The following is a 53,942-nucleotide window of genomic DNA, read 5'->3' as shown; positions in this document are numbered from 1 at the left end:
CGATTTTCCCGGCGATGACCGACGAATCGGTGGTGACGACGTCAGTACCGGCGGCACCTGTCGTGGCGCCGAAGGCATCCGCGGCGAAGAAACTAACCAAGCCTGCACCGGCAAAAGCGACGCCGGCTGCAAAAGCTTCGGCAAATGGTGCAAAGGTTGCCGCGAAGGCAGCGTCTGCGTCCAAGACGCCGGCGAAGGCCGTGACGACGGCACAGCCTGAAACGCTCAGGGCCAAGACGCCCGCTGCGGCCAAGGCTATCGCGGCCAAGACTGTAGCGACCAAGACGGGGGCGAAAGCCGAACCGAAGCTTGCAGCGGTGAAGAAGCCGGTGGCCAAGAAGACGGCTGGAGCCGCCAAGTGAGCGTTTCGGACACCGAAAAGGACGAGATCGAGAAATCGTCGGCGCCGCTGATGGAGCATCTGATCGAGTTGCGCCGGCGGCTGATCTGGTCGCTGGGCGGCTTCTTCGTTGCCTTCCTGGTCTGTTTCTTCTTCGCCAAGAAACTGTTCAACCTCCTGGTCGTGCCGTTCAAATGGGCGACGCAATGGGCAGGGCTCGATCCGCACAAGGTCGAGCTGATCTACACGGCGCCGCAGGAATTCTTCTTCACTCAGGTCAAGCTCGCCATGTTCGGCGGCATGGTGATCGCCTTTCCGCTGATTGCCACGCAGATCTACAAGTTCATCGCGCCCGGCCTGTACAAGAACGAGCGGAATGCCTTCCTGCCGTTCCTGATCGCGTCGCCGATCCTGTTCCTGATGGGTGCGTCGCTGGTCTATTTCTTCTTCACGCCGATGGTGATGTGGTTCTTCCTCGCCATGCAGCAGGCCGGCACCGACGATCAGGTGCAGATTTCGCTGCTGCCGAAAGTGTCGGAATATCTCAGCCTGATCATGACGCTGATCTTTTCCTTCGGCCTGGTGTTCCAGCTGCCGGTGGTGACCAGCCTGATGACACGGGTCGGCATGCTGTCGTCCAAGGGACTGGCCGAGAAGCGCAAATGGGCGATCGTCATTGCCTTCGTCGTCGCGGCGATACTGACGCCGCCCGATCCGATGAGTCAGATCGGCCTGGCCATCCCGACCATCCTTCTCTACGAGGTGTCCATCTGGGCTGCCCGGCTGATCGAGCGCGATCGGGAAAAGCAGCGCGTGGCACGCGAGAAGCAGGATGCGGCGGACGAGGTGGCGGACAAAGCACCGGACGAGCCCCCGGCACCTGCCTCCTCATAGGCAACAGAGCGGCTGCAGCGGCGGAAAAACATAGTCGTCGCCCCGCCCATCTTGCATCGATCTCGGATGCGGTTTACGCCCTCTGGCTGAAACGCATCGCGCTCAAAGCGATGCGTTTCAGTTTTGTTTTGCGCATATCGTTGTCCCAAAATCGCTGTGCACTTTTGGGCGACATGCTACCCAGGAGCGTTCAAACCATGCTTGACATCAAATGGATTCGCGACAACCCGAAGGCCCTTGTCGAGGCGCTGGTGAAGCGCTCGTGGTCGGCCGGTGAGGCGCAGTCCATGGTCGACGGACTGATCGCCTCGGACGAGGCGCGGCGCGAGCACGTTACCGAACTGCAGACCAAGCAGGAGCGCCGCAATGCCGCGTCGAAGGAGATCGGTAACGCCATGCGTTCGGGCGATGCCGCCTTGGCCGAAAAGCTGAAAGCCGAAGTCGGCGAGATCAAGGTCTTCATCCAGAACGGCGAGGCGCGCGAACGCGAGCTCGACAAGGCGCTGACCGATGCGCTGGCAGTGCTTCCCAACGTGCCGTTCGACGACGTGCCTGTCGGCAAGGACGAGCACGACAATGTCGTCAAGCACCTCGTCGGCAAGGTGCCGACGCGGCCGAACTGGGTGAAGGAGCACTTTGAGATCGGCGAAGCGCTCGGCATGATGGATTTCGAGCGCGCGGCAAAGCTGTCGGGCTCGCGCTTTACGGTGCTGAAAAGCGGACTGGCCCGGATGGAACGTGCGCTCGGCCAGTTCATGCTGGACCTGCATACGACCGAACACGGCTACGAAGAAGTCATCCCGCCGTTGATGGTCAAGGACGATGTTCTGTTCGGCACCAACCAATTGCCTAAGTTCGAGGAAGATCTGTTCTTCACGCCGCACGGGGAGGGCAGGCTTGGCCTGATCCCGACCGCCGAGGTCCCACTCACCAACCTTGTGCGTGAAGAAATCACCGCGCATGAAAAACTGCCGCTGCGCTACACCGCGCTGACGCCGTGCTTCCGTTCGGAAGCGGGTTCGGCCGGGCGCGACACGCGCGGCATGCTGCGCCAGCATCAGTTCTACAAGGTCGAGCTGGTGTCGATCACCGATCAGGAATCGTCGCTTGCCGAGCTCGAGCGGATGACGCAATGCGCCGAGGAAGTGCTGAAGCGGCTCGGCCTGCCGTTCCGCACCATGACGCTGTGCACCGGTGACATGGGGTTTGGTGCGCGTAAGACCTACGACATCGAGGTCTGGCTGCCCGGCCAGAACGCCTATCGCGAGATCTCGTCCTGCTCGGTGTGCGGCGATTTCCAGGCGCGCCGCATGGACGCGCGCTACAAGGACAGGGACGGCAAGGGCAACCGCTTCGTGCACACGCTCAACGGCTCGGGCACAGCCGTTGGCCGCGCGCTCATCGCTGTCATCGAAAACTACCAGAATGAAGATGGCAGCGTAACCATTCCTGAAGTGCTGCGGCCTTACATGGGCGGTCTGGAAAAGATCGAAGCGAAATAATGCGCATTCTCCTGACCAATGACGACGGCATTCATGCCGAGGGACTGGCGTCGCTCGAACGCGTCGCACGTACGCTGTCCGACGATGTCTGGGTGGTGGCGCCCGAGCAGGACCAGTCCGGCTATGCGCATTCGCTGTCGATCTCGGAGCCGCTGCGGCTGCGCAAGATTGGCGAGAAGCATTTTGCCGTGCGCGGCACGCCGACGGATTGCGTCATCATGGGCGTCAAGAAGATCCTGCCTGGCGCACCCGACCTGATCCTGTCCGGCATCAATTCGGGCGCCAACATCGCCGACGATGTCACCTATTCCGGCACCGTCGCCGGCGCCATGGAGGGTGCGCTGCTCGGCATCCGCTCGATCGCGCTCAGCCAGGGCTACAGCTATGTCGGCGAAGATCGCGTCGTGCCCTACGAGACGACAGAAGTGCTGGCGCCGGCGCTGCTGAAGAAACTTGTCGCGACGCCGTTGCCGGACGGCGTGCTGCTCAACGTCAATTTTCCCAACTGCACGCCCGAAGAGGTCGCGGGCACGGTGGTCACCACGCAAGGCAAGCTCGTGCACTCCCTGTGGGTCGACGAGCGCCGCGACGGGCGCGGCCTGCCTTACTACTGGCTGCGCTTCGGCGGCGAGCCGGTCGAGGGCAAGCAAGGCACCGATCTCTACGCGTTGCGCAACAGGCTGGTGTCGGTGACGCCGCTGCAGCTCGACCTGACCGCGCATGAAATCCGTGACCAATTGAGCAAGGCGCTTGCATGAACCAAGGCCTCCCGATCGATGACCGCGAAGGTTTTGCTGCCTTTCTGCTGCGCCTGCGCGGCCGGGGGACTGTGCCGAAGGCGCTGATCGCGGCCTTCGAGGCGACGCCGCGGCGCGGCTTCCTGGCGGCCCAGTTCCATCAGATCGCCTGGTCGGACCGTATGCTGCCGATCGAATGCGGCGAGGCGATCGAAGGTGCCGACATGCAGGCGGCGGTGATCGCGGCGCTCGCTATCGAGCAGGGCAACCGCGTGCTCGAGATCGGCACCGGCTCGGGCTACACTTCGGCGGTGATGTCGCGGCTGGCGGCGCGGGTCATCACCACCGATCGCTACAAGACGCTCGCCGAGCAGGCGCGGCAGCGCTTCGAGGCGCTCGGCATCGGCAATGTGATCGTGCGCCACGCCGATGGTTCCGGCGGGCTGCCGAATGAAGGGCCATTTGACCGTATCGTCGCCTGGGCTGCCTTCGACAGCCTGCCGCGCTTCCTGCTCGACCAGTTGTCGAGCGGCGGTATCGTCATCGCTCCGATCGGCCCCGAAGAGGGCGAACAGGTGCTGGCCAAGCTGACCAAGGTCGGCAGCCGCTTCGAGCGTGAAGACATCGGCCTCGTTCGCCTGCAGCCGATCCTGCGCGGTGTCGCCGCTGTCATCTAGCGCGTATGTCGATGTTCAGGCCGCGCCGCGTCGGGTGCGCGCGCCGTCTTCGACCCCGGCCGGCATGACCTGAAAATCTCCCCTGGGCTCGCTCTCTAATATTTTAAGAAAAATTGCGTCGGATTCCATGGGGTTAACCGTCGAGTAACATTAACGCGCTTTAATCATGCCTAGTTTGTACCGGGTATGTGCGGGTTAGTGCGATGCAACTCAGTGTTTTGAAGACAAACGGTCGCAATCTGGCGCGAGGCTGCGCCATACTGATGGTCGCGGGTGCCGCTGCGGGGTGCAGTTCCCAAGTTTCGCGGTTCAATGGCGTCGACGATGTCTTTACATCCTCGACCAACAATCAGCGCGCCATCATCAACAAGCAGGATGCCGTACAGCAGCCCTATCCGGGCGATGTCGCCGCCGCTCCGATCGATGGCAGCCATACACAGTCGGTCAGCCGCTCCAGCCTCGATCCGGTCTCGACGCGGCCGCTGCCGCCGCCGGTTGCCCAGGCTTCCGAAGTGGCGCCGGTGTCGAAGCCGGTACGCACCGCATTGGCCCCGGCACCGCATGTCGACAGGACCACGACCGGCACCGTCGCCCCAGTGGCGTCGCCTTTCAAGGTTTCGCAACCTGACGAACCCCGCGTGGCTGCTTCCGGCACTCCGCATGCAACCGAGATCGTCGTCAGGGACGGCGAAACGATCGGCGGCCTGGCGCAGCGCTACAAGGTGCCGTCCGACGTGATCATGAAGGTCAACGGGTTGAGCGCGACCAAGGGGCTGAAGACCGGCCAGAAGCTGGTCATCCCGGCCTACGCCTATTCGAGCAAGAGCGAGCCGAAGCTCGCGGATGCCAAGCCGGCGAAAGACACCAAGCACAACCTGCCGGCCACCGCGCCCGACAAGGTGGCCGTCCTGCCGCAGCAGCCGAAGCCTAGGGAGGGCAAGTCCGCCGCTCCGGTCGACACGTCGGCCGCCGCGAGCCAGCCCAAGGAGCCCAAGCCGCAGGTAGCTGCGGCCAAGGCGACCAATGCAGCTGGCACCTATACGGTTCAGTCGGGCGACACGCTTTCCTCGATTGCCAGGAAGACCGGTGTCGGTGTCGTTGCCATCAAGCAGGCCAACGGCATGCAGGATGGCTTGCTCAAGATCGGCCAGACCCTGAAGGTGCCTGCCGGTGGAACCGCGATCGTCGCCGCCGCCAAGCCGGCCAAGGTCGATCCGGTGACGACGGCCACGACGCAGCCCGCGGCAAAGACCACGCCGTCGGAAACGCTGGCGTCCTACACGCCGCCGAAGAAGGATTCGAAGGTCATCCAGCAGGCCGAGGCCGACGACGCCGTCGCGCCAGACGCCACCGGCATCGGCAAGATGCGCTGGCCGGTGCGCGGCCGCGTGATTTCCGGTTTCGGCTCCGGCAAAGACGGCGTTGACATCGCCGTACCCTCTGGCACACCGGTCAAGGCAGCCGAAAACGGTGTCGTCATCTATGCCGGCGACGGCCTCAAGGAATTCGGTAACACGGTGCTGGTGCGCCACGAGAATGGCCTGGTCACCGTCTACGGCCACGCCAGCTCGATCGAGGTCCAGCGCGGCCAGAAGGTCAAGCGCGGCCAGGAAATCGCGCTGTCGGGCATGAGCGGCACGACGGACTCGCCGAAGCTGCACTTCGAAGTGCGCAAGAACTCCGCCCCGGTCGATCCGTCCGGCTATCTCGAATAGTCGAGGCTATCTCGAATAGAAGAAAAAAAGCAATTTTGCGGGCCGTCTGACCTCCAGTCCGGCCCGCCGGCTCAGCCCGTTCCGAAAGGAGCGGGCTTTTTCAGCTTCAACGCGACGCGCCAGTCTTCAAGCTTCAAAGATGATCACGCAGGGTGTCGGCGATCATGACGCCAAGGCTGCTGGCCTTGATGCCGAGAAGCGTCTCCGCGTCGGAGGAATCGACCAGCAAGGGATTGTCGAAGAGGTAGCTCATTTCGATGAGCTCATGCATGCCCGATGCCTCCATTTCGGGGATGGAATAGGAACGTGTCTCTGGAATTTCACGGTGAAGCATTGCCGCCGTCGTTAGGATGAGTTCCCGGGGTGAGGCGTGTTGCGATGGAACATGGAATGCTCGTCCCCATTCGCCCGTGTAGCGGGAAGCGGCGACCAGTGTCCTGGCCACGTCCTTCGTGAAGGACCAGGCATGAGTCGCGTCGAGGTTTCCAATGAAAGCAGTCGGCCTCCCCTCGATTATGGAGGGCAGCGCGACCAGTGAGAAAGAGCTGATCGCGCCATGTCCAAGATAATCGCTGGACCGCACTTCGACTGCCGGCACGTCCGCACGGACCGCGCGCTGCCACATGATCGTCCGGGCGGTTCCTTTCTTCGAAGTCGGATCCAGAGACAGGTCGGAGTGAAGCGGACTATCGGCATGTTCGCCATAGCCATAGAGGTTTCCGAGTATCACAAGCTTCGCGCCGACCGCTTCCGCGGCCCGCACGGTGCCGTCGATGATTGGGAAAAAGTCGGTCGGCCACCGGTGATAGGCGGCCATGGCACACATGAAAACGGCGTCGGCGTTTCGGCAGATACGCGCCAGTTCAACGCCATCGGTGGCATCGGCCTGCACCGCCCGGACGTTCCGCAACCCGTTTGAGCCGACACTCCGGCTCGTGAGAACGACATCATGTCCTTCTTCTCCCAGAAGGCGCGCGGTCTCGTGCCCGACCGGGCCTGCTCCGACAACTACATAAAAACCCATGGCAACCTCTCGTCCAAACTCTATGGAGAGGCGTAGGTACATGTCCCCGGCATTGAAAATCGCGCGGAAATTGCCAATTCTTGGACAGGTTTTGCCATGAAGTGAGAAAGCATGCATTCGCAGTCTGTTCCGGCTCGATTTCCGCCCGACGTCACAATGGCCTTCTGGCATATCGAAGCGGGCGTCCATCGTCTCTCCAAAGCGGCCCATCATCGCATCATGGTGCATGCAAGCGCGGCGACGCGTTCCTACTGCAATGAGGTTGGTCGATATTTCGTGAGGCGCGCCGGCGATATTGACCTGGTGCCCGCTGGCCAAGAGGGCGGTTTCGAGACTGAAACCCCGTTCGACACGATCGAGATCGCGTTACAACCAGCCCTGATGGAAAGGGTGGCGGCTGAGCTTGGCGGCAAGGCGCGCGCATTGCCGCTCGACACACGTCACCTGCTTCGTGATCAGCGCATCCAACATCTCGCCCGAGCACTCGAGAGCGATGTCAACGCAAACTCACCGAGTGGACCTTTGTTTGCCGACAGCATTGGCGCAGCTCTTGCGGTGAGGCTGCTCGGTCTTGACAATCTCGATGTCGACCGAAGAAACCGGTTGTCAGATGCCCAGCTCAAGCGTGTGTTGGAGCATATTGAGGCTGGCCTGCACGAGCCCCTTTCGATCCTCCGACTGAGCCGAGTTGCCGGGGCGAGCAGCTCGCACTTGCGGGCTTGGTTCAAGGCGGCGACAGGCTTCACCCTGCACCGGTACGTGTTGCGACGCCGGGTCGAACGCGCACGGGTCCTGCTCCGGCGCGGGGATCTCAGCACAAGCGAGGTTGCGGAATTGACGGGCTTTGCGCACCAGTCACACCTGGCGCATTGGATGCGTCGTGAGATCGGCCAAACGCCGCGTGACTTGCGGCGGTCGCAGCCCAAATGATCTTGTCATTGGATGGCGTTGGCGACGCCACCCAACGTATCAGTCCCTCAGTGGCTTGCCGAGCCGGCCAGCCAGGTCCTGGGTGAACTGCCAGGCGACGCGACCTGAGCGGCTGCCGCGGGTGGTCGCCCATTCCAGTGCTTCGGCGCGCAGTTGCTGGGGATCCACGACAAGGCCATGGTGCCTGACATAGCCGTCGATCATGTCGAGATACTCGTCCTGCGAACATTTGTGGAAGCCGAGCCACAGCCCGAACCGGTCGGACAGCGACACTTTTTCCTCGACCGCCTCGGACGGGTTGATGGCGGTCGAGCGCTCGTTGTCGATCATGTCGCGGGGCAAAAGATGCCGGCGGTTCGAGGTGGCATAGAAGATGACATTGGCGGGGCGGCCCTCGACGCCGCCTTCGAGCGCTGCCTTGAGCGATTTGTAGGAGGTGTCGTCATGGTCGAAGGAGAGGTCGTCGCAAAACAGGATGAAGCGGAAGGGCGCCGCCTTGAGCAATCCCATCAGCTTCGGCAGCGTGTCGATGTCCTCGCGGTGGATTTCGATCAGCTTCAACGGCAGGTCGGACTTGGTCCTGGCGTTGATCTGGGCATGCACGGCCTTGACCAGCGACGATTTGCCCATGCCGCGCGCGCCCCACAACAATACGTTGTTGGCCGGATAGCCGCCAGCGAAGCGTTCGGTGTTGTCGACAAGGATGTCGCGGACGCGGTCGACGCCACGGATCAGGCCGATGTCGACGCGGTTAACCCTGTGCACCGGTTCCAGATAGCCCGGATCGGCCTGCCAGACGAAGCAATCGGCCGCGCCGATGTCGGTTTGGGGTACCGGCGGCGGGGCAAGACGGCTCACCGCTTCGATCAGCCGGTCGAGTTTCTGGTTCAGGGCTTCAATGCTGCTGTCGGTCATGGCTGTCTTTTGTTTCGCGTTTTGACGTGTGGGGGCGTGAAGCTGGCCGATTCCGTCTGATACAAAACCGGCTGCAACCTTTTGTTCGAGCGTGATCTTTTCCAAAAACTGGCTCGCGCTTTTCGCGATCCTGCTCTAACACGGCTCAACAGGCCGGAAAAGCAGCCGATTTGGGCGGCCGCGCAGTTGCATTGACAACTTTACCGACTATATTCCGGCCAAATTTCAAGGGGCCGCCAGATTGGCGGCTGTTTTCAAAATTCAGGAGTACCTCGATGTTCGTGACACCGGCATACGCCCAAGGCGTCGGCGCTTCTCCAGACATGTTTATCAGCATTTTGCCGTTTGTCCTGATTTTCGTGATCATGTATTTTCTGATCATCAGGCCGCAGCGCACGCAGCTGAAGAAGCGCGGCGAGATGCTGGCCGCGGTCCGTCGCGGCGACACGGTCGTCACCGGCGGCGGCTTCGTCGGCAAGGTGACCAAGGTGATCGACGACAACGAGCTCGAGATCGACCTCGGCGGTGGCATGAAGGTGACGGCGCTGCGTTCCACGATCGCCGATGTGCGCGTCAAGGGCGAGCCGGTCGCCAACCAGAACGCCAAGAAATAACCGAATTGTCGGCGGAGGGATCCGCCAGCTTGCCTGACGGAGGACGCCATTTGCCGCCTTCTTCGCGCTTCAGGATAGTTCTGATCTGTGTGGCTGCGGTCATTACAGCAGTGCTTGATGTGTCCATCCTTTTCGCGGCAAGTCCGCTCGCGAAGCAGCCTTATTGGGCACCAAAAATCCAGACGGCGATTGGCCTCGATCAAAAGGGCATTTCGCGCTTCGTATTCGGCCTGGATCTGGACGAATTGATCAAAGGCAGGCTGGAGACGACCCAAGACGAAATCCGCTCACTGCTGCGTTCCGCTCACATCGGCTATACCGGTCTGGCTGTATCGGGTCGCGCGGTTCAGGTACACATTTCGGATGCCGCTCAGCTTGTTTTGGCCAAAGTAACGCTAAAGACACTGACCGATCCGTCTGCCGATGATGACGCAGTCCAGGAGCTGGTGCTGGATGAGTCCGGACCAGTCTTGCTCAAATTCGTCATCACGGGCGCCGGCATCAAATACCTAACGTCCGCGGCTTTGAAGCAGTCAGTGGAGGTCATCAAGCATCGCATCCATGACTTCAGGAGGGTTGAATCGGGCATTTCGGAGCCGATCGTGCGGCAGCAAGGCGATGATCGGATTATGGTCCAAGTGTCGGGCCTCAAGGATTCGCATAGGCTAAGTAATATCCTTGTTCGTGCCGCCAAGCTGACTGTCCAGATGATTGATGGATCGATGCCGGTGAAAGACGCGCTTAATGGGCCGCTGCCCAATTCGTCCAGCATGCTTTATTCACACGACGATCCGCCGGTCCCCTACCTGATCGAGAACCGTGTCATCGTTTCGGATGACAACCTGATCAATGCGAAGCCGGCCTACAGCCCGCAAAGTAACAAGCCGATTGTCCTGTTTCGGGTCGATTCAAAAGGAACCGCACGGCTAAGCCGGGAGACCTCGCAGAATGTCGGCAGTTCGTTTGCAGTCGTGCTGGACGGTCGGGTGGTTTCAGTACCGGTAATCCGCGAGCCCATCCTTGACGGCATCGGCCAGATATCGGGCAATTTCACTGTCGAGGACGCTAACGATCTCGCCGTGCTATTACGCAATGGCCGCTTACCCGCACGATTGACAATAGTTGAAGAAAGTCCGATGGCAGCACCAAAGTGACCGCCTTGTGCTCGACAACCACAGATGCGCGGATGAATGGTGAGCCGGTGGCGAACCAGAATGCCAAGAAATAACCGAATTTTAGGCGGAGCGATCCGCGGACACGCTCTGACGGACGACGCCATATGCTGTATTTTTCGCGCTTCAAGATGATCCTGATCTGGGTGGCCGTGGCCATCACGGTGATCCTCGCCGCGCCCAATCTCATCCCCGCAAGCACTTTGGCCAAGCTTCCCGACTGGGTGCCGAAGCGGCAGATGACGCTCGGCCTCGATCTGCAGGGCGGCTCGCACATCCTGCTGGAGATGAATCAGAACGATCTGATCAAGGACCGGTTGGAGACGACGCGCGACGAAATCCGCACGCTGCTGCGTGACGCCAAGATCGGCTACACCGGCCTCGCCGGCACCGGACGTGTCTTGCAGGTCCGTATCACCGATCCCGCCCAGATCGATGCCGCCAAGACGGCGCTGAAGACGCTGACCGATCCGGTCGCTGCCGGCCTGTTCACCGGCGGCTCCATCCAGGAAATGACGCTCGATGATTCCGAGCCCGGCCTGCTCAAGTTCAACGTCACCGACGCCGGCATCAAATATCGCACATCGACGGCGCTGACGCAGTCGATCGAGGTGGTCGAGCGCCGCGTCAACGAACTCGGCACGACCGAACCTATCGTGCAGCGACAGGGCGACGACCGTATCCTTGTCCAGGTGCCGGGTCTTCAGGACCCGCAAAGGCTGAAGGAAATCCTCGGCCAGACCGCCAAGCTGACCTTCCAGATGGTCGACCAGTCGATGCCGGTGCAGGATGCCCTCAACGGCCGTCCGCCAGCCGGCTCGTCGGTGCTGTACTCGCAGGACGATCCGCCGGTTCCGTATCTGATCGAAAATCGCGTCATCGTCTCGGGCGAAAACCTCGTTGACGCACAGGCGACATACAATTCGCAGAACAACGAGCCGGTGGTGTCGTTCCGCTTTGATTCGAAAGGGGCGGCGCGCTTCGGCCAGGCCACTGCGCAGAATGTCGGCAAGCTGTTCGCCATCATCCTCGACAACCAGGTGATTTCGGCGCCGCAGATCCGCGAGCCGATCCTCGGCGGCACCGGCCAGATATCCGGCAACTTCACCGCCCAGAGCGCCAACGACCTTGCGGTGCTGCTGCGCGCCGGTGCGTTGCCCGCAACGCTTACGGTCATCGAAGAACGCACGGTGGGTCCGGGCCTTGGCCAGGATTCGATCCATGCCGGCAAGGTCGCCGGCATCATCGGTTCTATCCTCGTCGTCGCCTTCATGTTCGTCGCCTACGGCTTCCTCGGCTTCCTGGCCAACATCGCGCTGGCGGTGCACGTGGCGATGATCGTCGGCGTGCTCTCGTTGCTTGGCGCGACGCTGACCTTGCCTGGTATCGCCGGTATCGTGCTGACCATCGGCATGGCGGTCGATTCCAACGTGCTGATCTACGAACGAATCCGCGAGGAGCGACGCGCCGGCCGCTCCGTGATCCAGGCGATCGATACCGGTTTCACCAAGGCGCTGGCGACCATCGTCGATTCCAACATCACTTCGCTGATCGCCACCGTGGTGCTGTTCTATCTCGGTACCGGGCCGGTGAAGGGCTTTGCCATCACTTATGCCATCGGCATCCTGACGACCGTGTTCACCGCTTTCACCTTCACCCGGCTGCTGGTCTCGATCTGGCTGCGCCGGGCTCGCCCGAAGGAACTGCCGCGCGCGCCGGTGACCTTCGTTCCGCCCGGCACGAAAATTCCGTTCATGGGCATCCGTCGCTGGACGTTCACGCTGTCAAGCGCACTGTCGATCCTCTCGGTGGTGATGTTCATGACCGTCGGCATCAATTACGGCATCGATTTCAAGGGCGGTTCGCTGATCGAGGTACAGGCCAAGAGCGGCAATGCCGACCTCGCCGACCTCCGCTCGCGCCTGACCGAGCTCAACATCGGCGAAGTCCAGGTCCAGCAGTTCGGTACGCCCAACGACGTGTTGATCCGCGTCGGCACGCAGGATGGCGGCGAGAATGCCGAGCAGACCGTCATCGACAAGGTGCGCGGCGAACTGCAGGACAATTATGACTTCCGCCGCGTGGAAGTGGTGGGACCGACAGTCTCCGGAGAACTCGCCAAGCAAGGCACCATCGCCATGCTGATCGCGCTGCTCGGCATCCTGGTCTATGTCTGGTTCCGCTTCGAATGGCAGTTCGCGGTCGGCGCCATCGTGGCGACGGTGCACGATGTGGTCATGACACTTGGCTTCTTCGTCATCACCGGGCTGGAGTTCAACCAGTCGTCACTGGCGGCGATCCTGACCATCATCGGCTATTCGCTGAATGACACGATCGTGGTCTATGACCGTGTTCGCGAGGATCTGCGAAAATACAAGCGGATGCCGCTGCCGCAACTGTTGAACAACGCCATCAACGAGACTCTGTCGAGGACGACACTGACATCGGTGACGACGATCCTGGCGCTGCTGGCGCTGGTGCTGTTCGGCGGCGAGGTGATCCGCTCGTTCACCATGGCCATGCTGTTCGGCGTCGTCTTCGGCACCTATTCCTCGATCTTTATCGCCGCACCGCTGCTGATCCTGTTCAAGTTGCGGCCGCAGGCAACTGCCGACGAGGAGAAGCCGGTCAATGGCGGCAAGGCGGTCGCGACCTGACGCGCCGCCCCGAAGGGATGACAGAACGATGACCAGCAAAGGCATCGTCATCCGCGAGGCGCATTTTCCGGGCCGCGCGCCGATCGAAGCCTACGGCAATGGCGGGTTCCGCTTTGCCGACATGTCGCACCGTGGTTCGCTCATGTGCCTGCCATCCGGCATCCATGGTTGGGAACCGGCTGATCCCCTGGCGCTGACGGTGGCGGATTTCGACAGGCTGCTGGCTGAGGCCGACAAGGTCGAAATCCTGCTGGTCGGCATGGGCAGGGATCTCAGGCCATTGCCCGCCGCATTGCTGGCCGCGCTGAAGGCCGCCGGCATTGCATCCGACCCGATGTCGACGGGGGCCGCGGTGCGGACCTACAATGTCCTTCTGGCGGAAGAGCGCGCGGTGGCCGCAGCGCTCATTGCCGTCGATTGACATGTCTCGAAGCGCTGAAATCGTCATGGACGCGGTGCGCGCCACCGACCATGACCGCTATCTGACCGCGCTCTATGCAACGGCGGACAAGCGCGACGCGCTGTTTTCGCTCTATGCCTTCAATGCCGAGATCGCAGGCATTCGCGATCGCATCCATGAAGCGCTGCCGGGCGAAGTGCGGCTGCAGTGGTGGCGCGATGTCATTGCCGCCGGCGGCGAGGCCGGCGCCGGCCATCCCGTTGCCGAAGCCTTGAACGCCACGATAGCGACGTTCGGCCTTCCGGAGCCGGCCTTCGAGAACATGCTCGATGCGCGCATCTTCGACCTCTACGACGACCCGATGCCGTCGCGCACCGATCTGGAAGGCTATTGCGGCGAGACGGCCGCAGCACTCATCCAGCTTGCGGCGATGGTGCTCGATCCCGTCGAGGCGCCGCGCTTTGCCGATCTGGCGGGCAGGGCAGGCTGTGCGCAGGCGATGACCGGCCTGCTGCTGCTGTTGCCGCTGCATCGCCGGCGCGGACAGTGTTTTGTCCCGGCCGATATCCTTGCAGCGGCCGGCTCTTCGCCGCAGGAGTTCGTTGCCGGTGATGGCGGACCCGGCGCCAAACGCGCGGTGGCGGCGATGATGGCGCTGGCACGGGAACATCTTTCCGCCTTCGAGCGAGGCGCTCCGGCTCTGCCTGTATCGCTGCGTCCGGCATTCCTGCCGCTCGCCCTGTCACGTGCCTATCTCGGCAAGATGGAGAATGGTTCGCCGCTCGAAGGCGTGGCGCGGCTGTCGGCCTTGCGCCGGCATTGGCTGCTGCTGCGTCGCGCGAGCAAGGGCTGGCCTGCGCTTTGACGTAAACGTCAATCATGTTAAGACGTCCCCGCGCCAAACTGTTGCTGAAGACAACAGGCCGGCCCGGAGGAGATGAATGAGCTTACCCATATTGGTAGCGATCGTTACCTTCGGCATCGCGCTGTCGGTTGCGGCGGTGCATTTCACCGGCGGCAGCAAGACGGCGACGCTCAGCAGTGTCGATCGCGCAGTGAGCCGATTCACTGAGGATTTTCCCGACGAGATCGCGACGGTGGTCCGCCTGACAGCGGATGCCAAGACGGCGTTTCTGGATATCGGGCGAGGGCGCATCGGCATCGTTCACAGCATCGGCGATCGCTTTTTGACCCGCATCGTCTCGCCTCAGAATGTCGCGGTTTTGAACGCCGGAGATGCGAACACGGTTTCGCTGCGGCTCGCCGATTTCACCTGGAAGGGCGGCCGCTTCCGCTTTGCCAGCTCAACGGATGCACAGGGCGTGCTGAAAGCGCTTGAGCCGCAAGGTTCAAATTCCACTGGGCAGGCCGCGTGATGGACAGCTACAATTTCCCGCAAGTCACCCAACTGGCCATCCCGTTCTTCGTGGTCGCGATCCTGATCGAGCTTTGGTTGGTGCGCACCGGCCGCGCCAGGGATTCGTTCGAGACGCGCGACACCTTGACCAGCCTGATGATGGGCACCGGCAATGTCGTTGCCGGGCTGCTGCTTGGCGTCGTGTCCTACTGGGCACTGCTGTGGCTGTGGCAATTCCGCGTCTTCAATCTCGGCCTGTCGGTCTGGGTGTTCCTGGCCGCCTTCCTGCTCGATGATCTGCGCTACTACGTCTATCATCGCATCGCGCACCGGGTGCGCTGGGTGTGGGCCGAACACGTAAACCACCATTCCAGCCAGCACTACAATCTGTCGACGGCGCTCAGGCAAAGCTGGACCGGTCTGTTCACCTTCATGTTCATTTTGCAGGCGCCGCTGGTGCTGCTCGGCTTCCACCCGGCGGTGATTGCCTTCACCTTCGGCTTCAACCTTGTCTGGCAGTTCTGGATCAACACCGAGACGATCGGCAAGATGTGGAGCTGGTTCGAGTTCGTCTTCAACACGCCGTCACACCACCGCGTCCATCACGCCACCAATCCGCGCTACCTCGACGCCAACTATGCCGGCACGCTGATCATCTGGGATCGCGTGTTCGGCACCTTCGTCGGAGAACTGGAAGAAGACCGGCCGCGCTACGGCATCGTCAGGAATCTCGGCACCTTCAATCCGCTGAAAGTGGCGTTCCATGAATGGATCGGCATGTTCAGGGATGCCTTTGCGCCCGGTCTGACGTTGAGCGACCGCCTGAACTATCTGATCAAGCCGCCGGGCTGGAGCCATGACGGCTCGCGCGAAACTTCCGAGACATTGAAAGCTGCCTATGTCAGGCGAAATCCTGATGAGGCGGGCAAGCCAGGGTTGCCGGCGGCTGGTGTCGAGCCAGCCGAATAACCATCGCCTCAGGATGGTTCGCTCGACCCGCCCTCGCGCATCAGCGTTTCATAGTCGCGACCGCCATGGAAGATGTTGACGATGCGGACGAAGTTATCGTCGATGATGTAAGCGATGACTGCAGAGTGCTCGAACGGAACTGTTCGCAATCCTGGCAGGATGTCGTCGCGGGAACGACCGCCGCGAGGCGCGTTGCCGATGCTCTGGCACCGGTCTTCGATGCGCAGAACGAACTTCAGCGCGACGTCAGGACTTCCATTGGCTTCGACTATATGTCTGAAAATGTTGGCCAGATCATTTCTGGCATCTTCACGATACTCGACCTCAAGCCGCCGAATCATCGGCACGGCTCGAATACTGGGCGAAGAGTCCCCGGAGGTGAGTGCGAACCTCTTCTCCCGAATGGCCCGGCCTTGTATCCTCGATCGACGCCTTCACCCGGGCTCTGATCGACGCCATGCGCTCGGCATGCTCTTCCTCTTCGCGCTGGAAGGCGCGAAGGGCTGCACGGATGACTTCGCTGGCCGATCCGAAGGAGCCGTCTTCGACCTTTTCGCGGATCATGCGCGCCATTGCGGGCGTGACGGTGACCGATAGTTTCTCGGCGGATTCCATGGCTGTCTCTCTTAGGCAAGAAGTGAGATAGTATCCTACTTGACGCCTATGGTCCAATCAGAGAGGAAGCTGGCTACTCTGCAGCTTCGGCCGTTTCCGTTTGCGCCGCCAATCCCAGCCATTGCCGGCAATCGGCGCGTGCGCGCGAGGTGATGGCGTGGCGCTTGGCGACGGTCTTGTCCTTGCCGCGCATGCGCTTGCCCTCGGTCTTCGGCGCTTCCACAGGCGGGAACAGGCCGAAATTGACATTCATCGGCTGGAAGGAGCGCTTTCCCGGCTCGTCATCCGAAACGATGTGGCCGCCTGTGATGTGGTTGAGCAGCGCGCCGAAGGCCGTGGTCAGCGGCGGCAGCGACGGCGCATGGCCGAGCCTTTCCGCGGCGGCGAAACGGCCGGCGAGCAGGCCGGTCGCGGCACTCTCGACATAGCCCTCGCAGCCGGTGATCTGGCCGGCAAAACGCAGGCCGGGGCGCGACTTCAGCTGCAGCGAAGCGTCGAGCAAGGTCGGCGAGTTGATGTAGGTGTTGCGGTGCAGGCCGCCGAGGCGGGCGAAATCGGCGTTTTCGAGACCCGGTATGGTGCGGAACACGCGCACCTGCTCGGCGTGCTTCAGCTTGGTCTGGAAGCCGACCATGTTATAGAGCGTGCCCAGCGCATTGTCCTGCCGCAGCTGGACGACGGCATAGGCCTTCACCGTCGGATTGTGTGCATTGGTCAGCCCCATCGGCTTCATCGGGCCGTAACGGAGCGTCTCGACGCCGCGTTCGGCCATGATCTCAATCGGCAGGCAGCCGTCGAAATAGGGCGTGCCTTCCCATTGCTTGAATTCGGTTTTCTGGCCGTCGACCAGCGCCTGAACGAAGGCAAGGTACTGGTCCTTGTCCATCGGGCAGTTGATGTAGTCCTTACCGGTGCCGCCGGGCCCGACCTTGTCGTAGCGCGACTGGAACCAGCAAATGTCCATGTCGATCGTGTCGAAGTGGACGATCGGCGCGATGGCGTCGAAGAAGGCTAGCGCATCGGCGCCGGTCGCTTCCGCGATCGACTGGGCAAGTGAGGGCGCGGTCAATGGACCCGTGGCGATGATCGCCTGGTCCCAATCCGCCGGCGGCAGGCCCGGCACTTCCTCGCGCTGGATTGATATCAGCGGGTGCGCTTCAAGCCTTTTCGTCACCGCGTCGGCAAATCCGTCGCGGTCGACGGCGAGCGCGCCGCCAGCAGGCACCTGGTTGGCGTCGCCGGCGCTCATGATCAGCGAGCCGGCCAGCCGCATTTCGGCATGCAACAGGCCGACGGCATTGTTGTCGGCGTCGTCGGAGCGGAAGGAGTTCGAACAGACCAGCTCGGCCAGGCTGTCGGTCTTGTGCGCATCGGTGCCGCGAACGGGCCGCATTTCATGCAGGATGACGGGCACGCCGGCCTCGGCTGCCTGCCATGCGGCTTCGGAACCGGCGAGGCCGCCGCCGATGATGTGGATTGGGTTTTTGCTCATGAACGCCGGAATAATCGCTTGGTGCGGCGATTGCAATTGCCGTGCGCGGTGCGGAGCAAACAGCTGCTGATCGGAGCGCCCCTGAAAACAACAACACCCGCCGGGGGAGGAGGTCCGGCGGGTGTCGTTTTTGGGGTCGACCCTCGGGAGGAGGTGAAGGCCGACCATATTCGTCATCGCCGGGGAGGAGGTCGGCTTTGACGAAAACTCTTTCGCTAATTTTGAAAGGGGCGAAACCCTTCTGGGGCCGGGAAACAGCGCCCGCCGCGGGAGGAGGTGCGGCGGGCGCCGTTTTGGTGGCCAACCTTCGGGAGGAGGTGAAGGTCGGACCTATTCGTCATTGCCGGGGAGGAGGTCGGCTTTGACGAAATCTCTTTCGCTAATTTTGAAAGGGGCGAAACCCTTCTGGGCAAATTTGATTTGCCCCGGGGAAACAGCGCCCGCCGCGGGAGGAGGTGCGGCGGGCGCCGTTTTTGTGGTCAACCCTTGGGAGGAGGTAAGGGGTGACCGTATTCGTCAAGGTCGGGGAGGAGGTCGACCCTGCCGAAATTCTGTCTAGATCGCCTGGCGGGCGATGATCTTGATTTCGTCGCGGACGATACCGAGATCATGCAGCTGGCGGTTGGAAAGGCGACCCAGCTCGGTAACCGTCTCGCGATAAACGCGCCAGTTACGATAGTTGCGGATCAGGTTCATTGTCGTTCTCTTTTTCAAAACTGGTTCGGACCATTCGCGGTCCGAAGAATTAGACCGCCTTGCGAGCGACGTAAGGAATGTCGCTGCGGCTGATGCCGAGGTCGGTCAGTTCACGGTTGCTCAGGCGGCTCAGCTCGGACACGGTGTCCCTGTAGCGGCGCCAGTTGCGGTAGTTGCGGATCAGGTTCATGGTAGTTCTCGTTTCGTCTTTCTTGCGGATCATTCCGTTTGTGTACGAACTATAAATAGGCGGAACCATATCGATTTAAAAGCGCTATGGCTGCATGGCAGCAATGCAAATTGTGCAATGCAGCATTAACGGCGTTCACGGACCTGACACAAAGAAACCCGAATCGGAAAATGCCGCCGCGTCAACGATTTGACCGGATCGGCTGAAAAAAGACCAAACGTGGGGGAGACACAGCATGGCGAGCTATTCGTCGCGGGTCAGGGCGGATATCGCGCGCTGGCTGCAGGCCGGGCTGATCGACGCCGCCACAGCCGATTCGCTTTCGTGCAATGTCGAGGCCAACGCGCGCGAGTCGCTTAGCTTCGGCTCTATCCTGGCAATGATGGCCGCCTTGCTGTTCGGCGCCGCCATCCTGATTTTCGTCGCCGCCAACTGGGACGCGATCCCGCGCCTGGCACGCGTGGCGGCACTGTTTGCCGTCATCCTCGGCGGCTATGTCGGCGGCGCGGTGCTGAAGACCCGCGACCATCCGGCGCTCGGCGAAGCGCTCTGGATCGTGGCGGCCGCGGCTTTCGGCGGCTCGATCGCGCTGATCGGCCAGATGTATCATCTCTCGGGCGACGAGGCGTCTGCTCTGGTCACCTGGGGCGCCGGCACGGCGCTGGCGGCGGTTGCGCTGCGTTCGAATCCGCTGACGGTCGCTTCGGTCGGCATCGCCGATGCCTGGCTGTTCCTCAAAGGCTTCGACTACTACAGCCGCAGCGAATTTCCGCATGCCTTCGTGATCATGGCGATCGTGCTGTTTGCCGTATCGTTCTGGACCCGCAGCCAGGCGGCGCGCCACCTGATCATCCTGTCGGTTCTGTTCTATCTTGTGCTGCTCGTCACCAACCACGACACGCTGCAGGTGGCTATCCCGCTGGTCGTCGTCTCGGCGCTGCTGTTCGCGGCCTCGGTCTTCGCGCCGGATCCGGTCGACCGGGTCGTGCAGCTCGGCGGCCGCTTGCCCTTGCACGCACTGCTCGGCTTCCTCACCGGCCTCGCAATGATCCAGTTCGAACTCGCCGACGAGAGCACCTACAACAGCGGTTTTGCCCTCGCTTCGGTGATCGCGCTTGCCGGCATTGTCGGGGCAATCGTGCTGGCGGGACGGGAGAGCCGTGGGCTGCGCTGGTTTGCCTATCTTGGCTTCGCCTTCGAACTCGCCATCATCTATGTGGTGACCTTGCAATCGATGCTCGATACAGCCGGCTTCTTCCTGGCCGCCGCAGTGCTGCTCGGCATCCTTGCGATCGTCATCATCCGCGTGGAAAAGCGTATGAAAGGTCCAGATGCCAAAGGAGCCACGGCATGATCACCGGGAAAAGGCTTGTCATCTCGGCACTGCTGCTGGCGCTCGTCCAGATCGGCTTCCTGAGCTGGATCATCGCCGGCCGCGCGGCGATCCTGCGCAACGGCAAAGAGGTGCTTCTGAAGATCGAGCCCGTCGATCCGCGCGACCTCCTGCGCGGCGATTATATTATCCTGGGCTACGATATTTCGCGCATACCGGTGAAAATGATCGCCAACATTCCGCCCGACAAGTTTTCCAGCGACGACACCTCGATTGTCGTGCGCCTGAAGAAGGGCTCCGACGGCTATTGGCAGCCGACGACAGCCTGGTTCGGCAAGGCGCCGAAGCCGGCCGCTGCGGACGAGGCCGATATTTTAGGCCACATCGCCGAGGGCTGGGATCTTCGCGGCGAAGGGATGACCATCGCGCCGGACTATGGCATCGAACGCTTCTATCTGCCGGAAGGCGAGGGGATGGCGATCCAGAACGACATGCGGGTGCGGCCATTCGGCATCCGTCTTGCGCTCGCCGGCGACGGCACCGCGCAGATCAAGGCGCTGGTGGACGGCGACAAGACGCTGTTCGAGGAACCACTCTACTAAGTCCCTTATTTGCAGTGGTGTGAAACATGCCAGTTAGCCTGTCGACGCGTGAGGACATCAACCTCGACACTGTTTTCCGCGTCGCCTGGAAGAAGGACACGGTGGACATCGACGAGAAGGCCTTGCAGCGCATCGCCGAATGCCGCGCCTCGTTTCTCAGGCTGATTGAATCCGATCCGCCACCGGTCATCTATGGCGTCACCACCGCCATGGGAGAGCTGGCGAGCCGCAAGCTCGAACTCGACGAGCGGGATCGCCATGCGCGCATCAAGGCGTTTGCCGCCGCCACCTCGTTCGGCGATCCCTTGCCGGATCGCGTGGTCAGGGCGATCGTGCTTGCCCGCCTGACGAACTTCATCGAGGGCAACGCCGCCACCTCGCCACGCATCGCGCTTGCCGTGGCCGCAATGCTCAATGGTGGGCCGATGCCAACAGTGCCGGCCTCGGGCCAGGGCGGCGCCGGCGAAATCCTGGCGCTCTATCCGCTGTTTGCCGAGCTTTCGACGCGCTTCGATCTCGAGGTCAAGGAACGCGGCTCGCTGATCAACGGCTCGCCCTGCGCTGCAGCCCTCGTAGCGGACGCGGCGCTCGCGGCGCGCCGCCGGATCCGCATGGCGCAAAAAGTGTTCGCGCTGTCGATCGAGGCGTTTCGCGCCCCACTCGAACACTATGACGCCGCCCTCGATACGCTCTGGGGTGATGAGCATGAGGCCGCGGCCCTGCAGGGTTTGCGGGAATTTCTGGTTGGCGCCGGCGATGGGCGACGCAATTATCAGGCGCCGGTCAGCTACCGCATCGTGCCGCGCGTCCTCGGCCAGGCGCATCGTGCGCTGTCGTCGGCCGAGCGGGCAGCCAATGTGTCGCTGGCCTCTATATCGGACAATCCGGTCTATATCCCGCCCGAAGATGCACATCCGCTCGGCCGCTGCATCTCGACCGGCGGCTATCACAACGCCATGGCGACGCCGGCGCTGGATGATCTGGCGGCGATATGGGCCGACATCTGCCTGCTTTGTGATCGCCACGCCTCCAAGCTGCTCAACGGCAAGGTGTCGCTGCTGCCCGATCTTCTGATGACCGGACGACACTCGGCCGACAGCGATGGCCACGGCAATGTCGGCTACGTGCCGATGGCGATCACCGGCTATCTCGAGCAGGCCAAGCTGGCGGCGCAACGTACCTTCATTCCGGGCACGGAATCGGCCGGTGCGGGGCAGGACGACGTCGCCACGACGGCATTCTTCGCATGGACCAAGGAAGCGACCGCCGGCCGCTGCGTCGATGCCGCCATGGCGATGCTGGCGATGATCGCCTCGCAGGCGCTGCACGTCACCGAACGGACGCCGCCGCCGGCACTGCGCTCCTTCGTCGATCAAATCAGAGCTATCGTGCCGCCTGTCGGTGCCGATCGTGTGCTGGGGCCTGAGCTTGCCAGGCTGGCGGAATGGTTCACACAGAAAGTGTTCGAGGCGTAGAGATGCCAACAAGCCCTGGCTGGTGAAATTGGTGCGCCTGAACGGATGAAATTCGAACCGGTCCTCCTTGGCCAAGGCTTCGGAGGACGCTCCTTTGTCTAAGCGGTGTCGCGCCTTCAGGCGACCCGCTTCAGGTCTTTGTCTTTGTGCATGTCGCTCTCCCAAAACCGAGGTCACTTTGGGCGACATGCACTAACGAGCTTCAGGTGGCCCGCCACCCCAAGCTCGAAGAGCGAAGGCTGGTGCGGACGACGGGAATCGAACCCGTACGATCAGAGATCGAGGGATTTTAAGTCCCTTGCGTCTACCAATTCCGCCACGTCCGCAGGCCAGCCCTTTTCAGACGCCTGACACAGGCCGTCAAGTCGTGTTGTTGAGCGTTCGCCGAACGTGCAAACAGACGGGGCGGCTTGATGATACTGGCGCGATCACGGAATTATCGGCGCGGCGGGTAGTGGTAGGATGCCTGTGTGGTGGATTTGATCTGCCAAGGCCGGCGCCTCTCAGGCCCAACCCATTCCCCCCGCCCACTGGGAGCGTCGGCCACCCTTCCATGAAAGAGCCCTTTGAGTGGTTGCCTGGTCCGGCAGCGTCGCGATTGTGGCCCTGCTCAGAACTTGTAGCTCAAATTGATGCCTACCGTGTTGAGCTTCACGTTCTGATCGCGATCGTTGAAGGGTTCCGCCACGTCGTAGTGCTCGGAGCCGAAATCATAGTAGCGATACTGTGCGCCGACGACGAACTTGTCGGTCAACGCGTAGTCGACGCCGGCACCCACGGTCCAGCCGACATTCGTGCGCGTGCTGGCGAACGCCGGACCCGCGACTTGCGATGTTTCGATGCCGGCAAAGGCGACGCCGCCAATGCCGTAGACCAGCAGGCGATCCATGGCGTAGCCGGCCTTGGCGTTGACCGACCCGAACCACTTGATGTCGGTGCCGAATGTGCTTCCCAGCGCCGATACCGTCGTGCCGCCGACCGAGGAATAGTTGAGGTCCGCCTCGGCGCCGAGCACCGCCTGGTTGAACTGCCACAGGCCTGCGACATGGCCGCCGACAAAACCGCCGTCAATGTCGGGCGCGATGGAAAACGGCGCGCCTTCTGTCACCGATATATCGGATTGGCCCCAGCCATAGCCGGCCTGCAGACCAGCGTAGTAGCCCGTCCAGTCGAAGCCGGGCGCGGTCATAGGCACGTCGACCGCTGGGTCGGCTGCAAAAGCCGGCACGGCCAGAACGGCAAGAAAACCGGCACTTGCGACTATCAGTCGACGCATCGAACTCCCCAAATGACGATTCAGAAAGGTCCTCGCCAGAAGGATAACCGCATTCGCCGCAATCGCAATCCCCCTGTCGCCGCACAGAATCCTCTATTTGGCGTCGATGAAGTCCAGCACAGCCTGGTTATATTCGTCCGGCGCTTGCAGCATGGCGAAATGACTGGCGTTGGGCAGGATAATCAGCTTCGCGCCCGGGATGACGGAGGCGATATATTCGGTGTGTTCGCGCTTGATCGCTTCGTCATGGTCGCCGGCAACGATCGCCGTCGGCGTGGTTATCTCAGCGAGCTGCTCCTTGGTCCACGCCGGCTCGGTCTCCCACATATGGCTCATCTGCGCCACGAAGGCGTCATACTGGTCCGGTGTTTTCGACATCTTCTTGTATTCGCGGCCGGAGCGGTCGATGTAGGCGGCAAAGGTCTTGTTGGTCATCACGCCCGGATCGACGCCGTCGGTGGTTACGTTGGCGGCTTGCGCAAAGAGCCTTGTCAGCCGCTCCGGATGATGCAGTGCGATGTCGATACCGATAATTCCGCCATCGCTCCAGCCGACGAGCGCGGTCTTGTCGATCTTCAGGTGATCGAGCAGCGCCAGATAGTCCGACGCCATCAAGTCATAGCCATAGGGCTGCTCGGTGCGGGTGGAGCGGCCGTGACCACGGCTGTCGGCGACGATCACCTTGTGCGTCTTGGAAAACGTGGCCACCTGGCTGGCCCAGATGTCGGCGTGGCCGAGGCCACCATGGATGAGCAGCACGGGGTCACCCGCTCCGAAAACGGCGTAGTACATATGGATGCCGTTCACCGGCGCATATCCGCTCTGATCGGGTTTGGGCATGGCTGCAGGCTCCGGCAAGGTCTGCCAACGTTCCTCGGCGGCGGCAAAAGCGCTCGAGGCGGCGAACAAGATGACGATGGCGAACACTTTGCAAAAACGGGTCATGTTTTCCCCTTACGGCTCGGTCCGTAGCCAGAATCGCGCTTTGGCCAGCTTAGTCAACAAGCTCAGTCTGCCGCGGTGTGTTGGCCCGACGGCTCTGGCGGCGCCCGCCGACATTTGCGAGACTGGCGACAACCGAAGGAATCGCCAATGACGAAAGCAACGCCCGCAAAACCCAGACCGTGGACCGAGATGGCGACACATCTGGTCGATGTCGCCATGGGGCGCAAACCCGCTGACCTGGTCGTCCGCAACGGCCGTTGGGTGAACGTCCATTCGGGCGAGATCATCGCCGGCACCGACATCGCCATCGCCGGCGGTCGTTTCGCTTATTGCGGGCCGAACGCCAGCCATGCCATCGGCCAGGGCACCAAGGTGGTCGACGCCGGCGGGCGCTATCTGGTGCCCGGCCTCTGCGACGCGCATATGCATGTCGAGAGCGGCATGGTGACGGTGACCGAGTTCTGCCGGGCCGTTATTCCGCGCGGCACTACCTCTATGTTCATCGACCCGCACGAGATCGCCAATGTTCTGGGTCTGCCCGGCGTGCGGCTGATGCATGACGAAGCGGTCGCCATGCCCATCAACGTGCATGTGCAGATGCCGTCCTGCGTGCCTTCGGCGCCGGGGCTGGAACATGCCGGCGCCGAGCTGACGGTCGCCGATGTCGAGGAGGCGATGACCTGGGAAAACATTATCGGCCTGGGCGAAGTGATGAATTTTCCCGGTGTCGCCGCCAATGATCCTGTCATGTCGGGCGAGATCGCGGCGACGGTTCATGCAGGCAAGACGGTCGGCGGCCACTATGCCTCGCGCGATCTCGGCCTGCCGTTCCATGGCTATGTCGCCGGCGGCCCCGAGGACGACCATGAGGGCACACGCGCCGAGGACGCCATTGCCCGGGTGCGCCAAGGCATGAAGGCGATGCTGCGGCTGGGCTCGGCCTGGTACGACGTCGCCTCGCAGATCAAGGCGGTGACGGAGAGCGGCATCGACCCGCGCAACTTCATCCTGTGCACCGACGACAGCCATTCCGGCACGCTGGTCCAGGAAGGCCATATGGACCGCGTGGTGCGCCACGCCATCAGCCAAGGCTTGAAGCCGGTGACGGCGATTCAGATGGCGACGCTCAACACCGCCCAGCATTTCAAACTGGAGCGCGAGATCGGCTCGATCGCGCCGGGCCGGCTGGCCGACCTGCTGATCGTATCGGATCTCGCCGCAATGACCATCGACGAGGTCTATGCACGCGGCGTCAGGCTGGCCAAGGGCGGCAAGCTCGAAATCGACATTCCGGCCTATGATTACCCGAAGACGGCGAAGAACACCGTCAAGCTCGGCAAGAAGCTGAAGGGCGGCGACTTCGATATCGTTGCTCCCAAAGGCGCCAACGAGGTGCGGGTGCGCGTCATCGGCGTCATCGAGAACCAGGCGCCGACGCGCGCGCTGGAGGCCGATCTGCCGGTCGAGGACGGGCTGGTCGCCATGGACCGCCGCAACGACATCTGCCAGATCGCGCTGGTCGAGCGCCACCGGGGCACGGGCGGCGTCACCAACGCCTTCGTTTCCGGCTTCGGCTATATGGGCGACTGCGCCATGGCGTCCAGCGTCGCGCATGACGCCCATCACATCATCTGCGTCGGCACCAACAAGCAGGACATGGCGCTGGCCGTCAATCGCCTGGGTGCGATCGGCGGCGGCGTCGTGCTGTTCTCCAAGGGCAAGGAACTGGCGCTGGTCGAAATGCCGATCGCCGGGCTGATGTCGGACGAGCGGGCGGAAATCGTCGCGGCCAAGGCCGAGAAGCTCACCGAGGCGATGCGCAAGATGGGCTGTTCGCTGAACAACGCCTACATGCAGCACTCGCTGCTGGCGCTGGTCGTCATTCCCGAACTCAGGATTTCCGATGTCGGCCTGATCGACGTGACGACGTTCCAGAAGGTTGATCTTTTCGTTTGAGATCAGCCGTCTGCGCTCGGCCGGTTCACCCGCCGGTGGCGATGGTCAGCACCTTGAACGGCGTGGTGATGACGATCTCGGCGACCGAGCCGACGGCCTTTCCGAGGCCCTGGCCGAGATTGTTGAGCTGAGTCGGGACGGGCTCGTCCGAGGCAAGGCCGGCAGGCGCCCGCAGCCGGTCGCCCAGCAGTTGCACCAGCATCGGGTTGTCGGCGAATTTGGCGTGGTTGAGGCGGTCACCGCCCTTGGCCTGGGAAAGATCGACCACCGACACGCCATAGCTGGCGAGGTCCGCCGCATCGCCATAATCGCCGACGCGCGGCTTGTCGCCCGAGATCAGGGAGGACAGCTTGAGAGCCCGGTCATCCGCCGAGAGCAGGATGGCGAATGGCTTGTCGGGTTTGCCGTAGCGGATCATCTGCTTCTTGAAGACGTCGACATCGATGTCGGGCGAGGCCAGGATGACGTAGCCGAGTTTGTCGTCGAGATCGCGATCGCCGGTGATGGCAAGCTGGCGCAGAGCCTCCATGGTCACCCAGGTCCCCATCGAGTGGGCGATGATGTCGATGCTCTTGACCTTGGTCTTGGCCAGCATCCTGAGCGTCGCCTCGAGGTCGTCGCGCGCTGCGTTGGCGCTTTCCTTGTCGTAGATGTAACCCGTGGTCTTGCCGCTCGAAGCCCACGAGAACAGCACCGGCGTGCCGGGATATTTCGTGTCGTGGGCGATCTGCGTCAGCCGGTAGATGCCGTCGTCGAAACCGTTGTTGAAGCCGTGCACGAAAACCAGCGCACGGTCGCCGCGCATGGAAATGTCGGCGCCGACCGCCTTGGCGAATTGCGGCGCGCCTTCATAGAAGGTGACGTCCTTGGCGGTGAAATCCTTGGCCGGATTGCTGTTCGCGGATCCCTTGGCCCGCTCGATGGCGCCGACCTGATGGTTTTTCGGGACGGTGACGTCGACACGGGCAAAGCTGGTGGTCAGCGAGCGATCGCCGTCGAACACCTGTCGCGGGTCTTTTGTTGCCCTCTGGCGTGTCGTGGCGACGAAGATCTCATGCGTGGCCGCGATGTCGGAAGCGGGCACCGTGACCGTCGTCCTGTTGAGCAGGTCGTGCGTTTTCCCGCCGGCGCAGCCGGTGACAGCGAGCGTCAATGCAACGACGAGATAACTCTTCGAACGCATGGTCATACGCCGGCTCCCGCAAAGGGGGACGTCAAACGCATGACGTCGCTGGCTATTCCGATAAGGCCGGAGACCGGCGCGGTCCAGTTCAAAGTGAATCGATACATCCGCAGTGGTGAACAGGCACGGCGAAAACCGCGGGACCGCATCTATTGTCCAAGCAGGCCGATACGATCGGTCACGTCACGGTCGCTGGCAAAGCCGTCATCCTCGCGCAGCCGCTGTCCGATCATCTTCACCAGCGTCGGATTGTCGGCGAACTTCGTATGGTTGAAGCTGTCCGATCCCTTGACCTTGGACAGGTCGACGACCGTCACGCCATAGGAGGCAAGATCGGCGGCATCCTTGTAGTCGCCGACGCGCGGCCGTGAACCGGCGATCAGGCCGGAGAGCCGCAGCGCGCGGTCGTCGTCCGACAACAGCAGGATGAATGGCTTGTCGGGCTTGCCATAGCGCCGCATCTGGCTCTTGAACACGTCGACATCGATGTCGGGCGAGGCCAGCACCACGTCGCCGAGCTTGCCGCCGAGGTCGCGGTCGCCGGTGATGGCCATCTGGCGCAGCGTTTCCATGGTGACCCAGGTTCCGAGCGAATGCGCGACGATGTCGATGCGCCGCGCGCCGGACTGCTCCAGCATCCTGAGCGTCACCTCCAACTGGTCGCGGGCAGCGCTGGCGCTTTCCTTGTCATAGACGTAGTCGGTGGTCCTGGCGCCCGATGCCCAGGAAAACAGCACTGGTGTGCCGGGATAGCCGGAATCATGGACGATCTGGGTCAGGCGATAGACGGCGGCATCGAAGCCGGTGTTGTAGCCATGCACGAAGACCATGACGCGGCCGCCACGCGCCGCGATGTCGGCGTTGAGCGCGCTGGAGAATTTCGGCTGCGTGTCGTAGCCGACGACCTCGGAAGCCATGAAATATTTGGCCGGGTCGTCCGACTTGCCGCGCGAGCGGCGCTCGATCTGGCCGGTCTTGTGAAGCCCCGGAACGGTGACGTTGACGCGGGCATAGTTCAGCGTCGCCGAGCGTTCGCCGTCGAAAACCTTGTTGGGATCGTCGGATTTCTTGCGCGTCGTGGCGATGAAGATCGAGTGGTTGCCGGCAATCTCCGTCACCGGCGCGGACACCATGGCGCTGCCCAGCAATTCCTGTGTTTGCTGGCCGGCGCAGCCGGCGACGAACAAGGCCAGGACAACGGTAAAAATCTTCTTCAAAGGCACGCCTGAATTTCCAACTCCGGCCGAAAGGCCTGTCTATCCTCACGATACCTCCCGGACAGGCAGAGTGCGGCAGAACTAAGTCATGTCCAGTCGAAATGTGATCGGCGCCCCGCTGCGGGCATCGCAGTGTTGCGCGAAAGCCAAAATGGCGGAAAACGCCTGCGTGATCCGCGCAATAAGCGCCGTCGCCGCCGGCCTTCCAATTCCCGCAGAGATAGCGATTTCAAGCCGCCCGGTGCGAGGGGGCATTAGAATGCACCCGCAAGTAGCTGAAAGTATTCCGCAAAATTTCCGCCCGGAAGGACGCACATGATGGACGATGGCGCCGCGTAGCCGGATATGCAATACGCGGGCTCGCGCCGCACCTTGTCCGGGCGCTCAACAACCGACGTGCGCGACCCGATCAATGATAGAGGTCCGCGGACAGCGTGCAACGCAAGGCGGCTTTCCCAAGGGTGGTTTCCGATGAACAGTTTCTCTTCCCGTGTTGCTGCCGCTGCCGCCGCGATCCGCCAGATCTTCCCTGAAACGCCGCTGCAGGAAAACGATTATCTGTCGAAAAAGACCGGTGCGCGGGTGCTGTTGAAGCGCGAGGATCTGTCGCCGGTCCGCTCCTACAAGATCCGCGGCGCCTTCAATTTCTTCCGCAAGACACTGGCGGCCGGCAACGAGGCTGAACTGTTCGTCTGCGCGTCGGCCGGCAACCACGCGCAGGGTTTTGCTTTCGTCTGCCGCCATTTCGGCAGGCGAGGCGTTGTGTTCATGCCGGTGACGACGCCGCAGCAGAAGATCGACAAGACCAGGCTGTTCGGCGGCGATTTCATCGAGATCAGACTGGTCGGCGATTTCTTCGACGACTGCTATCGCGCTGCCTTGGAATTCACCGGCAGTTCCGGCGCCCATATGGTGCCACCCTTCGATCACAAGGACATCATCGAGGGCCAGGCAACCGTCGCCTACGAGATCGCAGACCAGATGCCGGGCGCCCGCATGCCCGATATCGTCATGCTGCCGGTCGGCGGTGGCGGACTTGCCGCGGGCGTCACCCATTATTTCGCCGATCAGGGCAGGCAAGCACGGTTCGTCTTCTGCGAACCGGCCGGCGCGCCGAGCCTGCGCGAGAGCCTCGCGGCGGGAAAACGGCTCAAACTCGCCAAGGTCGACAATTTCGTCGATGGCGCCGCGGTGGCCGAGATCGGCCGCGAGCCGTTGCGTCATCTCAAGGATTTTCCAGCTGACACGGTGCGACTGATCCCGGAAAACCGGCTCTGCGCCACCATGATCGAAATGCTCAACGTCGAAGGCGTCGTGCTGGAGCCGGCCGGCGCGCTGGCGATCGATGGGCTCAAGGATTTCTCCAAGAAGGAGATCAGGGGCAAGACCATCGTCGCCGTGGTTTCGGGCGGCAATTTCGATTTCGAGCGGCTGCCGGACGTCAAGGAACGGGCGTTGCGCTTCGAGGGGCTGAAGAAATACTTCATCATCCGCTTTCCGCAGCGGCCCGGCGCGCTGCGAGACTTCCTCGAACTGCTCGGGCCCGACGACGACATCGCCCGTTTCGAATATCTGAAGAAATCGGCGCGCAATTTCGGTTCGGTGCTGATCGGCATCGAAACCAGGGACCGCCGCAATTTCGATCTGCTCAAGGCGAAGTTCGAGGCCGAGGGCGTCCAGTATCAGGACATCACCGACAACGAGACACTGGCCGGGTTCATCATATGAGCGATCGGGATCAAATGATTGATCCGGGAAAAATCTTCGTCGCGCTGTTTTCCGGCATCAATGTCGGCGGCAATCGCATCGTCAAGATGGCGGAGCTGCGGTCGTTCTTCGAGGGGCTCGGCTTCTCCGATGTCGCCACCTATGTGCAGAGCGGCAATGCCGTGTTCCGGGCGAAAGAGGGCGAAGCGGTCACGTTGACGAAACAGATCGAAGCAGCCTTCGAGAAGAAATGGGGTTTTTATTCGCGCATCATGGTGCGTGATCTCTCGTGGTTCGAGCGGCTGGTGAACGAAAACCCTTACCCGGAAGTTGCCGGGGACCATACCAAGCTGCACGCCTATGTGCTGGAGCGCGAGCCGACAGCGGACGAGGTGGCGCGGCTGACCGAAAAGTGCACCGGCCCCGAACGCTTCGAGATCAAGGGCGATGTGCTCTACTTGCACGCACCGGACGGGCTGGGCAAGTCGGTGTTTGCCGGGCTGATCCCGCGCACGCTGAAAGTGCCGGGTACCGCACGCAACTGGCGCTCGGTGCAGGCGCTGCTGGAGATGGCTGCTCAGGCCGGTGGGAAGTAAGTCGCCGCCTAAGCTGCCGGAGCGGGTTTCCAGTCGAAGGTCAGCTCTTCGCGGAAAGCAAAGCGCTTGATGTGATCGGCGACAACGCTTTCCAGGCGCTCGATCGATCCTGCTTCGTCGGTCGACACCGTGATATGCAGTGTCGCCGCATCGGCATCCATGACGGTACGGCCCATTGAGAGATCGATGGTGCCGTGGGTGGGATCGAACTCGACCGGGAATTTATGCGCCCAGTGCTTGCACAGCTGCTGCAGGTAGCGGCTGGCATGTTCGGTGGCGACGTCGGCATGGCTGGTCGGCATGGATTCTCCTGGGCAAGCGCCTGTTGTGTGGCCGGGGCACCGGCCCAAGCCTGGCGCCTCAGCCGGACAGATAGGCGCCGCCCCTGAAAAACCAAACGGTACCGGGCTCATCAGCCTGGTATTGTCCGCTCAAGACAGCGTGATCGGCTACCAGCTTCCGGTGTTCGCCATCGAAGCCCAGGGCTCCGCCTTGGCCTTGGCCGGGCCTTTCTGCAGAAGCTCGATCGAGATGCCGTCCGGCGACTTGACGAAGGCCATGTTGCCGTCGCGCGGCGGCCGGTTGATGATGACGCCATTGTCCATCAGGTGCTGGCAGGTGGCGTAGATATCGTCGACCTCATAGGCGAGGTGGCCGAAATTGCGCCCGCCCTTGTAGTCTTCGGGATCCCAATTGTAGGTCAGTTCGACCAGCGGTGCCTTGTCGGCGATGCCGCTTTGCTCGTCTTCCGAGGCTGCGAGGAAGATCAGCGTGAAGCGGCCCTGCTCGTTTTCGTAGCGGCGCACTTCCTTGAGGCCGAGCTTGTTGCAGTAGAAGTCGAGCGAGGCATCGACGTCGGTGACGCGGATCATGGTGTGCAGATAGCGCATGTGATTTCCTCGATAAATTGCGTTGCGGCGCAACATAGGGTCGGCCCTGTCAAAGGGCAATCGTGCGGCGGTGCGCAATGCCGGCAAAGAACAAATCCGGTATTGCCCAAATGAACCGTGAAAAAAGGCACGGCAGGTCTTGCACAGACCGGAAGCCGCAGTGTTAATCTGTTGGCAAGAATCAGTTGCGGTGTTCTTGAAAAGAGGGGGCATTCTTATGGGGGAAAAGGCCTCTTTCATGGGGCGGGACGGACCCCTTGGCGACGCCCCGCAGCGTGACGAAGGCGGCGACGCCGCCGACCTGCGAGAAATTGCCGGCGCCATCAAGTGGTTCGATGTGGCCAAGGGCTATGGTTTCATCCTCCCGGATGACGGCATTTCGGGCGACATCCTCCTCCATGTGACATGTCTTCGAAGGGACGGCTTTCAGACGGCCCTGGAGGGCGCGCGCGTGGTCTGCCTTGTCAAACATGGCGACCGCGGATTGCAGGCCTTCCGGGTGCTCTCCATGGACCTCACCACCGCGGTCCATCCGGCCGAGATGCAGGAGCAGCGCACCCATGTCGCGGTGACGCCGGAGAGCGGTCTCGAACGCGCCTTGGTGAAATGGTTCAACCGCACCAAAGGGTTTGGTTTTCTCACCCGCGGCGAGGGTACCGAGGACATCTTCGTCCATATGGAGACCTTGCGCCGTTACGGTATCACCGAGCTTCGGCCGGGGCAGGTCGTGCTGGTTCGTTTCGGGCGCGGCGACAAAGGCCTTATGGCCGCCGAAATTCACCCCGATATGGGGACCTTGCCGGTCTCGCATTAAGGCGTTTCCGGCCGAGGATCTCGAATGGCTTACAGGAACTGGCTGACCGCGGGCGCGATGTGCGCGATTGCCTTCATCGCCGCCGCCGGTGGTTACTTCTATTCCGAAAAGCCGACCTCTGCGGACAGCCGGGCGATGATCCTTCCGGCCGATCCGGCGCCATTGGTCGTGGTGACGAAAGGCGGTGATCGCTCTTTTTCCATCGAAGTCGCCGACACCGCCGCGGAGCGCGAAGCCGGTTTGATGTATCGCCAGGACATGGCGGACAACCACGGCATGCTGTTCGTCTTCGAGGTTCAGCAGCAGGTTGGCTTCTGGATGCACAACACGCCAATGTCGCTTGATCTGATTTTCGTCGGCCAGGATGGCAAGATCCGGGCGGTCAAGCACGGCGAGCCGCAATCGGACGCCGTCATTTCGCCCGGCGTACCGGTGCGCTTCGTGCTCGAGCTCAAGGCCGGCACTGCCGCCAGGAACGGCATCGAGTATGGCGACCTTTTGCGCCATCCGGCCGTGGGCACGGTATCCGGCCCCGGCATGCCACCAGCCGACAATGGCGATGCGCCAAATGGCGGTGGCGGTTGAGCACACAGGCGGGATCGCAGATGCAGTCTTTCACCCATGACGGCTTCGAGCTTGCCTTCCTCGACCGCCAGCCGGCATCGGGCGAGGGCGATCCGGTGCTGATGATCCATGGCTTCGCCTCGAGCCATTATGTCAACTGGGTATCGCCCGGCTGGTTCAAGACGCTGAACGATGCCGGTTACCGCGCCATCGCCTTCGACAATCGCGGCCACGGCTCGTCGTCGAAGAGCTATGAGGAGGCCGACTACACGCCGGTCAAGATGGCTTCCGATGCCGCTGCCTTGCTCGGCCATCTCGGCATCGAGCGCGCCCATGTCATGGGTTATTCGATGGGCGCCCGCATCGCGGCGTTCATGGCGCTGTCCGATCCGGACAAGGTGGCGACGCTGGTCTTCGGCGGTCTCGGCATCGGCATGGTCGACGGTGTCGGCGATTGGGATCCGATCGCCGCCGCCCTGCTTGCCGAAGATCCAGCCGCGACTACCCATCCGCGCGGCCGGTCGTTTCGCGCCTTCGCCGACCAGACCCGCAGCGATCGCCGGGCCTTGGCCGCTTGCATCGCCAAATCGCGCGAATTGCTGAGCGAGCAGGATATCGCCCGCATGGCCCAGCCGACGCTGGTCGCCGTCGGAACCACCGACGACATTGGCGGCTCGCCCGATGAGCTTGCAGCGTTGATGCCGAACGCCAGCGCCTTTCACATCGAGGGCCGGGATCATATGCTGGCCGTCGGGGACAAGACCTTCAAGCAGCGCGTGCTGGAGTTCTATGCCGAGAATCCGCTCTGAGCGGACGGCGAGGGACGCGGGACGTGACTGCCCTCAGCCTGTGGTGAGAGCCGCCAGCGACCGCGCCATGTTTTCCCGGGCCTGCCGTTCAAAGCGTTGCCGGAATTCCTCGGTGTGGAAAATGTGTGGGCGGGCGAGGAAATTCTTCAAGACCGCACTGCGTCCGGCTCGCCACATCGGCTCCTCCACCCAGTGATACTCGCGCCGCACGGCGCGCTCATAGGCGTCGAAGGCGTCCGGCGTGGCTCCCAGGATCGACAGGTCCATATCCAGAAAAAGACTTGCGTCCCGTATGGCCGCCGCGTCGTCGAACGGCGGCACCTGATGCGTGGCGGTGGCGACGATCATTGCCGAGATGCGGTCGAGACGTGAAGAATCCGCGCGGCCCGCCAGCTCTTTCTCGGCAAGGGCCGCACTTTGCGCCTCATTGTCCTTGGCCTTACTGTCGTAGATGGCATCGTGGAACCAGATCGCCGCTTCGATCGCCTCGGGGTCGCCGAGCAACCTTCGATAGTCGCCAGCGACCGCCAGCATTGCCTTGATATGGGAAAGGTTGTGATAGTGGCGGCCTGGCGCCCGGTAGAGAGCCGAAAGCTCGCTTTTCAGCGCGTCGTCGATCAAGGGCTCGTTTTCCATGGCTGCTTGAATTCCCGCGAACCAAATCCATTTGACAAAGCACTAAGGAAAATTGAGTTCAATCGTGCTATGATCTGGCTTATATGTGCGGCCAGGCAACAGGCAAGCACAACAGGCAAGCCAGGCAGGACGCAGGACCAGACGGCGATGAACAGCATCAGCATTTCCCGACACAGCGCATTGAAGCCGGTCGATCCGATCTGGCGTTCGATCCGCGACGAGGCCATGGAGGCTGTCAACCGCGATCCGCTGCTCGCTGCATTCCTTTATTCGACCATCCTCAACCAGGACAGCCTGGAGGAGGCGGTCATTCATCGGCTGGCCGAGCGGCTGGCGCACCAGGACATCGGCTCCGATCTCATCCGCCAGACCTTCAAGTCCATGCTGGCCGACGACAAGGAGTGGCCGACGACGGTGCGTGTCGACATCCAGGCCTATTACGATCGCGATCCGGCTTGCGACCGCTTCATCATGCCTGTGCTCTATTTCAAGGGTTTCCACGCCATCCAGACCCATCGGCTGGCGCATTGGCTGTGGAACCAGGGGCGCAAGGATTTCGCGCTCTACCTGCAGAGCCGCTCGTCCTCTGTCTTCCAGACCGACATCAACCCGGCCGCCCGCATCGGCAAGGGCATCTTCATCGACCACGCCACCGGCCTCGTGGTCGGCGAGACGGCGGTCATCGAGGACGACGTGTCGATCCTGCATGGTGTGACATTGGGCGGTACCGGCAAAGCCGGCGGCGACCGTCACCCCAAGATCCGCTATGGCGTGCTGATTGGCGCCGGCGCCAAGATTCTCGGCAACATCGAAATCGGCCATTGCTCGAAGATCGCGGCCGGCTCGGTGGTGCTGTCGCCGGTGCCGCACAACAAGACGGTTGCCGGCGTGCCGGCCCGCGTCGTCGGCGAGACCGGCTGCGATCAGCCGTCGCGCCAGATGGACCAGCTTCTACCGTCGCAGACAATGGATCAGGTCGTCAGCTTCGACATCTGATTGTCATATGTCCGTTGCCTGCGGCCGTGGGCAGACATGGGCGATTGTTTCTCGCCCAAGGTCTGTTGAGATTCAGGTCAGGCCGAGCCGAAAATGGTGGGTTCCGAGAACCGGAGCGGAGCGTACGTTTGGGTACGTGAGCACCGGAAGCGCAGGAAACCGCCATTTGCAGGCCGGCCTCACGTGAATATCAACAGACCTTAATCAGGCCGCTTGCCTTTACATGGCCATTGTCGACGTGCCAGAAGCGCGTTCGAACGAGCAAGCCCGATGATCGGAGAAGACTGTTGAAGCCGGACGAAATCAGAAAGCTGGACGCCTATTTCAAGCGCGTCTTCCAAAACCCCAAGCTCGAGGTCAAGGCGCGGCCGCGCAAGGACGATTCGGCCGAGGTCTATGTCGGCGACGAATTCCTCGGCATCGTCTTCAAGGACGAGGACGACGGCGACTACAATTTTTCGATGGCAATTCTCGACATCGATCTGGCCTGAGCCAGCAAATCTTGCGGTCGGTCGGCTCATGCGGCCGGCCAGCCGGTTCCCTTGAAGCGTTTTTAGCCTCCCGCCTTCAGAACGCGCCCGGCTTCAGTGGCGATTGCCGCGTCGAGCGCCTGCCAGTCGCCCAAAAACTCCCTTGGGAAGCGATAGGTGAGGCTGAGTTCGTCGCCGACCTGAATGTCGCGCTCGCAAGGCGCCAGCGATTGCTCGGCACTCGGCCCGCTCAGGCAACGGGCCACGAACGGCTCCCTTCCGGGGCGATTGCCGACAACCAGAACCTCGTTCAGATAGCCTGATTTCTCGTTGAAACCATAGATCATCGTGCCGCTAGGCCCGGCAATGCCGGGTCGGGTGATCAACGCGCTGTAGATCGGCGCGAAGCGGCCACTCATGTCACGCGACATCATCTGCTGTTCGAAGGACAGGAAGACGATGTTCTTGACTGTGCCCGTGTGGTTGAAATCGTTGCGCGCCGGCTCGCTGTAGCCGTCCATCTGGGGATAGCGCAGATAGAGGTCGAGCCGCGAGGCGATGCCGTCGCGCCGGGCCTGGGCGAAACGGATGGCGTTGGCCGGGACAGCGATGACATTGTTGCCGATCACCACCTGGTGGACCGTTGCGTCGTCGGTGTATCCGGCCATGGCGATCGAGTGGCCGAACCATTTGCCGCCAAGGCTGATCGCCACCGACAACAGGGCGAGCACCGCGAACCCGTAGAGCACCCGCTTCATCAGCGTGGAATCGACCACGGTAAGTTCGTTGGCGAGCGCTGCCTGCTTCATCTCAGTCCTCGAATCTCGGGCCGCCCGTCCGCCTCCAGTGTCCCTGGGCGGCACACATCGCACGGCACGGCTCTTGCAGCCTGCATGGAACGACTGTGCAATTTCATGGTAAATGGAAAGTTAAGATGGGACCGCTGGAACTCACACTCTTTGCTTTTGCCGTCGGGTTGACGGCCTGCGGGCTGGCCGGATCGGCCATGGAACTGGTGTCGGGCCGCAAGGTCGCCTTCACCGAACCCTATGTGTCGCCGTCACATGTCTTGCGCTCGTTGCTCGCCACGGCCTGTGCCGGACCCTTCATGCTGGTGAACGATGCCATCGATGCTCGGCGTCAGCGCCGCATTTCAACGTTGGCGCTGATGTCCTGCGGCTGCACGGCAATTGCGTGGACCTTGGCGCTGGGCGTCGTCGTGCTTGCCATTGCCTCATGGACGGTCCGTCTCCTAGGGTCCGAGCTGCCAGGCTGAGACGATTCGGAGACCAGAAATGCCGCTTTATGCGATCGATGGAGCAGAGCCCAGCTTCGCCGATGCTGACTCGAACTGGATCGCGCCCGATGCGACGCTGATCGGCGACGTCAGGGTCGGACGCAATGCCGGCTTCTGGTTCGGCGCCGTCATCCGCGGCGACAACGAGCCTATCGTCATCGGTGCCGACACCAATGTGCAGGAACATACGGTGATGCACACCGATCCCGGCTTCCCGCTGACGATCGGGGAGGGCTGCACGATCGGCCACCGCGCCTTGCTGCATGGCTGCACGATCGGCGACAACAGCCTGATCGGCATGGGCGCCATCGTGCTGAACGGCGCGAAAATCGGCAGGAATTCGCTGGTCGGCGCCGGCGCGCTGGTCACAGAAGGCAAGGAATTCCCGGACAATTCGCTGATCGTCGGCTCGCCTGCCAAGGCGATCAGGGTGCTGGACGACGCGGCCGTGGCAAGGTTGCGCGGCTCGGCGGCGCACTATGTCGCCAACGGCAAGCGCTTCAAGGTTGGGTTGAAGAAGGTCTGAGGCCGGTTTGGCCACCTGTCGGCGAGGGTTCGTCGCGCCCCAACTCACTGTTCGTTGGAGCTGCGCCCGGCCATCGCATCGCGCAGCAATGAAGCACCGGCTTCAAAGCCGGCAATCTCGGCCTCTTCCACGGCCGTCCTGTAGTTATCGATGCGGGTTTCGAGTGCCGGGTCGGCGCCCGCCACCAAAAGCAGGCGGATCGCATCGGCACTGCGGATTGCCACCGAATAGTGAAGCGGCGTCCAATCGTTCACACCCCGCATGTTCGGGTCGGCGCCGCCGTCGATCAATACCCGCACGATGTCCAGCCTGTCGGCCCGGTCGGTGGACAGCGCCGCAATGACGGACGGAAACCCGCCGTGATCCTGATAGTTCGGATCCGAGCCAACATCCAGCAAGGTCGAGATGAAACCGACGGGGCTCCAATAGATCGCATATTCCAGCGGATGCCCGAGGCCGAGTTCAAACGGCATGCGCTCATCGAACCAGCGGGGCGAGCCGCCCAGGGCTACGCCGAGGCCTTCGAAATCGCCGGCCTTGAAGGCATCGTCGATCGCCTTGAACAGACGATGACGTTCGCACCGATCTTCCGGGATTTCCAACATCGCCGTGATCCAGAAGGCGAAACTGACGGCCTATAGTGCCTCGATCTGCTGCCGGCGGAAAGGTGGTCGCGACGTTCTGATGCGCTCGTTGGGATATGTGGTCCCCTGGCCACCGCTACGCGGCTTTGTTTTTTGCTTTCTTCCCTGCCGTAGGCTTGGTCCGTATTCGCATGCCTCCACCCTTAGGGGTTTCGATTTCAAATGCATCCGTACTCCTCACCAGATCGCTCAGTTTGCTGAAGCCGTAGGTGCGAGGGTCAAAATCTGAAAACAGGTTTGACAGCTGCTTTCCAAATGTGCCGAGCAATACCCAACCATCCTCACTGTCCATCTGACCAATGACTTTCTTGAGTATGGGCATCGCAGCGCTGGACGATTGAAGCGGCTTGGCTGCAGGCGCGGTATCTTGAATGTTGGCCACGCCACGTAGAAGATTTTCGGTGTAGATGAAACGGCGGCATGCCTGCCGAAAACTCTCTGGTGTCTTCTGCTCGCCGAACCCGAATACATCGACACCCTGTTCGCGAATGCGGGCGGCAAGCCGGGTGAAATCACTATCGGAAGAAACCAGGCAGAAACCATCGAAGCGACCGCTATGGAGGAGATCCATGGCATCGATCACCAGCGTGATATCTGAGGCGTTCTTCCCGGTGGTATAGGCGAACTGCTGCTGCGGAATGATCGCATGCTTTGACAAGACGTCAGTCCATCCCTTCGACCGGACGTTTGAAAAGTCACCGTAGATGCGGCGGACGCTGGCTTCACCGATCTTCGCGATCTCCGCGATCAGGCTGTCGGCAATCTTGGCGGAAGCGTTGTCGGCGTCGATAAGAACCGCAAGGCGAGGTGATCGGGGCTCGGGAGGCATGCGACACTTCCTGCGGCTGGCGCCCTCTCAAGATTCGAACTCTAGCCGGCGAAACCATTGCCAAACCACGGTTCGCGCTACTTGCTGTTGTAGCAGAGGTGGGCTGCAAACAGGAATCTAAGGAATAGAAATCGTGACATTGTCAAGATTTCAATGGACCGCCAGAAATGGCGGAGCCGGCCCGGGGACGGGGCCGGCTCCTTTCACCCGGTCGTTGGGGACGGGGAGGGTGGGGACTCGACCGGGTTTCTCCTGAAGCGCCTCGCATTCACGCGGCGCGCTTGAGCTCTGTTCTAGCGGACGCTGGCGACCGCGTCGGAGCGGCCGTCATTGATCGTCACCCAAACGCCGGAATTCTGGTCCGACTGGCGCTTGAGATAGGTGTAGTCGGTGTCCGTCCAGGACAGGACCTTGGTCTCGAGATTGTCGAGGATGAATTCTCCGAGGCTGGTGCGCACTGTCAGCACCGCGTGGCCGTCGCCATTCGGCTGGCGCGCCACCGTCATCAGCAAATTGCCGGCCGGCATGCCCGCATCCATCAACTCGCGGCGCTTTTCCAGCGCGTAATCCTCGCAATCGCCATAGCCATTGGCCGGATAGGCCCAATATTCCTCGACACCGTAGTTTTCCATGTCGGTGCGCGGCTTGATGCGGGTGTTGACCGAATTGTTGACGTTGACGATCGTCGCCCACAGTTTGCGGGTCAGTTCGATCGGCGCACCCTTCGGGGTCCGTTCGCTGCATTCGCCAGGACTGCGCTGGCAGAACTCATAATGACCAACAGGCTGGGTGGTGCGTCCGCCGGTGTGCATATAGGCCGGTCCCGCGGCATATGCTGATCCCCAAGCGGAAAGCTGCATCGCCATTGCCACCAGCAACAGCTTGCCCCTCGTTTTCTTCATTGTTGTAGTCTCCCCGTTCGAAGGAGACATTGCCACATGTGGATTTATTTGACGCAAAAGCGCGAAGTAGATATTGAGTAAAACGCCAGTAGAATAAACGTAAAATTTGAATCATTTGAGTATTAATTCGTTTGGATCTTGAGGCGCCATCTCGGCGCGCGGAGGGCTCCAAGCCCCGCCTAAAGTGGCCTAAGCATGCCGGTCATGGCGTCGAAAACAAAAAACCGGCCACAAGGGCCGGTTTCCTGGAGTGTCGCTGTCGGGCCTGCTCAGGTGCGTGGCGTGTTGAATTCGGAATCGAGCGTTTCGGGGCGCTGGATCACAGCGAATTCGATGGCGACGCCGTCCTCGAAATGACGCACGACCTGCCCGCGCATGGTGCCAAGCATAACCTGGATGCCGATCGCCGGCTTGACGTCGATCTCGACCGCGGCGCCGGAGAGCGAAAGGTCGATGATACGGCACTGGTACTGGCGACCGTCGGTGAGCTGCAGCACGCTGGTCGGATTGCGCGGCGCGACGCGCTCGTGGCGGCGATCTTCCGGCAGGTCGAGTTCATGCTTGTTGGCGAGCCAGGTCAATTGCGCGGCCAGCTTGTCCTTCTTGCGATCCGACGCGATGACGGTCATCGCGAAACCGTCCTGCAAGGTGCGCGTGACGACACCTTCGATGCGGCCGATATGATCGATGTAGGCAATGATTTTTTCGCCGGGCATGCCGATGCGGTCGGTGCGAAACGCGACGTTGCCCGGTGACATGTCGACGACCTGGCAGGGGTGTTCGGTGCGGTCTTCCAGCATGAAGCGTCCGTAGATTTTGACCCGGACGCGCTGAAAGTTACGCCTTTCAGCTTGGGACGGCGCATAGTCGACCGCCGCTGACCTCATGACTGCCTACACCCCGTTTGGCATCCCGCGCGCCGATGCGAGGAACTTCATCAGAGAAGTACAACAAAGCGGGTTAACAAAGGGAAAAAGCGGGCGCTCCAAGGTTTCCTTTTTGCAGGCCGTGGTGCCAAAACAGCCGCGCAGTTTTGGGCGACGTGCATCAGGCCGTAAACGGACTATTCCTCGCGCCCGCCATCGAAGACGACGAGATGGCGGATGCGGCGCGCCCGGCCGAGCGCCGAGATCGTCTCGGGTGCTCCAAGTTCATCGGGAGCGAGCGAGGGAACATCGATGGCCGGACGGTTGTTGAGGAGCTCCTTCTCCGGATCGATGACGCGGATCGAATCGATCAACGCATCGGTGATCGGGTCGGCGCCCAGCCAGAAGGGCTTCTCCACGGCGCTGATGACGCCCAGGCAGCGTGGATTTTCGACGCCGCCGTCAAGCGGCAGGGCAAGCAGTTCGAACTTGTTGGAGCGCCCGTTGCGGCTGAAGCCCTCATAGCTGATGAGCACGACCGACTTCTGCTCGAAGACGCCGTGGATCAGCCGCGAGACCAGCCGTTGATCCTTCTCGCGCCACAGCGACGGAAAGGAAAACCCCTTGAGTTCTCGGCCGTAGCAGGCGCAAAGCCTGGTGCCGGCGAGCCGGAATACGGCTTGCCCGCGCGTGTCCCGCTCCAGGATAAAGGTGTCGGCCAGCAGCGACTTGATGTCGGCCGGTTCGACCTCCGAACGCTTCGGGGCAGGGCGTCCATCACGCAGGCGGTTCCAATATTGGAACAGCGTGATCGATCCATTCTGGTTCATGCTATGCTGCTCCGCGCAATCTGTCGTCTGATGTCCCATCGGTGAACAGAAGGGCGCCCTCCGATGACCTACATGCGTTGCGGAGCAGGAAGCGTGCCAGCGTCGTTAACACTTGTTCACGGGTCGGGGCCGTTAAGGTTAACAAGTGGTTTACGTTGCGTCGAAGCGAGCCCCGTGGCACACAAAAACCACTCCAGAAGCGGTCGTTTCGCGACGATCGGCAGCACTTCAGTCAGAGTTTTAGGGGAGCAGGGGGCTCGACCAGCCGTTCAGGGGAAACCTTGAACGGCTTCTTTTTTGATTCGCGCTAGGCGATTCGGGGTTAACGGCGGGCGTGTATTTCTACCTGCCGACAAGTGCAGGCAACCATCCCGGCGGTCGCTAAGGCGGCATCGTCCGATCGCTATGCGACGAAAAATCTGCGTTCCGTGGTCGGCTGGTGTGAACTATCGCTTCTTCCCCAGGCCGAAGGTCAGCGCCAGAGCGCCAACCAACACGACACCCTTGACGAAGTCCTGCGTGTAGTAGGGCGCGTTCAGCATGGTGAGGCCGTTCAGGAGGACGCCGACGAAAATTGCGCCGGCCACCGTGCCGATCACATGCGGGCGACGCTTGTCGAGCACGGCATAGCCGATCAGCGAGGCCGCCACCGCATCGAGCAGGAGCGAGTTGCCGGCCGAGACGTCGCCGCGGCCGACACGCGAAGCGACGATCAGCCCTCCCAACGAAGCAAGCGTGCCGGACAGGATATAGGCCCAGAGTCGATATGCCTTGGTCGGCGCGCCGGATAGATGCGCGGCCGTTTCGTTGCCGCCGATCGCATAGAAGACGCGTCCCCAGCGCGTACGCTCCATCAGGAACCAGGCGAGGATGGCGACCACCGCCATGACCACGACAGACAGGGGTACGGTGTCGAAGAGCCGTGACCGGCCGAGGATCAGGAAAGCCGGATCGTAAGCACCGGGAACGGACGAGCCGTCGGGCAGCACCATGCCGGCGGTGATGGAGCGGCCGCCGGTCGGGATCAGCTGCAGGCCGGCGAGCAGGAACATTGTCGCCAGCGTGGCGAGAAGATCGGGGACGCCGATGCGGACAATCAGCAGTCCGTTCAGGAGGCCTATGAAGGCGCCCATCAGCAAGACCAGACCCATGGTCTGGGCCGCATCCAGCTGCCATACGACCATGGCATAGCTTGCCGCCATCACCGACGAGGCGGCGATGCTGCCCACCGAGAGATCGAAGCCGTCGGCCGACATCGTGATCGAGACCCCGACGCCGAGGATCGCCACAACCGAAACCGCCTGCAGGATGGAGAACAGGTTGGCCGAGCGGATGAAGGCGGGCTGCGCGTACCAGAAGCCGATCACCATCAGTGCCAGCAGCACGAACAGCGCGTAACGGCGCGTTTCGCGGAAAAGCGATGTGCGCGGGGCGGCCTGCTGGACCGTCGTCGGGTTCGTCATCGATGCTCTCCGGCCTTTTCGCTCTCGACCTTGCCGATCTGGTCGGTCAGCGGGCCATGGCCGTCGCCGGCCTCGTGAAGGGAGTGATCGCGCATGACGAGGATGCGGTCGGCAACCTCCAGCGCCTCTTCGGTGTCGCTGGTCGCGATCAGCGTGGCGGAACCGCTTTGGCTGTTGCGGATTGCGGCGATCAGGTCGGCACGCGCCCCGACGTCGACACCCTGGAAGGGCTCGTCGAGCAGCAGCAGCCGGCAAGGTGCCGCCTGCCAGCGGGCGAGCACGACCTTCTGCTGGTTGCCGCCGGAAAGCTCGTCGAGCGTGTCATCGGGGCCGCGCGCCTTGATGCCGAGCCGGGCGATCGCCTCGGCGGCAACCTTGCGCTCGCGCGCGACCCGCAGCAGGCCGTCCGGAAACCAGCGCCGCAGATGCGGCAGGGCGATAGTACCGGCAATCGAGGCGCCGGGGACCTCGGGCGGCAGCAGCGACGATGCCCAGCGGTCCTCGGCGACCATGAAGACGCCGTTTTCGATCGATCGCGCCGGCCCGTTGGAAAGCCATGGTTTTCCATCGAGCACGAAGCTGCCTTGCGCCAGCGTTTCCAGACCAAAAAGCGCGCGCAACAGCCGGCTCTTGCCAGAGCCAAGCGTGCCGGTCAGCGCGACGACCTCGCCGGAGCGCAGATCGAGATCGAAAGGCCTCGCACCGGGAATCAGTTGCGCACCCTTGATGGAGGCGATGATTGGGGCCGCCGAAATCTTGCCGTCATGGGTGGCGGCTTCCAGCGTCCGCCCGATCATGGCCGCAACGGCGGCCGGGAAATCGATCGGTTTGGCAAAGGCGCCGACGATGCGACCGCCGCGCATGACCACGGCGCGGTCGGCGATGGCGGCAAGGTCGCCCAGCCTGTGCGAGATGTAGAGGATTGCCATGCCGCCCGCGCGCAGCCGCCGGATGATGGCGAAAAGCCGGTCCGCTTCCGTGGCCGAGAGGCTGGATGTCGGCTCGTCGAGGATTAGAACGGAGGCCTTGGCCGCGACGGCGCGGGCGATGGCGATCAATTGCCGCTCCGCCGGCCGCAGGTCGATGAAGTCGCGGTCGAGCGGCAGGTCGAGATCGATCAGCGCCGCGATGGCGCGCGCACGCCTGCGGATCGACCGGGCCGAGACGAAGAAGCGCTCGCCCGGCTGGCAAAGTTCATCGAGCAGAAGATTCTCCGCGACCGTCAGTCCGGCAGCCCCCGCCTGATCCGTCGCCTGATGGACGGTCGCGATGCCGGCGGCCTTGGCGGCGCTGGGCGAGGCGAGGGCGACGATCCCGCCGCCCAGGGTGATCGTTCCGGCGTCGGGTACATGCGAGCCTGAAAGGATTTTCACCAGAGTCGATTTGCCGGCGCCATTGGCGCCCATCAGCCCCACGACCTCCCCGGCTGCCACGGTAAGATCGGCTCCAGCGAGCGCGCGCGTCGGGCCAAAGGATTTTTCGATCCCGGCGACAGCGACGGCAATGGGGGCGGCGGTGAGGGACAATTGGTTCAGCCGGTTACAGGTTGAGCGGGAACTGGGAAAGGCAAGCAAGCCAACGGGGCACGGTCGTAATTGTCAGCCGCCATATTCCATGATCGCCAGTCCGGCATTGTAATCCGGCGAATAGACGATGCCGTTGGCGTCGACGAATACGTCGGTCGACTGGATCACTTGCGGCCGATTCGGACGTTTGTCGACCATGCGGCTGGGAGCCGGCGGCACCAGCGCCCCGGTCTCCTTTGGGCGATAGGGATCGGAGATGTCGAAAACGCGCACGCCGGCATTCTGGTAGGTTGCAAAGATCAGGGTGTCTGACACAAAGCTGCCCGGCCGGTTCTCGTGCAGATTGTGCGGACCGAAATGTCCGCCCTTGGCGGTGTAATCGGTCTCGTCCGGGGTCGGCAGGGTCGAGATCGAAATCGGGTTCGCCGGATCGCGTATGTCGAAGATCCAGGTGAGCTTGCGCCCATCCTCCTCATGGTCGAGCACGGCCTCGTCGGCGACAACGAGCAAGCCGCGTTTGAGCAGCGGCAGCGCCGAATGGGTGCCGCCACCATAGGGCGGCGACCAGTTCCTGTGGCTGATCAGCCTCGGCAGGGCAGGGTCGGCGACATCGAGGACGGTCAACCCGCCGTCGCGCCAGCAGGCATAGGCGGTATCACCCTCGACGACCGCATGATGCAACGCATAGCGGCGGCCGTCGGGCCAGCCGGGTGTCTCGCCGCCGGCAAGATGCATTCCTGGAATCCACCAGCGACCGGCCTCGACTGGCCGTGCCGGGTCCTGAAGGTCGACCGTCAGCAGGATGTAGTCGCTGTAGCCGTCGAGAAGCGCCGATACGTAGGCGTAGCGCCCGCCGACGTACCAGATGCGGTGGATGCCGATGCCGTCGACCGGGAAGAAGCCGATCTGGCGAGGCTGCGTCGGCTTCGAGATGTCATAGACGGCCATGCCGGCCGACCAGGTCCGCGCCGCGCCCGAACCGGACGCGGTGCCGATCGTCTCGCCGATCGACTGGGTGTAGTAGACCTTCTCGTCGAACGCGAAAGCGGCGTCGGCGAACAGATCGCGTGCATGGACGACCAACAGCAGATCCTCATGCGTCTGCAGATGGATCGTCCAGGTATTCGGCGGCGCGGGCACGAACACCGTCCCGCCCGGATTCTTGGGATCCCGTACATCGATGATGGAAAAGCCTTGTGACCAGGGATGCGCGACATAGGCGAAGCCGCGATGCACCATCACCTGCAATCCGTCCGGCCGCCCGCCTTGGTCGGAATGACCGATCAGGCGCATGTTCCTGGAATAGTCGGGGGTGGGGACAGAAACCATAATTGTCTTTCAAAAGGTCGGTCCGGCGCACTTTGCCTGTCGCAGCGGGTGGTGTGGCGGAGGCAGGCGCAATCATCCCCCAGCAGGCCGGGGATGATTGTTTGGATCGCTGATTTTGTGAAGGCGCAGAAGCTCAATTCGTCGCCGGGATCCACGGTGCCTTTGCGGCATCGCTGTCCTTGAAGGCCGGGAATTTTGCCTGCAGATCTTCGATCGTCTTGATGTTGTTGTCGACGAGGTCCTTTCTGGTGACGAGCGTCGGCTGGATCAGCACCGAATGGCCGGGATTCTGTCCGGCGATCAGCTGGGCCAGCGCGCGCACCGAAGCCTCGCCGACGACGGCCGGGTTGGTTGCCGCCGTCGCCACCCACGGGCTGTTCGGCTCGAGGATGGCCTGGATGTCCGAGGTCGAGATATCGACACCGTAGATCTTCACCTTGTCTGCCACGCCAAGCTCGTCGATGGCGAGCTTCACGCCACGGGCGAACTCGTCCCATGGGGCGAAGACGACCGAAAGCGTCGGGTTGGCGGTGAGCACGGCCTTGGTCTGGTCGGCGACCGAAGCGGCAACGGTGTCGTTGACCACGCCCCAGGTGGCGACTTCCTTGATGCCTGGGTACTTCTTGCCGAAATCCTTCCACACCGCATAACGACGGTCGAGCGGTGCGAAGCCGGCGACATAGAGGACGCCGCCGTCGAATTTCTCGCCTTGGTCCTTGACCGCCTGGTCGAGCACGAGGCGCGCCATGTCGGCATCGGACTGCTCGACCTGCGGGATCTTGGGGTTGTCGAGGTTGGTGTCGTAGGCCACCACTGGAATGCCGGCGTCAAGCGCTGCCTGTGCGACGTCCTTGATGGCTTCGGGCTGGCCGTTGTTGATGATGATGCCTTGCACGCCGAGATTGATCGCCTGCTGGATCAACTGCCGCTCGGTGTTGATGTCGTTGCGCGCCTGCGAGATGTTGGCCTCGATGCCGAGCGCATCGGCCTGGCGCTTCACGCCGGCCTCGAATGCCTGGAGCCAGTCACCGGAGCCGAGGAAGCTGACGACGGCGATCTTGACGCCGCCCTTATCGAAGGGTGCCGGCGCGCCGGATATGCCCTGCGCCGAAGCAGCGGTGGCGAGACCGGCTATGCCGGCGGCTGCCGCCAGCGAAAGAATATGCTTGATCATGTGGAGACCCCTTTGAAATTGGCCGCATTCTAGGGAGGAGGCCCATCGCTTCCGAGAACGCTCATTGCGAGTTTTTCAAATCCCGGAGCATTTCCACTTCGCTTCCTTTCGGTTTCGTAGCAAATGAAGACGATGCGGTGCCGGGCGTTCGCTGTTGAGAAAACAGAATTGTTCCAACCCGGACATCCTTGCTCTAAAGGACGCGCAGGAATTCCTGGACCAGATGCGCATGAACGAACCGGTAAACCCTTCGGACACGGAACAGATGGACGACGCGCAGCGACGACGGCGCGAGCCGGTGTTCAACCTGCCACCCGTCGTGTTGGCGGTGATCGGCATCTGCGTCGTCGTCTACCTGTTGCAGCAATATGTGTTGAGCGAATCCCAGCAGATGACATTGCTGTATGACGGGGCCTTCATCCCCGTTCTCTACACCGGGCAATACGGCTTCGACTGGTTCCTGTTTTCGCGGCCGTTCACCTATGCTTTCCTGCACGGCGGTTTCGCGCATCTGGCCATCAACATGGTGTGGCTCGCCGCGTTTGGTTCACCATTGGCAAACCGCCTGGGAACGCTGTGGTTCGCGCTGTTTTTTGCCGCAACCGGGTTGGCTTCGGTCGCGCTTTTCTGGGCGATCCATCCTTATGGTGAGGCGCCGCTGGTCGGGGCTTCCGGTGCGATATCAGGCATGATGGGGGCTGCGGCGCGTTTCGGCTTCCGCACCGACCGTTCGGCCGGCAAGGCCGCCTTCGCCGGCCCTGTGCTGCCGATCGCATTCGTATTGCGCTTGCGCGGTGTCGTGATCTTCCTCGCCATGTGGATGGTCATCAATCTCGCCACCGGCCTGCTCGGGTTTGCCCCAGGGGTAGATGGTCAGATCGCCTGGGAGGCCCATATTGGCGGCTTTTTCGCGGGCTTCTTCGGCTTGCGTTGGTTCGACAGGCGATGGCAGGCGCCTGAATGGGAGACGACCGACCACCGCACTTGAAATGCAACCGATCACGGCGCACGATGTTCACTCTTACGTGAAGGCCGGTCAGGGCAGGAACCGGCAGGCAAAGCAGAGGAGGACGCCATGACGGTGAAGGCAATTCTCGAGAGAAAAGGCCATGACGTGTTGACGCTCGGGCCGAACGAAAAGCTTAGCGAAGCCATCCGCATCCTGGCAGAGCACAAGATCGGTGCGCTGGTCATCACCAATGGCGATCGCAAGATCGTCGGCATCCTGTCAGAGCGCGACATCGTCCGGGTTGTCGCCCGCGAAGGTGGAGCCGCGCTGGATATCGCCGTGCGCTCGGCAATGACGCCGAAGGTGAAGATCTGCAACGAGAACCACACCGTCAACGAGGTGATGGAGATCATGACCCGAGGCCGCTTCCGCCATCTGCCGGTGGAGAAGGACGGCATGCTCGATGGCATCGTGTCCATCGGCGACGTGGTCAAGCGCCGCATCGAGGATGTCGAGCGCGAGGCCGACGAGATCAGGGCCTATATCGCCACCGCCTGAGCGGCGAGGCGAACCGCCGGCCTGAGAACCGACCGGCGGAGCCGTGGTTTACCTGTTGTCGAGTTCGGAGCGGACGAGTGCGAGCCCGCGCCGGGTGATGCGGTAAGGGCCGCCTCCCGACGAAGAAACCGCCTTCTTACGCTTCAGTTTTCGAAACAGATCGAGATCGACGCCCGGATAATGCCAGCCGTCGCGGGTCAGGCATTTGACGGAGGCGATCCGCTTTTTCTCGTTCTTTTCGATTTCAATGCGTCCACCCTGCGCGAGCAGGTGCAGGATGCGCTGTTCTATGCGCGAAATGTCCATGTGAGAGTTTTCCGGGAAAACAAAAAATGCCGCCGCCGCGAAGCTTCGCGGCACGGGGTTTCGGTTTTCTGCCCTGCCTCGCCAGGAGGTCAGGGCCTTACCGGGACTGAGCGTAAGTGGACATCCACTCTCCATTGGAATGAGCGTCCTATAGGCGAACGCGGCTGAAAAGGCCAGTCCGTGGCTTTGCGCTTGTCTCTTTTGGCGGTTTGCACTAGCGAAGCTGCAAATCAGAATGTGCATTAATGCACCTTCCCATCATTCCAGTTCGCAGGCCGCCATGTCCCTTATCGACACCCGTACTCCTGACGCAAAACGCCTGATCCCCGGCGCAACCGGCGACTGGGAGATCATCATCGGCCTCGAGGTCCATGCGCAGGTCACTTCGGAAGCAAAGCTGTTTTCGGGCGCCTCGACGGCCTTCGGCGCGCCGCCTAACGCCAATGTCAGCCTGGTCGATGCGGCGATGCCGGGCATGCTGCCGGTCATCAACGAGGAATGCGTCAAGCAGGCGATCCGTACCGGCCTGGGGCTGAAGGCGCAGATCAACCACAAGTCGGTCTTCGATCGGAAGAACTACTTTTATCCCGACCTGCCGCAGGGCTACCAGATCTCGCAGTTCAAGCAGCCGATCGTCGGCGAGGGCACGGTCATCGTTTCGGTCGGCCCGGACCGCCAGGGCGAATTCGAGGACATCGAGGTCGGCATCGAGCGGCTGCATCTGGAGCAGGATGCCGGCAAGTCGATGCACGACCAGCATGCGACCATGTCCTATGTCGATCTCAACCGCTCCGGCGTGGCGCTGATGGAGATCGTCTCCAAGCCGGACATGCGCTCGGCCGACGAAGCCAAGGCTTATGTCACCAAGCTGCGCACCATTGTACGCTATCTCGGCACCTGCGACGGCAACATGGACGAAGGTTCGATGCGCGCCGACGTCAACGTTTCGGTGCGCAAGCCGGGCGGCGAGTTCGGCACGCGGTGCGAGATCAAGAACGTCAACTCGATCCGCTTCATCGGCCAGGCCATCGACTACGAGGCGCGCAGGCAGATCGCCATCCTCGAGGATGGCGGCAAGATCGATCAGGAGACGCGGCTGTTCGACGCCGTCAAGGGCGAGACGCGCTCGATGCGCTCCAAGGAAGAGGCGCATGATTACCGCTACTTCCCCGATCCCGACCTTTTGCCGCTGGAATTCGACCAGGCCTATGTCGATGCGCTGGCCAAGGAATTGCCGGAACTGCCGGACGACAAGAAGGCGCGGCTGATCGCGTCGCTCGGCCTGTCCGTCTATGACGCCTCGATTCTGGTTTCGGAAAAGCCGATCGCCGACTATTTCGAAAAGGTGGCCGCCGGCCGCGACGGCAAGCTTGCCGCCAATTGGGTCATCAACGATCTGCTCGGGCAATTGAACAAGGCCGGAAAAGACATTGAAAACGCTCCGGTTTCGCCCGAGCAGCTCGGTGCGGTCATCGATCTGATCAGGGATGGCACCATCTCCGGCAAGATCGCCAAGGACCTGTTCGAGATCGTCTGGAATGAGGGCGGCGACCCGCGCCAACTGGTCGAGAGCCGTGGCATGAAGCAGGTCACCGACACCGGCGCCATCGAGAAGGCCGTCGACGACGTTATCGCCGCCAACCCTGACAAGGTCGAACAGGCGCGCGCCAAGCCGAGCATGGCCGGCTGGTTCGTCGGCCAGGTAATGAAGGCGACCGGCGGCAAGGCCAACCCGCAAGCCGTCAACGACCTCGTCAAGGCCAAGCTGGGCATCGAGTAGCGCCGTGTTCGTCCGCACCGCAGGTGAACGCGACCTTGCCGCTGTGCGGACGCTGCTGGTGGAAACGTGGCATGCGACCTATGACGCCATTTATGGCGCTGCAAAAGTCGCCGAGATCACCGACGAATGGCACTCGATCGCTTCGCTCCGCTCGCGGCTGACGCGGCCCAACTCGGAATTCCTGGTGGCCGATGACGGCAAGCGGATCGGCGGCATGGCTTTCGCCGCCGCCACCGCCGATGCGAAAATCATCCTGTTGAACCAGCTCTACGTCCATCCGGACTGTCAGCGGCGGGGGATCGGGCAAGCACTGCTCGACGAGGTCGAAGCCAGTTTCCCGGAAGCGCGAACGCTGCGCGTCGAGGTCGAGGAAGCCAATGCCGGTGCCATCGCCTTCTATCGGTCGAAAGGGTTCTTGCCTGTCAGTGCCGCGGAAGAGTCCCGTGATACCTCAAGGCCGACGACGCTGAGTTTCGAGAAACCGCTGGGATAGACCACCGGGATGAATAGAGCGATCAAGCCATGCGTCCTCGCGGCGTTTGCTGTGCCGGCTCACGACGGATATGCAAGGGCATGACCAAACTGTCCCGCATTACAGCGCTGGCGCTGCTCGCCATCATCATTTTCGCGACCTTATCGCCGATCCAGATGCGGCCGCACCTCGCTGAAGCGAATGTCGAGCGTGCCTTGGCTTATGTCCTGCTGGGCTTCGCCCTGGCGATCGGCTTTCCCAACCGACTGTATCAGGTCGTGATCTTTGTGGCTGTGACCGCCGGCATGCTGGAACTGCTTCAGCTCATTGATCCCGGTCGCCATGCACGCCTCATCGATGCATTGGTGAAAGCCCTTGCCGGGGTGGTTGGGATCGTGGCGGGACACCTGATCGTCAGGGCCGGCGGACAAAAGAGCGAGAGCTAGGCGCGGCGGCAATCCGCCGGGAGTGCGGGACCATCGACCTTGGTCGCGGCCCGTGTCTATCTGGCCGAAGCCTTCTCGCTAGGCAGCGGGAACCTCCACATTGTCGATCAGCCTCGTCTTGCCGAGCCATGCTGCCGCAAGAAGACGCCCTTCGCGGTTTCGACGCCATGGCGCAAGCGTCAGGCTTTGGCGTGCCTCGACATAGTCGACCTTCTGAAAGCCGGCGGCGATGAGGGCGCGGCTGGCCTCTTCGGTTGCGTCGCTCTGGCCGGCGCCTGCCGCCAGGGCCGCAGCCGTATTGCGCAATATCACGTTGAGCTGGCGGGCGATCTTCAGTTCGGCCTCATCGAGATAGGCGTTGCGTGACGACATGGCGAGACCATGCGCGTCGCGGATCGTCGGTGCGCCGATGATCTCGACAGGCAGGTCGAGGTCGCGGCAGAGCTGCCTCACCACGCAAAGCTGCTGGTAGTCCTTCTCGCCGAAGACCGCACAGTCGGGCGTTGCCTGCAGGAGGAGCTTTGCCACCACGGTGGCGACGCCGTCGAAAAAAGTCGGCCGAAAGTCCGATTCGAGCCCGGCGGAGGGGCCGCCGACCGAGATTTTCGTGGCGAAGCCGGCAGGATACATCTCGCCAACCGTCGGTGTGAAGGCAAGGTCGGCCTTTGCCGCGCCCAGCCGGTCGAGGTCGCGGCCGAGTTGGCGCGGGTACTTGTCGAGGTCTTCGCTCGGCGCGAACTGCGTCGGGTTGACGAAGATCGACACGACGCAGCGCTCGGCTTTTTGGAGCGCGATCCTGACCAGCGAGATGTGTCCGTCATGCAGTGCACCCATGGTCGGCACCATGGCGACACGAAGGCCGTCGCGCCGCCAGTCCCGGATTTGCGCGCGAAGTGCGGCCACGCTGTCGACGACGACGGGTTGGCTCATGCGTCATCCCTGTTCTTTGTCGCCGAAAAGACATGGCCGGGGCCGGGGAATGTCCGGCCCCGCACCTCGGCTGCATAGGTTTCAGCTGCATGCGAGATCACGCTGCGCAGGTCCGCGTATTCCTTGACGAATTTCGGCACGCGATCGACGGTCAGCCCGACCATGTCGTCGATGACCAGGATCTGGCCGTCGCAGTCACCGCTGGCGCCGATGCCGATGGTTGGAATGGCGAGGCGGCGGCTGATATCGGCGGCGACCCTCTCGACCGTGCCTTCGATGACCACCGAGAAAGCGCCGGCGTTCTCGACGGCGAGCGCATCGCGAAGCAATGCCGCAACAGCCTCCTCGGTGCGGCCCTTGATCTTGTAGCCGCCGTCCTTCTCCACCGATTGCGGCTGCAGGCCGATATGTCCCATCACCGGAATGCCGGCGGCGACGATGGCCTCGATCTGGCTGGTCATGTCGAGGCCGCCTTCGAGCTTCACCGCCTGGCAGCCGGTTTCGTCGACGACCCGCCGCGCCGAGGCCACGGCAAGTGCTGCCGAAACCTCATAGCTGCCGGCCGGCAGGTCGACGACGACGCAGGCCCTGGCCGAGCCGCGCATCACGGCCTGCCCATGTGCGATCATCATCTCCAGCGAGGCGCCCAGCGTCGTCTTGTGGCCATGCAGGACCATGGCGACACTGTCGCCGACCAGAAGCAGGTCAACATGGTGATCGAGCAGACGGGCGATGGGATAGGTATAGGCG

The 53,942-nt window shown here is 62.3% G+C and carries 60 protein-coding genes and 1 tRNA gene (2 of these 61 only partly in view); 32 read left to right on the top strand and 29 right to left on the bottom strand.

The features are described from left to right. The 6 genes from tatB to NKI21_RS08235 all read left to right on the top strand — a co-directional run. Window positions 1–362: the end of a Sec-independent protein translocase protein TatB gene (gene tatB, locus NKI21_RS08260; RefSeq protein WP_128304012.1), read on the top strand. 421 nt of this gene lie to the left of the window's left edge; only the last 362 of its 783 coding nucleotides appear in the window; its start codon lies beyond the left edge, outside the window; the stop codon is at window positions 360–362. Continuing rightward, window positions 359–1,234, top strand: coding sequence for a twin-arginine translocase subunit TatC (tatC, locus tag NKI21_RS08255; protein ID WP_023812186.1), 876 nt, complete (start codon window positions 359–361; stop codon window positions 1,232–1,234). Before tatB ends, tatC begins: the two co-directional genes overlap by 4 nt. Before the next feature lie 197 nt (window positions 1,235–1,431). Beyond that, a complete protein-coding gene (gene serS, locus NKI21_RS08250; RefSeq protein WP_352439906.1) occupies window positions 1,432–2,736 on the top strand; it encodes a serine--tRNA ligase in 1,305 nt (434 codons plus the stop codon). Beyond that, window positions 2,736–3,494, top strand: coding sequence for a 5'/3'-nucleotidase SurE (surE, locus tag NKI21_RS08245; RefSeq protein WP_023812184.1), 759 nt, complete (start codon window positions 2,736–2,738; stop codon window positions 3,492–3,494). Before serS ends, surE begins: the two co-directional genes overlap by 1 nt. Continuing rightward, entirely contained in the window at window positions 3,491–4,150 is a 660-nt protein-coding gene (locus tag NKI21_RS08240) for a protein-L-isoaspartate(D-aspartate) O-methyltransferase (RefSeq protein WP_023812183.1), read from the top strand. Before surE ends, NKI21_RS08240 begins: the two co-directional genes overlap by 4 nt. A gap of 203 nt (window positions 4,151–4,353) precedes the next feature. Continuing rightward, window positions 4,354–5,865 (top strand): LysM peptidoglycan-binding domain-containing M23 family metallopeptidase, encoded by a 1,512-nt coding sequence (locus NKI21_RS08235; RefSeq protein ID WP_128304014.1) that lies wholly within the window; start codon window positions 4,354–4,356, stop codon window positions 5,863–5,865. Window positions 5,866–5,998: 133 nt separating this feature from the next. On the opposite strand, the gene NKI21_RS08230 is transcribed toward NKI21_RS08235, so the two are convergent. After that, window positions 5,999–6,889 carry an NAD-dependent epimerase/dehydratase family protein gene (locus NKI21_RS08230; protein ID WP_023812181.1) on the bottom strand — a complete coding sequence of 297 codons (891 nt, stop codon included), beginning with the start codon at window positions 6,887–6,889 and terminating at the stop codon, window positions 5,999–6,001. Window positions 6,890–7,000: 111 nt separating this feature from the next. On the opposite strand from NKI21_RS08230, the gene NKI21_RS08225 reads away from it, so the two are divergent. Beyond that, complete coding sequence (locus NKI21_RS08225; RefSeq protein ID WP_023812180.1) at window positions 7,001–7,819, top strand: AraC family transcriptional regulator; 819 nt, start codon at window positions 7,001–7,003, stop codon at window positions 7,817–7,819. Between the two features lie 39 nt (window positions 7,820–7,858). On the opposite strand, the gene NKI21_RS08220 is transcribed toward NKI21_RS08225, so the two are convergent. Then, window positions 7,859–8,734 carry an ATP-binding protein gene (locus NKI21_RS08220; protein ID WP_352865239.1) on the bottom strand — a complete coding sequence of 292 codons (876 nt, stop codon included), beginning with the start codon at window positions 8,732–8,734 and terminating at the stop codon, window positions 7,859–7,861. 145 nt (window positions 8,735–8,879) lie between these two features. Further along, window positions 8,880–9,101 carry a hypothetical protein gene (locus tag NKI21_RS08215; protein ID WP_164892929.1) on the bottom strand — a complete coding sequence of 74 codons (222 nt, stop codon included), beginning with the start codon at window positions 9,099–9,101 and terminating at the stop codon, window positions 8,880–8,882. Here NKI21_RS08215 and yajC point away from each other — a divergent pair. From yajC to NKI21_RS08180, 7 genes are all read left to right on the top strand, one after another. Further along, window positions 9,010–9,348 (top strand): preprotein translocase subunit YajC, encoded by a 339-nt coding sequence (gene yajC / locus NKI21_RS08210; RefSeq protein WP_023812178.1) that lies wholly within the window; start codon window positions 9,010–9,012, stop codon window positions 9,346–9,348. The two genes, NKI21_RS08215 and yajC, sit on opposite strands and share 92 nt — an antisense overlap. Before the next feature lie 89 nt (window positions 9,349–9,437). Next, a complete protein-coding gene (locus NKI21_RS08205) occupies window positions 9,438–10,502 on the top strand; it encodes a SecDF P1 head subdomain-containing protein (RefSeq protein WP_023812177.1) in 1,065 nt (354 codons plus the stop codon). Between the two features lie 125 nt (window positions 10,503–10,627). Then, complete coding sequence (secDF, locus tag NKI21_RS08200) at window positions 10,628–13,177, top strand: protein translocase subunit SecDF (RefSeq protein WP_128304016.1); 2,550 nt, start codon at window positions 10,628–10,630, stop codon at window positions 13,175–13,177. 28 nt (window positions 13,178–13,205) lie between these two features. Further along, window positions 13,206–13,598 carry an Mth938-like domain-containing protein gene (locus NKI21_RS08195; RefSeq protein WP_352439908.1) on the top strand — a complete coding sequence of 131 codons (393 nt, stop codon included), beginning with the start codon at window positions 13,206–13,208 and terminating at the stop codon, window positions 13,596–13,598. Window position 13,599: 1 nt separating this feature from the next. Then, window positions 13,600–14,442 carry a phytoene/squalene synthase family protein gene (locus tag NKI21_RS08190; RefSeq protein WP_164892931.1) on the top strand — a complete coding sequence of 281 codons (843 nt, stop codon included), beginning with the start codon at window positions 13,600–13,602 and terminating at the stop codon, window positions 14,440–14,442. A 136-nt stretch (window positions 14,443–14,578) separates the two neighbouring features. Next, window positions 14,579–14,953: a hypothetical protein gene (locus NKI21_RS08185; protein WP_348629836.1), complete on the top strand. Its 375-nt coding sequence runs from the start codon at window positions 14,579–14,581 to the stop codon at window positions 14,951–14,953. Continuing rightward, complete coding sequence (locus tag NKI21_RS08180) at window positions 14,953–15,903, top strand: sterol desaturase family protein (RefSeq protein WP_352865233.1); 951 nt, start codon at window positions 14,953–14,955, stop codon at window positions 15,901–15,903. Before NKI21_RS08185 ends, NKI21_RS08180 begins: the two co-directional genes overlap by 1 nt. An 8-nt stretch (window positions 15,904–15,911) precedes the next feature. Here NKI21_RS08180 and NKI21_RS08175 read toward each other — a convergent pair whose 3' ends face one another. The 5 genes from NKI21_RS08175 to NKI21_RS08155 all read right to left on the bottom strand — a co-directional run bounded on the left by NKI21_RS08175 (window position 15,912) and on the right by NKI21_RS08155 (window position 18,896). Then, window positions 15,912–16,244: a type II toxin-antitoxin system RelE/ParE family toxin gene (locus NKI21_RS08175; RefSeq protein ID WP_128304048.1), complete on the bottom strand. Its 333-nt coding sequence runs from the start codon at window positions 16,242–16,244 to the stop codon at window positions 15,912–15,914. Further along, complete coding sequence (locus NKI21_RS08170) at window positions 16,228–16,518, bottom strand: type II toxin-antitoxin system ParD family antitoxin (RefSeq protein WP_128304019.1); 291 nt, start codon at window positions 16,516–16,518, stop codon at window positions 16,228–16,230. The genes NKI21_RS08175 and NKI21_RS08170 overlap by 17 nt, the downstream gene beginning before the upstream one ends. A gap of 73 nt (window positions 16,519–16,591) precedes the next feature. Next, entirely contained in the window at window positions 16,592–18,010 is a 1,419-nt protein-coding gene (gene trmFO / locus NKI21_RS08165) for a methylenetetrahydrofolate--tRNA-(uracil(54)-C(5))-methyltransferase (FADH(2)-oxidizing) TrmFO (protein WP_352865230.1), read from the bottom strand. A gap of 555 nt (window positions 18,011–18,565) precedes the next feature. Further along, window positions 18,566–18,706, bottom strand: a complete 141-nt coding sequence (locus NKI21_RS08160; RefSeq protein WP_013531314.1) for a DUF1127 domain-containing protein — start codon at window positions 18,704–18,706, stop codon at window positions 18,566–18,568. Between the two features lie 49 nt (window positions 18,707–18,755). Next, window positions 18,756–18,896: a DUF1127 domain-containing protein gene (locus tag NKI21_RS08155; protein ID WP_013531315.1), complete on the bottom strand. Its 141-nt coding sequence runs from the start codon at window positions 18,894–18,896 to the stop codon at window positions 18,756–18,758. A gap of 235 nt (window positions 18,897–19,131) precedes the next feature. Here NKI21_RS08155 and NKI21_RS08150 point away from each other — a divergent pair, with 235 nt between their 5' ends. From NKI21_RS08150 to NKI21_RS08140, 3 genes are read left to right on the top strand one after another with little or no spacing between them, the layout of a single operon-like run. Next, complete coding sequence (locus NKI21_RS08150; protein ID WP_352865227.1) at window positions 19,132–20,250, top strand: DUF2157 domain-containing protein; 1,119 nt, start codon at window positions 19,132–19,134, stop codon at window positions 20,248–20,250. After that, entirely contained in the window at window positions 20,247–20,831 is a 585-nt protein-coding gene (locus tag NKI21_RS08145) for a GDYXXLXY domain-containing protein (RefSeq protein ID WP_352439912.1), read from the top strand. The genes NKI21_RS08150 and NKI21_RS08145 overlap by 4 nt, the downstream gene beginning before the upstream one ends. A 26-nt stretch (window positions 20,832–20,857) precedes the next feature. Further along, window positions 20,858–22,306 carry an aromatic amino acid lyase gene (locus NKI21_RS08140; RefSeq protein WP_023812169.1) on the top strand — a complete coding sequence of 483 codons (1,449 nt, stop codon included), beginning with the start codon at window positions 20,858–20,860 and terminating at the stop codon, window positions 22,304–22,306. A 240-nt stretch (window positions 22,307–22,546) separates the two neighbouring features. Here NKI21_RS08140 and NKI21_RS08135 read toward each other — a convergent pair. The 3 genes from NKI21_RS08135 to NKI21_RS08125 all read right to left on the bottom strand — a co-directional run bounded on the left by NKI21_RS08135 (window position 22,547) and on the right by NKI21_RS08125 (window position 24,527). After that, window positions 22,547–22,632: transfer RNA gene (locus tag NKI21_RS08135), tRNA-Leu, on the bottom strand. 284 nt (window positions 22,633–22,916) lie between these two features. Next, window positions 22,917–23,582 carry an outer membrane protein gene (locus tag NKI21_RS08130; protein WP_023812168.1) on the bottom strand — a complete coding sequence of 222 codons (666 nt, stop codon included), beginning with the start codon at window positions 23,580–23,582 and terminating at the stop codon, window positions 22,917–22,919. Between the two features lie 93 nt (window positions 23,583–23,675). Continuing rightward, window positions 23,676–24,527 carry an alpha/beta fold hydrolase gene (locus tag NKI21_RS08125; protein WP_352552344.1) on the bottom strand — a complete coding sequence of 284 codons (852 nt, stop codon included), beginning with the start codon at window positions 24,525–24,527 and terminating at the stop codon, window positions 23,676–23,678. Window positions 24,528–24,674: 147 nt separating this feature from the next. Between NKI21_RS08125 and ade the strand changes: the two genes are divergently transcribed. After that, window positions 24,675–26,483: an adenine deaminase gene (ade, locus tag NKI21_RS08120; protein ID WP_352865223.1), complete on the top strand. Its 1,809-nt coding sequence runs from the start codon at window positions 24,675–24,677 to the stop codon at window positions 26,481–26,483. 25 nt (window positions 26,484–26,508) lie between these two features. On the opposite strand, the gene NKI21_RS08115 is transcribed toward ade, so the two are convergent. Together NKI21_RS08115 and NKI21_RS08110 are read right to left on the bottom strand one after the other, a co-directional pair. After that, on the bottom strand, window positions 26,509–27,672 hold the full coding sequence (locus NKI21_RS08115) for an alpha/beta hydrolase (RefSeq protein ID WP_023812165.1): 1,164 nt from the start codon (window positions 27,670–27,672) through the stop codon (window positions 26,509–26,511). Window positions 27,673–27,815: 143 nt separating this feature from the next. Then, the gene (locus tag NKI21_RS08110; RefSeq protein WP_023812164.1) at window positions 27,816–28,889 is read right to left on the bottom strand and encodes an alpha/beta hydrolase; all 1,074 of its coding nucleotides are present in this window, start codon (window positions 28,887–28,889) and stop codon (window positions 27,816–27,818) included. Between the two features lie 465 nt (window positions 28,890–29,354). Between NKI21_RS08110 and ilvA the strand changes: the two genes are divergently transcribed. Both ilvA and NKI21_RS08100 read left to right on the top strand, forming a co-directional pair. Next, window positions 29,355–30,611, top strand: coding sequence for a threonine ammonia-lyase IlvA (gene ilvA / locus NKI21_RS08105; protein ID WP_352865219.1), 1,257 nt, complete (start codon window positions 29,355–29,357; stop codon window positions 30,609–30,611). Window positions 30,612–30,625: 14 nt separating this feature from the next. Beyond that, window positions 30,626–31,186 (top strand): DUF1697 domain-containing protein, encoded by a 561-nt coding sequence (locus tag NKI21_RS08100; protein WP_352609721.1) that lies wholly within the window; start codon window positions 30,626–30,628, stop codon window positions 31,184–31,186. Window positions 31,187–31,194: 8 nt separating this feature from the next. Here NKI21_RS08100 and NKI21_RS08095 read toward each other — a convergent pair whose 3' ends face one another. After that, a complete protein-coding gene (locus NKI21_RS08095) occupies window positions 31,195–31,488 on the bottom strand; it encodes a DUF2218 domain-containing protein (RefSeq protein ID WP_127415469.1) in 294 nt (97 codons plus the stop codon). A 147-nt stretch (window positions 31,489–31,635) separates the two neighbouring features. Beyond that, window positions 31,636–32,076, bottom strand: a complete 441-nt coding sequence (gloA, locus tag NKI21_RS08090; RefSeq protein WP_127332092.1) for a lactoylglutathione lyase — start codon at window positions 32,074–32,076, stop codon at window positions 31,636–31,638. Between the two features lie 238 nt (window positions 32,077–32,314). On the opposite strand from gloA, the gene NKI21_RS08085 reads away from it, so the two are divergent. Genes NKI21_RS08085 through NKI21_RS08075 form a run of 3 tightly spaced genes read left to right on the top strand, consistent with a single transcriptional unit; the run spans window position 32,315 to window position 34,263 of the window. Next, window positions 32,315–32,890 carry a cold-shock protein gene (locus NKI21_RS08085; RefSeq protein WP_352609724.1) on the top strand — a complete coding sequence of 192 codons (576 nt, stop codon included), beginning with the start codon at window positions 32,315–32,317 and terminating at the stop codon, window positions 32,888–32,890. Window positions 32,891–32,914: 24 nt separating this feature from the next. After that, window positions 32,915–33,475: a DUF192 domain-containing protein gene (locus NKI21_RS08080; RefSeq protein ID WP_352609635.1), complete on the top strand. Its 561-nt coding sequence runs from the start codon at window positions 32,915–32,917 to the stop codon at window positions 33,473–33,475. Between the two features lie 20 nt (window positions 33,476–33,495). Then, complete coding sequence (locus tag NKI21_RS08075) at window positions 33,496–34,263, top strand: alpha/beta fold hydrolase (RefSeq protein WP_352865214.1); 768 nt, start codon at window positions 33,496–33,498, stop codon at window positions 34,261–34,263. A gap of 33 nt (window positions 34,264–34,296) precedes the next feature. On the opposite strand, the gene NKI21_RS08070 is transcribed toward NKI21_RS08075, so the two are convergent. Next, on the bottom strand, window positions 34,297–34,899 hold the full coding sequence (locus NKI21_RS08070) for an HD domain-containing protein (protein ID WP_352865211.1): 603 nt from the start codon (window positions 34,897–34,899) through the stop codon (window positions 34,297–34,299). Between the two features lie 147 nt (window positions 34,900–35,046). On the opposite strand from NKI21_RS08070, the gene cysE reads away from it, so the two are divergent. Next, on the top strand, window positions 35,047–35,895 hold the full coding sequence (gene cysE, locus NKI21_RS08065) for a serine O-acetyltransferase (protein WP_013531333.1): 849 nt from the start codon (window positions 35,047–35,049) through the stop codon (window positions 35,893–35,895). Between the two features lie 287 nt (window positions 35,896–36,182). After that, window positions 36,183–36,386: a DUF3126 family protein gene (locus NKI21_RS08060; RefSeq protein WP_013531334.1), complete on the top strand. Its 204-nt coding sequence runs from the start codon at window positions 36,183–36,185 to the stop codon at window positions 36,384–36,386. Between the two features lie 62 nt (window positions 36,387–36,448). Here NKI21_RS08060 and NKI21_RS08055 read toward each other — a convergent pair whose 3' ends face one another. Then, window positions 36,449–37,174 (bottom strand): hypothetical protein, encoded by a 726-nt coding sequence (locus tag NKI21_RS08055; RefSeq protein WP_352552330.1) that lies wholly within the window; start codon window positions 37,172–37,174, stop codon window positions 36,449–36,451. 125 nt (window positions 37,175–37,299) lie between these two features. Here NKI21_RS08055 and NKI21_RS08050 point away from each other — a divergent pair, with 125 nt between their 5' ends. Continuing rightward, complete coding sequence (locus NKI21_RS08050; protein WP_127291442.1) at window positions 37,300–37,641, top strand: DUF6949 family protein; 342 nt, start codon at window positions 37,300–37,302, stop codon at window positions 37,639–37,641. Window positions 37,642–37,660: 19 nt separating this feature from the next. Further along, complete coding sequence (locus NKI21_RS08045; RefSeq protein ID WP_352865207.1) at window positions 37,661–38,188, top strand: gamma carbonic anhydrase family protein; 528 nt, start codon at window positions 37,661–37,663, stop codon at window positions 38,186–38,188. 44 nt (window positions 38,189–38,232) lie between these two features. On the opposite strand, the gene NKI21_RS08040 is transcribed toward NKI21_RS08045, so the two are convergent. From NKI21_RS08040 to NKI21_RS08000, 9 genes are all read right to left on the bottom strand, one after another. Beyond that, entirely contained in the window at window positions 38,233–38,793 is a 561-nt protein-coding gene (locus NKI21_RS08040; RefSeq protein WP_023812152.1) for an ankyrin repeat domain-containing protein, read from the bottom strand. A gap of 115 nt (window positions 38,794–38,908) precedes the next feature. After that, window positions 38,909–39,661 carry an NYN domain-containing protein gene (locus NKI21_RS08035; protein ID WP_352865203.1) on the bottom strand — a complete coding sequence of 251 codons (753 nt, stop codon included), beginning with the start codon at window positions 39,659–39,661 and terminating at the stop codon, window positions 38,909–38,911. 293 nt (window positions 39,662–39,954) lie between these two features. Then, complete coding sequence (locus tag NKI21_RS08030) at window positions 39,955–40,563, bottom strand: transglutaminase-like cysteine peptidase (RefSeq protein WP_352439927.1); 609 nt, start codon at window positions 40,561–40,563, stop codon at window positions 39,955–39,957. Window positions 40,564–40,832: 269 nt separating this feature from the next. Then, window positions 40,833–41,450, bottom strand: coding sequence for a PilZ domain-containing protein (locus NKI21_RS08025; protein ID WP_023812149.1), 618 nt, complete (start codon window positions 41,448–41,450; stop codon window positions 40,833–40,835). A gap of 176 nt (window positions 41,451–41,626) precedes the next feature. Further along, window positions 41,627–42,259 carry a PAS domain-containing protein gene (locus NKI21_RS08020; protein ID WP_027039196.1) on the bottom strand — a complete coding sequence of 211 codons (633 nt, stop codon included), beginning with the start codon at window positions 42,257–42,259 and terminating at the stop codon, window positions 41,627–41,629. 446 nt (window positions 42,260–42,705) lie between these two features. Beyond that, window positions 42,706–43,722: an ABC transporter permease gene (locus tag NKI21_RS08015; RefSeq protein ID WP_128304034.1), complete on the bottom strand. Its 1,017-nt coding sequence runs from the start codon at window positions 43,720–43,722 to the stop codon at window positions 42,706–42,708. Next, the gene (locus NKI21_RS08010) at window positions 43,719–45,248 is read right to left on the bottom strand and encodes a sugar ABC transporter ATP-binding protein (protein ID WP_352865198.1); all 1,530 of its coding nucleotides are present in this window, start codon (window positions 45,246–45,248) and stop codon (window positions 43,719–43,721) included. Before NKI21_RS08010 ends, NKI21_RS08015 begins: the two co-directional genes overlap by 4 nt. A gap of 72 nt (window positions 45,249–45,320) precedes the next feature. After that, the gene (locus tag NKI21_RS08005) at window positions 45,321–46,577 is read right to left on the bottom strand and encodes an LVIVD repeat-containing protein (RefSeq protein ID WP_206638041.1); all 1,257 of its coding nucleotides are present in this window, start codon (window positions 46,575–46,577) and stop codon (window positions 45,321–45,323) included. Between the two features lie 133 nt (window positions 46,578–46,710). Continuing rightward, complete coding sequence (locus NKI21_RS08000; protein ID WP_023812144.1) at window positions 46,711–47,751, bottom strand: substrate-binding domain-containing protein; 1,041 nt, start codon at window positions 47,749–47,751, stop codon at window positions 46,711–46,713. A gap of 229 nt (window positions 47,752–47,980) precedes the next feature. On the opposite strand from NKI21_RS08000, the gene NKI21_RS07995 reads away from it, so the two are divergent. Both NKI21_RS07995 and NKI21_RS07990 read left to right on the top strand, forming a co-directional pair. Beyond that, window positions 47,981–48,739, top strand: a complete 759-nt coding sequence (locus tag NKI21_RS07995) for a rhomboid family intramembrane serine protease (protein WP_352609650.1) — start codon at window positions 47,981–47,983, stop codon at window positions 48,737–48,739. 87 nt (window positions 48,740–48,826) lie between these two features. Continuing rightward, window positions 48,827–49,258 (top strand): CBS domain-containing protein, encoded by a 432-nt coding sequence (locus NKI21_RS07990; protein ID WP_023812142.1) that lies wholly within the window; start codon window positions 48,827–48,829, stop codon window positions 49,256–49,258. Between the two features lie 48 nt (window positions 49,259–49,306). Here the strand turns inward: NKI21_RS07990 and NKI21_RS07985 are convergent, their stop codons facing one another. Further along, entirely contained in the window at window positions 49,307–49,564 is a 258-nt protein-coding gene (locus NKI21_RS07985) for a YjhX family toxin (RefSeq protein WP_292645720.1), read from the bottom strand. A 280-nt stretch (window positions 49,565–49,844) separates the two neighbouring features. Here NKI21_RS07985 and gatB point away from each other — a divergent pair, with 280 nt between their 5' ends. The 3 genes from gatB to NKI21_RS07970 all read left to right on the top strand — a co-directional run bounded on the left by gatB (window position 49,845) and on the right by NKI21_RS07970 (window position 52,262). Then, window positions 49,845–51,344, top strand: coding sequence for an Asp-tRNA(Asn)/Glu-tRNA(Gln) amidotransferase subunit GatB (gene gatB / locus NKI21_RS07980; protein ID WP_128304038.1), 1,500 nt, complete (start codon window positions 49,845–49,847; stop codon window positions 51,342–51,344). A 4-nt stretch (window positions 51,345–51,348) separates the two neighbouring features. Next, window positions 51,349–51,837, top strand: a complete 489-nt coding sequence (locus NKI21_RS07975; protein ID WP_128304039.1) for a GNAT family N-acetyltransferase — start codon at window positions 51,349–51,351, stop codon at window positions 51,835–51,837. An 80-nt stretch (window positions 51,838–51,917) separates the two neighbouring features. Continuing rightward, the gene (locus NKI21_RS07970) at window positions 51,918–52,262 is read left to right on the top strand and encodes a VanZ family protein (protein ID WP_023812139.1); all 345 of its coding nucleotides are present in this window, start codon (window positions 51,918–51,920) and stop codon (window positions 52,260–52,262) included. Window positions 52,263–52,340: 78 nt separating this feature from the next. On the opposite strand, the gene panC is transcribed toward NKI21_RS07970, so the two are convergent. Continuing rightward, complete coding sequence (panC, locus tag NKI21_RS07965) at window positions 52,341–53,192, bottom strand: pantoate--beta-alanine ligase (protein ID WP_352629434.1); 852 nt, start codon at window positions 53,190–53,192, stop codon at window positions 52,341–52,343. Beyond that, window positions 53,189–53,942 carry the 3' portion of a 3-methyl-2-oxobutanoate hydroxymethyltransferase gene (gene panB, locus NKI21_RS07960; RefSeq protein ID WP_352629436.1) on the bottom strand. 89 nt of this gene lie beyond the right edge of the window, so 754 of the gene's 843 nt are visible here — the last part of the coding sequence; its start codon lies beyond the right edge, outside the window; its stop codon occupies window positions 53,189–53,191. The genes panC and panB overlap by 4 nt, the downstream gene beginning before the upstream one ends.

The sequence above is a fragment of the Mesorhizobium sp. M0715 genome (assembly GCF_040320355.1).
Taxonomy (GTDB): Bacteria; Pseudomonadota; Alphaproteobacteria; order Rhizobiales; family Rhizobiaceae; genus Mesorhizobium.
Note: the sequence above shows the minus strand (reverse complement) of the source record. Positions and strands in the feature narration are given on the sequence as shown.

Excerpts from the sequence above, each read along its gene's own strand:
- serS (WP_352439906.1), top strand. The coding sequence starts at position 1,432 with ATGCTTGACATCAAATGGATTCGCGACAACCCGAAGGCCCTTGTCGAG.
- surE (WP_023812184.1), top strand. The coding sequence starts at position 2,736 with ATGCGCATTCTCCTGACCAATGACGACGGCATTCATGCCGAGGGACTG.
- NKI21_RS08240 (WP_023812183.1), top strand. The coding sequence starts at position 3,491 with ATGAACCAAGGCCTCCCGATCGATGACCGCGAAGGTTTTGCTGCCTTT.
- NKI21_RS08235 (WP_128304014.1), top strand. The coding sequence starts at position 4,354 with ATGCAACTCAGTGTTTTGAAGACAAACGGTCGCAATCTGGCGCGAGGC.
- NKI21_RS08230 (WP_023812181.1), bottom strand. The coding sequence starts at position 6,889 with ATGGGTTTTTATGTAGTTGTCGGAGCAGGCCCGGTCGGGCACGAGACC.
- NKI21_RS08225 (WP_023812180.1), top strand. The coding sequence starts at position 7,001 with ATGCATTCGCAGTCTGTTCCGGCTCGATTTCCGCCCGACGTCACAATG.
- NKI21_RS08220 (WP_352865239.1), bottom strand. The coding sequence starts at position 8,734 with ATGACCGACAGCAGCATTGAAGCCCTGAACCAGAAACTCGACCGGCTG.
- yajC (WP_023812178.1), top strand. The coding sequence starts at position 9,010 with ATGTTCGTGACACCGGCATACGCCCAAGGCGTCGGCGCTTCTCCAGAC.
- NKI21_RS08215 (WP_164892929.1), bottom strand. The coding sequence starts at position 9,101 with ATGATCACGAAAATCAGGACAAACGGCAAAATGCTGATAAACATGTCT.
- secDF (WP_128304016.1), top strand. The coding sequence starts at position 10,628 with ATGCTGTATTTTTCGCGCTTCAAGATGATCCTGATCTGGGTGGCCGTG.
- NKI21_RS08195 (WP_352439908.1), top strand. The coding sequence starts at position 13,206 with ATGACCAGCAAAGGCATCGTCATCCGCGAGGCGCATTTTCCGGGCCGC.
- NKI21_RS08190 (WP_164892931.1), top strand. The coding sequence starts at position 13,600 with ATGTCTCGAAGCGCTGAAATCGTCATGGACGCGGTGCGCGCCACCGAC.
- NKI21_RS08180 (WP_352865233.1), top strand. The coding sequence starts at position 14,953 with ATGGACAGCTACAATTTCCCGCAAGTCACCCAACTGGCCATCCCGTTC.
- NKI21_RS08175 (WP_128304048.1), bottom strand. The coding sequence starts at position 16,244 with ATGATTCGGCGGCTTGAGGTCGAGTATCGTGAAGATGCCAGAAATGAT.
- NKI21_RS08170 (WP_128304019.1), bottom strand. The coding sequence starts at position 16,518 with ATGGAATCCGCCGAGAAACTATCGGTCACCGTCACGCCCGCAATGGCG.
- trmFO (WP_352865230.1), bottom strand. The coding sequence starts at position 18,010 with ATGAGCAAAAACCCAATCCACATCATCGGCGGCGGCCTCGCCGGTTCC.
- NKI21_RS08160 (WP_013531314.1), bottom strand. The coding sequence starts at position 18,706 with ATGAACCTGATCCGCAACTATCGTAACTGGCGCGTTTATCGCGAGACG.
- NKI21_RS08155 (WP_013531315.1), bottom strand. The coding sequence starts at position 18,896 with ATGAACCTGATCCGCAACTACCGCAACTGGCGCCGCTACAGGGACACC.
- NKI21_RS08150 (WP_352865227.1), top strand. The coding sequence starts at position 19,132 with ATGGCGAGCTATTCGTCGCGGGTCAGGGCGGATATCGCGCGCTGGCTG.
- NKI21_RS08145 (WP_352439912.1), top strand. The coding sequence starts at position 20,247 with ATGATCACCGGGAAAAGGCTTGTCATCTCGGCACTGCTGCTGGCGCTC.
- NKI21_RS08140 (WP_023812169.1), top strand. The coding sequence starts at position 20,858 with ATGCCAGTTAGCCTGTCGACGCGTGAGGACATCAACCTCGACACTGTT.
- NKI21_RS08130 (WP_023812168.1), bottom strand. The coding sequence starts at position 23,582 with ATGCGTCGACTGATAGTCGCAAGTGCCGGTTTTCTTGCCGTTCTGGCC.
- NKI21_RS08125 (WP_352552344.1), bottom strand. The coding sequence starts at position 24,527 with ATGACCCGTTTTTGCAAAGTGTTCGCCATCGTCATCTTGTTCGCCGCC.
- ade (WP_352865223.1), top strand. The coding sequence starts at position 24,675 with ATGACGAAAGCAACGCCCGCAAAACCCAGACCGTGGACCGAGATGGCG.
- NKI21_RS08115 (WP_023812165.1), bottom strand. The coding sequence starts at position 27,672 with ATGACCATGCGTTCGAAGAGTTATCTCGTCGTTGCATTGACGCTCGCT.
- ilvA (WP_352865219.1), top strand. The coding sequence starts at position 29,355 with ATGAACAGTTTCTCTTCCCGTGTTGCTGCCGCTGCCGCCGCGATCCGC.
- NKI21_RS08100 (WP_352609721.1), top strand. The coding sequence starts at position 30,626 with ATGATTGATCCGGGAAAAATCTTCGTCGCGCTGTTTTCCGGCATCAAT.
- NKI21_RS08095 (WP_127415469.1), bottom strand. The coding sequence starts at position 31,488 with ATGCCGACCAGCCATGCCGACGTCGCCACCGAACATGCCAGCCGCTAC.
- gloA (WP_127332092.1), bottom strand. The coding sequence starts at position 32,076 with ATGCGCTATCTGCACACCATGATCCGCGTCACCGACGTCGATGCCTCG.
- NKI21_RS08085 (WP_352609724.1), top strand. The coding sequence starts at position 32,315 with ATGGGGCGGGACGGACCCCTTGGCGACGCCCCGCAGCGTGACGAAGGC.
- NKI21_RS08080 (WP_352609635.1), top strand. The coding sequence starts at position 32,915 with ATGGCTTACAGGAACTGGCTGACCGCGGGCGCGATGTGCGCGATTGCC.
- NKI21_RS08075 (WP_352865214.1), top strand. The coding sequence starts at position 33,496 with ATGCAGTCTTTCACCCATGACGGCTTCGAGCTTGCCTTCCTCGACCGC.
- NKI21_RS08070 (WP_352865211.1), bottom strand. The coding sequence starts at position 34,899 with ATGGAAAACGAGCCCTTGATCGACGACGCGCTGAAAAGCGAGCTTTCG.
- cysE (WP_013531333.1), top strand. The coding sequence starts at position 35,047 with ATGAACAGCATCAGCATTTCCCGACACAGCGCATTGAAGCCGGTCGAT.
- NKI21_RS08055 (WP_352552330.1), bottom strand. The coding sequence starts at position 37,174 with ATGAAGCAGGCAGCGCTCGCCAACGAACTTACCGTGGTCGATTCCACG.
- NKI21_RS08050 (WP_127291442.1), top strand. The coding sequence starts at position 37,300 with ATGGGACCGCTGGAACTCACACTCTTTGCTTTTGCCGTCGGGTTGACG.
- NKI21_RS08045 (WP_352865207.1), top strand. The coding sequence starts at position 37,661 with ATGCCGCTTTATGCGATCGATGGAGCAGAGCCCAGCTTCGCCGATGCT.
- NKI21_RS08040 (WP_023812152.1), bottom strand. The coding sequence starts at position 38,793 with ATGTTGGAAATCCCGGAAGATCGGTGCGAACGTCATCGTCTGTTCAAG.
- NKI21_RS08035 (WP_352865203.1), bottom strand. The coding sequence starts at position 39,661 with ATGCCTCCCGAGCCCCGATCACCTCGCCTTGCGGTTCTTATCGACGCC.
- NKI21_RS08030 (WP_352439927.1), bottom strand. The coding sequence starts at position 40,563 with ATGAAGAAAACGAGGGGCAAGCTGTTGCTGGTGGCAATGGCGATGCAG.
- NKI21_RS08025 (WP_023812149.1), bottom strand. The coding sequence starts at position 41,450 with ATGAGGTCAGCGGCGGTCGACTATGCGCCGTCCCAAGCTGAAAGGCGT.
- NKI21_RS08020 (WP_027039196.1), bottom strand. The coding sequence starts at position 42,259 with ATGAACCAGAATGGATCGATCACGCTGTTCCAATATTGGAACCGCCTG.
- NKI21_RS08015 (WP_128304034.1), bottom strand. The coding sequence starts at position 43,722 with ATGACGAACCCGACGACGGTCCAGCAGGCCGCCCCGCGCACATCGCTT.
- NKI21_RS08005 (WP_206638041.1), bottom strand. The coding sequence starts at position 46,577 with ATGGTTTCTGTCCCCACCCCCGACTATTCCAGGAACATGCGCCTGATC.
- NKI21_RS08000 (WP_023812144.1), bottom strand. The coding sequence starts at position 47,751 with ATGATCAAGCATATTCTTTCGCTGGCGGCAGCCGCCGGCATAGCCGGT.
- NKI21_RS07995 (WP_352609650.1), top strand. The coding sequence starts at position 47,981 with ATGAACGAACCGGTAAACCCTTCGGACACGGAACAGATGGACGACGCG.
- NKI21_RS07990 (WP_023812142.1), top strand. The coding sequence starts at position 48,827 with ATGACGGTGAAGGCAATTCTCGAGAGAAAAGGCCATGACGTGTTGACG.
- NKI21_RS07985 (WP_292645720.1), bottom strand. The coding sequence starts at position 49,564 with ATGGACATTTCGCGCATAGAACAGCGCATCCTGCACCTGCTCGCGCAG.
- gatB (WP_128304038.1), top strand. The coding sequence starts at position 49,845 with ATGTCCCTTATCGACACCCGTACTCCTGACGCAAAACGCCTGATCCCC.
- NKI21_RS07970 (WP_023812139.1), top strand. The coding sequence starts at position 51,918 with ATGACCAAACTGTCCCGCATTACAGCGCTGGCGCTGCTCGCCATCATC.
- panC (WP_352629434.1), bottom strand. The coding sequence starts at position 53,192 with ATGAGCCAACCCGTCGTCGTCGACAGCGTGGCCGCACTTCGCGCGCAA.